This is a genomic window from Verrucomicrobiia bacterium, assembly GCA_035495615.1.
GTDB lineage: Bacteria > Omnitrophota > Omnitrophia > Omnitrophales > Aquincolibacteriaceae > DATJFP01.
The window spans coordinates 1-57,671 of sequence record DATJFP010000089.1; the positions used below are offsets into that span (position 1 = coordinate 1).

Annotated in this window: 48 protein-coding genes and 1 tRNA gene; 46 read left to right on the forward strand and 3 right to left on the reverse strand. The window is 60.2% G+C overall.

Annotated elements, in window-relative coordinates; genetic code table 11:
* The coding region (locus VL688_11290; protein ID HTL48631.1) for a glutamate-cysteine ligase family protein at positions 1–684 on the forward strand (684 nt) is incomplete at its 5' end.
* A 252-nt stretch (positions 685–936) separates the two neighbouring features.
* On the opposite strand, the gene VL688_11295 is transcribed toward VL688_11290, so the two are convergent.
* Positions 937–1,014, reverse strand: a tRNA-Pro gene (locus VL688_11295).
* A 211-nt stretch (positions 1,015–1,225) separates the two neighbouring features.
* On the opposite strand from VL688_11295, the gene VL688_11300 reads away from it, so the two are divergent.
* From VL688_11300 to VL688_11480, 37 genes are all read left to right on the forward strand, one after another.
* Positions 1,226–1,606, forward strand: a complete 381-nt coding sequence (locus VL688_11300; GenBank protein HTL48632.1) for a hypothetical protein — start codon at positions 1,226–1,228, stop codon at positions 1,604–1,606.
* 8 nt (positions 1,607–1,614) lie between these two features.
* Entirely contained in the window at positions 1,615–2,010 is a 396-nt protein-coding gene (locus VL688_11305; GenBank protein ID HTL48633.1) for a c-type cytochrome, read from the forward strand.
* Positions 2,011–2,138: 128 nt separating this feature from the next.
* The gene (locus tag VL688_11310) at positions 2,139–3,671 is read left to right on the forward strand and encodes a PAS domain S-box protein (protein ID HTL48634.1); all 1,533 of its coding nucleotides are present in this window, start codon (positions 2,139–2,141) and stop codon (positions 3,669–3,671) included.
* 7 nt (positions 3,672–3,678) lie between these two features.
* The gene (locus VL688_11315; GenBank protein HTL48635.1) at positions 3,679–4,098 is read left to right on the forward strand and encodes a response regulator; all 420 of its coding nucleotides are present in this window, start codon (positions 3,679–3,681) and stop codon (positions 4,096–4,098) included.
* Between the two features lie 39 nt (positions 4,099–4,137).
* A complete protein-coding gene (locus VL688_11320; GenBank protein ID HTL48636.1) occupies positions 4,138–4,857 on the forward strand; it encodes an SDR family oxidoreductase in 720 nt (239 codons plus the stop codon).
* A 106-nt stretch (positions 4,858–4,963) separates the two neighbouring features.
* Positions 4,964–5,185, forward strand: coding sequence for a hypothetical protein (locus VL688_11325; protein ID HTL48637.1), 222 nt, complete (start codon positions 4,964–4,966; stop codon positions 5,183–5,185).
* A gap of 86 nt (positions 5,186–5,271) precedes the next feature.
* Positions 5,272–6,672 (forward strand): MBOAT family protein, encoded by a 1,401-nt coding sequence (locus VL688_11330; protein ID HTL48638.1) that lies wholly within the window; start codon positions 5,272–5,274, stop codon positions 6,670–6,672.
* A gap of 22 nt (positions 6,673–6,694) precedes the next feature.
* The gene (locus tag VL688_11335; GenBank protein HTL48639.1) at positions 6,695–7,690 is read left to right on the forward strand and encodes a hypothetical protein; all 996 of its coding nucleotides are present in this window, start codon (positions 6,695–6,697) and stop codon (positions 7,688–7,690) included.
* A gap of 402 nt (positions 7,691–8,092) precedes the next feature.
* The gene (locus tag VL688_11340) at positions 8,093–9,037 is read left to right on the forward strand and encodes a DUF1189 family protein (protein HTL48640.1); all 945 of its coding nucleotides are present in this window, start codon (positions 8,093–8,095) and stop codon (positions 9,035–9,037) included.
* Entirely contained in the window at positions 9,034–11,904 is a 2,871-nt protein-coding gene (locus tag VL688_11345; GenBank protein HTL48641.1) for a tetratricopeptide repeat protein, read from the forward strand. Before VL688_11340 ends, VL688_11345 begins: the two co-directional genes overlap by 4 nt.
* Before the next feature lie 51 nt (positions 11,905–11,955).
* A complete protein-coding gene (gene gspG, locus VL688_11350; protein ID HTL48642.1) occupies positions 11,956–12,363 on the forward strand; it encodes a type II secretion system major pseudopilin GspG in 408 nt (135 codons plus the stop codon).
* Between the two features lie 152 nt (positions 12,364–12,515).
* Complete coding sequence (locus VL688_11355; GenBank protein ID HTL48643.1) at positions 12,516–13,004, forward strand: hypothetical protein; 489 nt, start codon at positions 12,516–12,518, stop codon at positions 13,002–13,004.
* Positions 13,001–15,136 carry a secretin N-terminal domain-containing protein gene (locus VL688_11360; protein ID HTL48644.1) on the forward strand — a complete coding sequence of 712 codons (2,136 nt, stop codon included), beginning with the start codon at positions 13,001–13,003 and terminating at the stop codon, positions 15,134–15,136. Before VL688_11355 ends, VL688_11360 begins: the two co-directional genes overlap by 4 nt.
* Positions 15,137–15,203: 67 nt before the next feature.
* Positions 15,204–16,355 carry a type II secretion system F family protein gene (locus VL688_11365; GenBank protein ID HTL48645.1) on the forward strand — a complete coding sequence of 384 codons (1,152 nt, stop codon included), beginning with the start codon at positions 15,204–15,206 and terminating at the stop codon, positions 16,353–16,355.
* Positions 16,356–17,141 (forward strand): peptidase MA family metallohydrolase, encoded by a 786-nt coding sequence (locus tag VL688_11370; protein HTL48646.1) that lies wholly within the window; start codon positions 16,356–16,358, stop codon positions 17,139–17,141.
* The gene (locus tag VL688_11375; GenBank protein HTL48647.1) at positions 17,138–17,602 is read left to right on the forward strand and encodes a prepilin-type N-terminal cleavage/methylation domain-containing protein; all 465 of its coding nucleotides are present in this window, start codon (positions 17,138–17,140) and stop codon (positions 17,600–17,602) included. The genes VL688_11370 and VL688_11375 overlap by 4 nt, the downstream gene beginning before the upstream one ends.
* On the forward strand, positions 17,592–18,011 hold the full coding sequence (locus VL688_11380; protein ID HTL48648.1) for a hypothetical protein: 420 nt from the start codon (positions 17,592–17,594) through the stop codon (positions 18,009–18,011). The genes VL688_11375 and VL688_11380 overlap by 11 nt, the downstream gene beginning before the upstream one ends.
* Positions 18,008–18,601, forward strand: a complete 594-nt coding sequence (locus tag VL688_11385) for a prepilin-type N-terminal cleavage/methylation domain-containing protein (protein HTL48649.1) — start codon at positions 18,008–18,010, stop codon at positions 18,599–18,601. The genes VL688_11380 and VL688_11385 overlap by 4 nt, the downstream gene beginning before the upstream one ends.
* Entirely contained in the window at positions 18,598–19,626 is a 1,029-nt protein-coding gene (locus VL688_11390) for a hypothetical protein (GenBank protein ID HTL48650.1), read from the forward strand. Before VL688_11385 ends, VL688_11390 begins: the two co-directional genes overlap by 4 nt.
* The gene (locus VL688_11395) at positions 19,623–21,035 is read left to right on the forward strand and encodes a PilN domain-containing protein (protein ID HTL48651.1); all 1,413 of its coding nucleotides are present in this window, start codon (positions 19,623–19,625) and stop codon (positions 21,033–21,035) included. The genes VL688_11390 and VL688_11395 overlap by 4 nt, the downstream gene beginning before the upstream one ends.
* The gene (locus VL688_11400; GenBank protein ID HTL48652.1) at positions 21,032–21,535 is read left to right on the forward strand and encodes a hypothetical protein; all 504 of its coding nucleotides are present in this window, start codon (positions 21,032–21,034) and stop codon (positions 21,533–21,535) included. Before VL688_11395 ends, VL688_11400 begins: the two co-directional genes overlap by 4 nt.
* Before the next feature lie 129 nt (positions 21,536–21,664).
* Positions 21,665–23,359, forward strand: a complete 1,695-nt coding sequence (locus VL688_11405; protein ID HTL48653.1) for a GspE/PulE family protein — start codon at positions 21,665–21,667, stop codon at positions 23,357–23,359.
* A 198-nt stretch (positions 23,360–23,557) separates the two neighbouring features.
* On the forward strand, positions 23,558–24,220 hold the full coding sequence (locus VL688_11410; GenBank protein HTL48654.1) for a PEP-CTERM sorting domain-containing protein: 663 nt from the start codon (positions 23,558–23,560) through the stop codon (positions 24,218–24,220).
* Between the two features lie 22 nt (positions 24,221–24,242).
* Positions 24,243–30,527: a putative Ig domain-containing protein gene (locus VL688_11415; protein HTL48655.1), complete on the forward strand. Its 6,285-nt coding sequence runs from the start codon at positions 24,243–24,245 to the stop codon at positions 30,525–30,527.
* Positions 30,527–37,222: an Ig-like domain-containing protein gene (locus VL688_11420; protein ID HTL48656.1), complete on the forward strand. Its 6,696-nt coding sequence runs from the start codon at positions 30,527–30,529 to the stop codon at positions 37,220–37,222. Before VL688_11415 ends, VL688_11420 begins: the two co-directional genes overlap by 1 nt.
* A 7-nt stretch (positions 37,223–37,229) precedes the next feature.
* On the forward strand, positions 37,230–38,414 hold the full coding sequence (locus tag VL688_11425) for a fibronectin type III domain-containing protein (protein ID HTL48657.1): 1,185 nt from the start codon (positions 37,230–37,232) through the stop codon (positions 38,412–38,414).
* Positions 38,415–38,525: 111 nt separating this feature from the next.
* Entirely contained in the window at positions 38,526–39,809 is a 1,284-nt protein-coding gene (egtB, locus tag VL688_11430) for an ergothioneine biosynthesis protein EgtB (GenBank protein HTL48658.1), read from the forward strand.
* Between the two features lie 15 nt (positions 39,810–39,824).
* Positions 39,825–40,760 carry an L-histidine N(alpha)-methyltransferase gene (egtD, locus tag VL688_11435; protein HTL48659.1) on the forward strand — a complete coding sequence of 312 codons (936 nt, stop codon included), beginning with the start codon at positions 39,825–39,827 and terminating at the stop codon, positions 40,758–40,760.
* A gap of 116 nt (positions 40,761–40,876) precedes the next feature.
* Positions 40,877–41,401, forward strand: a complete 525-nt coding sequence (locus tag VL688_11440) for a hypothetical protein (GenBank protein ID HTL48660.1) — start codon at positions 40,877–40,879, stop codon at positions 41,399–41,401.
* Between the two features lie 26 nt (positions 41,402–41,427).
* Positions 41,428–41,904, forward strand: coding sequence for a VOC family protein (locus VL688_11445; protein ID HTL48661.1), 477 nt, complete (start codon positions 41,428–41,430; stop codon positions 41,902–41,904).
* 100 nt (positions 41,905–42,004) lie between these two features.
* Positions 42,005–42,562, forward strand: a complete 558-nt coding sequence (locus tag VL688_11450) for a DNA-3-methyladenine glycosylase I (protein HTL48662.1) — start codon at positions 42,005–42,007, stop codon at positions 42,560–42,562.
* On the forward strand, positions 42,555–43,703 hold the full coding sequence (locus tag VL688_11455; protein HTL48663.1) for an NAD(P)/FAD-dependent oxidoreductase: 1,149 nt from the start codon (positions 42,555–42,557) through the stop codon (positions 43,701–43,703). The genes VL688_11450 and VL688_11455 overlap by 8 nt, the downstream gene beginning before the upstream one ends.
* A gap of 139 nt (positions 43,704–43,842) precedes the next feature.
* Positions 43,843–45,054: a glycosyltransferase gene (locus VL688_11460; GenBank protein ID HTL48664.1), complete on the forward strand. Its 1,212-nt coding sequence runs from the start codon at positions 43,843–43,845 to the stop codon at positions 45,052–45,054.
* Entirely contained in the window at positions 45,051–46,328 is a 1,278-nt protein-coding gene (locus VL688_11465; protein ID HTL48665.1) for an AMP-binding protein, read from the forward strand. The genes VL688_11460 and VL688_11465 overlap by 4 nt, the downstream gene beginning before the upstream one ends.
* Before the next feature lie 80 nt (positions 46,329–46,408).
* Positions 46,409–46,933, forward strand: a complete 525-nt coding sequence (locus tag VL688_11470; protein ID HTL48666.1) for a hypothetical protein — start codon at positions 46,409–46,411, stop codon at positions 46,931–46,933.
* A gap of 264 nt (positions 46,934–47,197) precedes the next feature.
* Entirely contained in the window at positions 47,198–47,782 is a 585-nt protein-coding gene (locus VL688_11475; GenBank protein ID HTL48667.1) for a ferritin-like domain-containing protein, read from the forward strand.
* 266 nt (positions 47,783–48,048) lie between these two features.
* A complete protein-coding gene (locus VL688_11480; protein HTL48668.1) occupies positions 48,049–48,777 on the forward strand; it encodes a PEP-CTERM sorting domain-containing protein in 729 nt (242 codons plus the stop codon).
* Here the strand turns inward: VL688_11480 and VL688_11485 are convergent.
* Positions 48,761–49,861, reverse strand: coding sequence for an ATP-binding protein (locus VL688_11485; protein HTL48669.1), 1,101 nt, complete (start codon positions 49,859–49,861; stop codon positions 48,761–48,763). The genes VL688_11480 and VL688_11485 overlap by 17 nt on opposite strands.
* Before the next feature lie 173 nt (positions 49,862–50,034).
* Here VL688_11485 and VL688_11490 point away from each other — a divergent pair, with 173 nt between their 5' ends.
* Genes VL688_11490 through VL688_11500 form a run of 3 tightly spaced genes read left to right on the forward strand, consistent with a single transcriptional unit; the run spans position 50,035 to position 51,983 of the window.
* On the forward strand, positions 50,035–50,241 hold the full coding sequence (locus VL688_11490; protein HTL48670.1) for a hypothetical protein: 207 nt from the start codon (positions 50,035–50,037) through the stop codon (positions 50,239–50,241).
* 3 nt (positions 50,242–50,244) lie between these two features.
* Positions 50,245–51,495 (forward strand): hypothetical protein, encoded by a 1,251-nt coding sequence (locus tag VL688_11495; protein HTL48671.1) that lies wholly within the window; start codon positions 50,245–50,247, stop codon positions 51,493–51,495.
* A complete protein-coding gene (locus tag VL688_11500) occupies positions 51,492–51,983 on the forward strand; it encodes a Spy/CpxP family protein refolding chaperone (GenBank protein HTL48672.1) in 492 nt (163 codons plus the stop codon). The genes VL688_11495 and VL688_11500 overlap by 4 nt, the downstream gene beginning before the upstream one ends.
* Positions 51,984–52,074: 91 nt before the next feature.
* Here the strand turns inward: VL688_11500 and VL688_11505 are convergent, their stop codons facing one another.
* Positions 52,075–53,898, reverse strand: coding sequence for an Ig-like domain-containing protein (locus tag VL688_11505; protein HTL48673.1), 1,824 nt, complete (start codon positions 53,896–53,898; stop codon positions 52,075–52,077).
* Between the two features lie 224 nt (positions 53,899–54,122).
* Between VL688_11505 and VL688_11510 the strand changes: the two genes are divergently transcribed.
* The 5 genes from VL688_11510 (at position 54,123) to VL688_11530 (ending at position 57,586) form a co-directional block, all read left to right on the forward strand.
* Positions 54,123–54,929: an exonuclease domain-containing protein gene (locus VL688_11510; GenBank protein HTL48674.1), complete on the forward strand. Its 807-nt coding sequence runs from the start codon at positions 54,123–54,125 to the stop codon at positions 54,927–54,929.
* 89 nt (positions 54,930–55,018) lie between these two features.
* Positions 55,019–55,246 (forward strand): hypothetical protein, encoded by a 228-nt coding sequence (locus tag VL688_11515; GenBank protein ID HTL48675.1) that lies wholly within the window; start codon positions 55,019–55,021, stop codon positions 55,244–55,246.
* A 145-nt stretch (positions 55,247–55,391) separates the two neighbouring features.
* Positions 55,392–56,054, forward strand: coding sequence for a type I 3-dehydroquinate dehydratase (aroD, locus tag VL688_11520; GenBank protein HTL48676.1), 663 nt, complete (start codon positions 55,392–55,394; stop codon positions 56,052–56,054).
* A gap of 72 nt (positions 56,055–56,126) precedes the next feature.
* On the forward strand, positions 56,127–57,365 hold the full coding sequence (locus tag VL688_11525) for a DEAD/DEAH box helicase (protein HTL48677.1): 1,239 nt from the start codon (positions 56,127–56,129) through the stop codon (positions 57,363–57,365).
* A 38-nt stretch (positions 57,366–57,403) separates the two neighbouring features.
* Positions 57,404–57,586, forward strand: a complete 183-nt coding sequence (locus VL688_11530; protein HTL48678.1) for a helix-turn-helix transcriptional regulator — start codon at positions 57,404–57,406, stop codon at positions 57,584–57,586.
* The last annotated feature ends 85 nt before the right edge of the window (positions 57,587–57,671 follow it).

Below are 57,671 nucleotides of genomic sequence, written 5' to 3' on the forward strand. Positions count from 1 at the left end.
TTCCGCCAGGAAATCTGGCGTTATACCGATCCGGAACGCTCGGGCATCCTGTGGGAGCTTCTCGACGAACGGCGCCGTTTCCGCGATTACCTGGAATACGTTTTGAAAATGCCGGTCATGTTCATCGTGCGCGGCGGCGACTGGATTCCGCTGGGCGGGATTTCCTTCCGCGAGTTTCTCAAGAATGGTTATCAGGGCGCGCAGGCCACGCTCAACGATTTCGAGCTGCATTTGAGCACGGCATTTCCCGAGGCGCGGCTCAAACAATACCTCGAAATCCGCGGCATCGACGGACAAAGCGCGGAGCTCATTCCTTCGGTCGCCGCTTTCTGGAAGGGAATCCTTTACGACGAGAAGACCCGCGACAAGGCCTGGCAGCTTGTGGCGTCCGCGACGCGCGAAGAACGGCAAAGGCTCGTGGAAGAAGTCCCCCGCAAGGGGCTGCAGGCCTCTCTCGGAAAGACGCCGATCCTGGAAATCGCAAGGGAGCTTGTCGCGCTTTCCTGCGCCAGTCTCGGGACTCAAACCACCGAGGAAGAAGGCCGCTCCGAATGCGTTTTCCTCAAGCGCATCCAGAAAGCCATCACCGATCCCGGCAAATCCCCGGCCGAAACCCTGCTGGAAAAATGGAACAACGAATGGCAGGGCGATATCCGGCAAATGCTGGCCTACCTTCGCATTTGAGTTTCCTTCGGCGCTCCTTCGCTTCAAATCCTGCCATAAAATAAAAAAGCGCCAAGGCGGATGCCTTGACGCTTTTAAGAGGGTCGGGATGGCAGGATTGGCTCCTGCGCTCGGACGGAGCCTCGCTGTGTAGCCTCCCCTCAGTCGCTTCCGGCGGTCTTCGACTTACGCCTTTTCCTTCGGCTCTCCTTCGCTTCAAATCCTGCCATAAAATAAAAAAGCGCCAAGGCGGACGCCTTGACGCTTTTAAGATGGTCGGGATGGCAGGATTTGAACCTGCGACCTCTTGCTCCCGAAGCAAGCGCACTAGCCAAGCTGTGCTACATCCCGATGAAGAGCAGAAGAGCTGGAAAGGACGGCATTATATACAAATCGACCGTAAATTTCAGTAAAAACTCTTATCGAGAAGGTTTTGCCTGATTTTCGGTGAGCCAAAGCCTCAGCCCCGCCTCCTCCTAACCCGGCTCAAAGATGCACGTCCTGCCGATAGCGGGAAGCCGCCTTTTATTGCAAAGTACGACAGTAACCCTCTGGAGGTTTTATGAAAACATTTATTTTAGTTTGGGCGCTCATGGGAGTTGCGGCGGTCCCGGCGTGGGCCGAAGCCATCACGGGGCGCGTCGTGCAGATCGATCCTCAAAGCAATACGTTCATGGTCAAAGCCGACAATGCGGGGGGAGAACAAATCACCCTTATCCGCTGGAAAGGTTCGGACGGACCGGTCCTCCGCAAAATCCAGCTTGGCGAACCGGTCACGGCCATTGTCGAGACGGAAAGCGACGGATGGATCCTGCAGAGCATCTCTTCGCCCACGCAAATCACCGAAGGCTACGCAACGGCGGAGCGCGCGCCTTCTGACCGCGGCGCCGGCGCGGAATCCGTCGGCGAAACGCAATCCGACGAAGGACCCCGGGGAGGTTGAAAGATCGCATGCGCCTTTTTATCGGAGTCCTGCTTGCCGCGATATTTTTAGGACCGCTTCCTGGTTTTGCGGAGGAGGCCGCAGCTCGCGGAGAATATCTGACGCGCCGCGCGTCCATGTGCGTAGAATGCCATACACCGCGAGACGCGAAGGGAAATCTCCTCGAGTCAAAGCTTTTTCATGGCGCACCCGTGCCGGTGCTCCAGCCGGAATTCGCCACTGCGTGGGCGCTCCGCGCCCCGAATCTCACGGGCTGGCCCGGTTACACTCACGAGCAGGCCGTGCATTTTCTCCAGACCGGCGAGCGGCCCAACGGGACGCACGCGCGGCCGCCCATGCCGCAATACCGATTGAATTCCGAAGACGCGGAAGCCGTGGTGGCTTATCTTCAGGGGCTTCACTAAATCGGCCCGTAAGGTTTTTCCCGTATTTTTAAAAGTTTGTAAGTGAATTCCTTACGAGAGCGTTTTTTTTCCGTGAAACCAAAGAAAATCAATCTCAGTTGTTTCCGTTTCGGATAAAATATCCTCACATGGCCACTCAGCCGATTAATGCTCAAATTCACGAACCTCTGCGGCCCGCGGACGATGCCTACCGCCTCATGGTGGCCAGCGTTCAGGACTATGCTATTTTCCTGCTCGATCCCGCTGGACTTATTCAAACTTGGAACAAAGGCGCGGAACGCATCAACGGCTACAAGGCGGATGAAATCATCGGGCGTCATTTTTCCCTCCTGTACGAGCCTGACGACATTCAGAAAGGGAAGCCGGATCTTGAACTGAGAGAGGCTCTGAAACGCGGGAGCGTTAGGGATCAAGGCTGGCGGCTCCGCAAGGACGGCAGCCGGTTTTGGGCGGACGTCACGCTCACGGCGCTGCATGGCGAGGACGGTACAACGCGCGGGTTCTGCAAAGTAACCCGGGACATGACCGAGCAGAAGGCCGCTGAAGATAAGATGCGGCTGAGCGATGAGCGCCTGCGCCTGATGATCGAGAGCGTTCAGGATTATGCCATCTACATGCTGGACCCCGAGGGCAACATCGCCAGCTGGAACGTCGGGGCCGAACGCAACAAGGGGTATAAGGCGGCCGAAATTCTGGGGAAGCATTTTTCCGTTTTCTACACGGACCCGGATCTCAAAAACAAGCTCCCGCAAAGGAACCTGGAGATCGCCGTGCGCGAAGGGCATTGCGTGGATGAAGGCTGGCGCGTGCGCAAAGACGGCACCGTGTACTGGGCGTCGATCGTGATCACGCCCCTCCGGAATAAAGAAGGCGTGCTGACGGGCTTCGTCAAGGTTACGCGCGACATGAGCGAGCGCAAGCAGGCCGAAGACAAACTGGAAAAAGAAGTGCAGGAGCGGACGCGCGAGCTTCGCCAGAGCAACCGGGAGCTCGAGCAATTCGCCTACGTCGCGTCTCACGACCTTCAGGAGCCTTTGAGGACGGTCGCGACCTACATCGACCTTTTGAATGCGCGCTGCGGGGAAAAACTCGATTCGGCCAGCCGCGAATACATGAACTTTGCCATCGACGCCGCGGAGCGGGCGCGGGAGCTGATCCGCGACCTTCTCGAATTCTCCCAGACCGGCGCGAAGATCAACAGCATCAGGCCCGCCGACTTTGGCTCCATCCTGAAGCAGGTCCTGGCCAACCTGAGGGCCTCGCTGGAATCCAACCAGGCGGAAATCGAAGCGGGCCCCATGCCCATCGTGCCGGCCGACGGCGCGCGGATCCTTCAGCTGTTTCAAAATTTGATCTCCAACGCCCTTAAGTACAGGAGCGAACGGCCGTTGAAAATTAAAGTTTCCTCCGAGGAAACACCGGACAGCTGGGTTTTTTCCGTGGAGGACAATGGCATCGGGATTGCTCCCGAACATCACAAGAAAATTTTTGGACTTTTTCAGAGACTGCACGCCAAGCACAAATATCCGGGAACGGGGATCGGCCTCGCGATATGCCAGAAAATCGTCGAAGGGCATGGAGGAATGATCTGGGTCGAATCCGAGGCCGGAAAAGGTTCGACATTCAAATTCACGCTGCCCAAAGCGGACGGCGAAAAATAGGAGCGCTATGAGAATTCTTTTAGTCGAGGATAATGACGCAGACCGCAGGGCCATTCAGGAGGCATTTCTTGCCAATGGCTGTTCCACCGCATTGACGATCGTCGAAGACGGCGACAAGGCCCTGCAGTATATTTTTCATCAGGGGGAGTACGCTGCCGCCGAGACACCGGACCTCATCCTTCTCGACCTCAATCTTCCCGGGACCCACGGCATGGAAGTGCTGCGCCGGGTCAAAGGCGATCCCGCGACCAGGAACATTCCCGTCATCGTCCTGACGAGCTCCGCTTTCCAAAAGGACATCTGCGACGCGTACGGCCTGAGTGCGAACTGTTACATCAACAAGCCCATGCGTTTTTCCGAACTTGTGAGTCTGGTCAAAACCTTTTGCGATTTTTGGGTCAAAGAAGTAAGGTACTGCTACAAATAACCGGCCGGTCCTGCCCGCCGCCTTTCTCCCGGAGGAAAGATGAATTCCATCCCGATTAAAAATTCCGTGATCTTTGTAACCGGCGCCAACCGCGGCATCGGCAAAGCGCTGGTTGAAACCGCGCTCGAGCAGGGTGCGGCGAAAATTTATGCCGGCGCACGACGGCCGGAAACTTTGAAGGAGCTCGTGGAGAAGGGCAAGGGCCGCGTGATCGCGCTGGAGCTGGATATCACGTCCGAAGCGCAGATCCTCAAGGCTGCGGAGCGGGCGCAGGACACCGCGATTCTCGTCAATAATGCCGGAATCTCCGGTTATTCGGGCCTCGTCTCGCATTACAAAGCCGAAGGCGCTCAAAGCGAAATGAGCGTCAATTACTTCGGCACCCTGAACATGTCGCTTGCCTTTGCCCCGGTGCTGAAGAAAAACGGCGGCGGCGCGCTCGTCAACATCGTGTCCGTCGCGGCCTTCGAAACCTTCGAAGGTTTCCGCACGTATTGCGCGTCCAAGGCCGCCGAGCATTCGCTGACCGAGGGACTCCGCGAAGAACTTGCCGGACAGGGAACGTCCGTGGCCGGCGTTTATCCCGGTCCGGTCGACACGGACATGGCCGCGGATCTCCAAATGGAAAAAGAAACGCCCCGCCAGGTCGCGCTCAATATCTGGAAAGGCCTCGAAAGCGGCGCCGAAGAAATCTGGCCCGATCCCTATGCCGTGGAAATCGGCACCCGTCTGAAAAACGCGAGCACCGGTTTGAAATAAACCGGCCGGCGCCGAATTGACTTTTTCAGACTTAGCCGCTAATCTCTCCTCACAGCGCGTCCGTGTTGACTTGCCTTCCTCACTAAAAACTATTAGGGCTTTGCGAATGAAAAAGATGCTTTGGGGGGCGATTTTTCTTGCCGTGATTTCAGGGCTTCCGGTTCCGGCGCAGGCGCAGCTCAGCGAATGCGTCATGATGTGCAACGGAAAGAAGAAGCAGGCGCTCGAGAGCTGCCCGAAAATTCCGGCGAAAGCCTACGCGGCCTGCCTCGGCCGGGTATCCCGGGACGAAAACGATTGCAAAGAAGCCTGCCTCGCAAAACAGTAACACGACAGAAGGTGGGAAAGTGAAAGCTTCCACTGAAGCGGCATCCCGCGCCCCCTCAGCCCGCAGGGGCTCGTTCCCTCCGCGCCATGCTTTTTAATTCCTCCGTATTCGCCGTTTTTTTCCTCCTTGTCTACACGCTCTACCTCCTTCTCCGGAAAAATCTGAAAGCGCAGAATTTTCTGCTGGCCGTCTCCAGCGCCGTATTTTACGGGTGGTGGGACTGGCGGTTCCTTGCGCTCATGTATTTTACGGTTACCGTGGATTACGTCATGGCGCGGGCCATTGCCGGAAGCCCGGAAGAGGGGAAGCGGAAGCTGTTTCTTGCGGCGAGCGTCGGACTCAATCTTCTCGTCCTGGGGGTTTTCAAGTATTTTAATTTCTTCCTGGGAAGCCTGAGCAAGGCTGCGCATGCCTTCGGCGCCTCCTTGAACTTTCCTTTTTTCCAAATCGTGCTGCCCGTCGGCATTTCGTTTTATACCTTTCAGTCGATCAGCTACGTCGTGGACGTTTACCGGAAGGACATCGAAGCCTCGAAGAGCTTCCTGGATTTCGCGGCTTTTGTGACTTTCTTCCCGCAGCTTGTGGCCGGGCCGATCGAGCGGGCTTCGCACCTTTTGCCGCAGATGCAGCGGCCGCGCGCGCTGCGGCTGGAATCTTTTTACGAAGGCAGCTACCTGATTTTCATCGGGCTTTTCAAGAAAGTCTACGTGGCGGACAATCTCGCGCACCTGGTGGACAGGACTTTTTCGGGGCCGCCCTACGGCAGCGCGACGGTGATCTTGAGCCTGTATGCGTTCGCCTTCCAAATCTATTGCGATTTTTCCGGCTATTCCGACATCGCGCGCGGGCTGGGAAAGTGCATGGGCTTCGACATCATGCAAAATTTCAATCTGCCTTACTTTTCATGGAACCCGCGCGAGTTCTGGAGCCGCTGGCACATCAGCCTGTCCACCTGGCTGCGCGACTACCTTTATATTCCGCTGGGCGGGAACCGGAAGGGCACGTTCAGGACCTGCCGCAATCTCGCGCTGACGATGCTTCTCGGCGGGCTTTGGCACGGCGCGCGCGGCACCTTTGTGATCTGGGGCGCGTATCACGCCTTCCTGCTGATCGCGCACCGGCTCGCGTCGGGCCGCATGCCCAAACTTCCGGACGCGGTCAAAGCCCTCGTTTTTTTCCACCTGGTCTGTCTGGGCTGGCTTTTCTTCCGCGCAAATTCGATCGGCCAGATCGGCCAGATGCTGGCAGCTCTGGTTTCCTCTCCGCCGGATTTTTTCGCTTACGGCCCGCGGCTTGTTCTCGCGGAAACGGCAGCCTTTACCGCCTTGCTTTTCGCGATGGAGGCTTTTCAAAACGCGAAGAAAGACCCCCTGGCCGTTTTTCATATGCCGCTTGTGCCCAGGGCCCTTTTGTACACGTTCATTTTTTACAGCCTTGCCACGTTCGGAGTAACGGGTGGAAAAGAATTCATCTACTTCCGGTTTTAAACCGCCGGCGGCTTTTCTTCTCATGCTGGCCTTCATCGCGCTGGTAGAAGGCGTCATGGCTCCGCAAATCAGGCGCTGTTTCTGGCCGCAGCTCTTCCTTTATTCCAGGCCCTGGCATGACGCCTTGAGAATGGAAGCCGGGATTCAGAGAGCGTCCGGCGGCCCGCGCCCTCTTTATCTTTTCGGATCGAGCCAGGCCCGGGAGGGCGTGGACACCCGCCGCGCCAACGACGCGCTGCCCGCCGGGGGCCATCCCGGAATCCAAGTGATCAATTTGGGCGTGAGCGCCGGAGGCCCGGTTGACGCCTATTTGCAGCTCGACAGGGTCCTGGCCCAAAAGCCGGCGATGATCGTCTTCCTCTCTTACCGGTGCAATCAATCCGTAAGATACCTTCCGGAGAAACTGCGGGACTTTTCATTTTCCCTGAAACAGCTTTGCCGGCTGATCCCGCTTTACGGCTTCCGAAATTTTCTGGAGGACCTCCGCGGCGAAAGCATCCCCGGCGTTGCGGCGGCTCTCCTCCTGCCGTCGACCAAATACTTCCGCTATGTTTCGAATGCCGCGGTCGTCTATCTCGCCGATGGCTTCCGGCAGGAACCGCAATGGTTTGCCTACGAGGAACGTCTGAGCGAGGCTGTTTTAGCGGAGAGGCTGAAAGAAAAGCAGGCGATGAGGCCCGAGCTGGACCGCTATGCCGCGATCAACAAAAGGGTTTTTCACGCGATGGCCGCGGAGATCATGGGGCGGGGAATCCCGTTCGCGGTCGTCGACGCGCCGCTCAATCCCCGGATCCTGGATCTGCCCAATTACGAGGCCGTATGCGCCGATCATCTGGATTTCATGGCAAAGGAAGCCGCGGCGCTGCATTTTCCGTTTTGGCGGCAGGAAAATTATCCGCCGGCCTCGGACGCGGACTTTACGGATTTCACGCATCTGGCTGAGTCCGGCAGGGAAAAGTTCACAGACTTCCTCATCCAGAGCGTGGTTTTGGAAACCCCGGACGGCCGCGGCGCTTAAGGCCGTTTGCCCCGGGAATTCAGAAAAATTCCGACAGAAAACCGCCCCTCTCCCCGGTAGCCAGAGACTTGCATCCCGGATTAGAGTAGTCGCGGGTGAGGCCTCGAACGCCTTCCCCCTAATCAAGGAGGCTGACATGAACGGGATCATCACGAAGCTGAACGAAAAAGGCGCACTTCGCGGAGGCTTGCTGCTTTGGCTTCTCGGCGTGCCGCTGCCGCTCATTCTTCTTTTTTATTTCATGCGCGGCTGCTAATCCGGCTGCAAGCGATCTTAATCCGGCATCGCAGCTTCCCGGGAAGCGGAACCTTCCCGGGAAGAGCGCCCCACTCTTAAAATCTCGCCCCATTTTTTTATTTCCGCTATAATCGCCCTTTCCTTACCCATCATTTTGAGGATTTCATGAATTGCGGCAAGTGCAAGGCCTATATCCCCGCGGGTTTGAATTTTACGCATTGCCCGGACTGCGGCGCGGATCTGGAAGAAGCTGCCCGGCGGGATCGTGAACGCCTGGAGCAGGAACGAAAAGAGGCGGACTTGCTCCAAAAGCTGACGGAGCGGGAAGGCCGGCATTTCAATTACATCGAGGCTCTCTTCTTCTCTTTTTTTTCCGCGCGTTTTTACCGCGACGTCTTCCGCCGGTGGAAGGGGAGCGGCGTTCTTTATCTTGCCTTCGTGATTCCGTTCGGGCTTATCCCGTATTTCCTCGGATTACAGCGCCAGGCCGACGGCTACGTGGCCAGGATCGTCGAGCCTTCCGTGCGGCAGATGCCTCGGCTCACGTTTTCCAACGGGCAGATGAGCTACGATGGGCCGAGTCCTCTGGCCATCCACAATCCCGAAGACAATTCCGTGCTTGCCGTGTTCGACACCACCAAGACGAATGCGGACCTGAAGGACATCCCGGGCTACATCATCATGACGTCCCGCCAGCTCGCCATCCGCGAATCCAACGGCCAGGCGCGCATCGTGAATTTCTCGCCCGATGCCCATGCCGTGCTCACGTCGGAAATCGTCATGCACTGGGTCAACCAGGGCACAAGATTGTTCACGTATTTTCTGTATCCCTTTTTCTGGCTCGGCTCCTGGGTTTTTTTTCTGGTGATCTTTCTTTTTTACGCCATGCTCACCAAGCTCGTTTGCCGGCTGTTCAAGGTCCCTGCCACGTTTCAGGACGCTTACCGGCTGACGGCCATCGCGTTCACCCCGGTCCTCCTGGTCGACGGCCTCCTGTCCATCTGGTGGCCGGACGGATTGGCCGACTCGATTTCGTATTTCGGCCCGATGTTTTTTATTCTCTTCGCGGTCCTCTGCAACCGCATCCCGAAAAACATGGAGGCGGCATGAGCTTTCTTTTTTCTCCCGGCGTGAACGCCATTTTGGCCGCGATTTTTTTCGCGGGAGGCGTTCGCCATCTGCTGCGGGGCCGCCGGTTCACGGTCCGGATTTTTTACGGCGGGCTGTGCCTTTCACTCGCGGGCGTGCTTTTGAATCTTTTCGGCGCCGTGGAACCGTTTTACGCGGTCCCGCCCAAAATCCTGTGCCTGGGGAGCGGCCTTTTCTGGACCGGACTTTTTTTTACGATCGTGTGCGCGGCCTCTGATCTGGTGGCGGACGACGAAGACGCGCCCGAAGCGCCGGCCCAGCCCGCGATTTTCCAGCTCGTGCTGGCCTGTCTGCTTCTGTTCGCGTCGCCGTTCGTGGCGTTCCGGTCCATGACGAGCCGCATGCCCGTGGTGCCGAAGGTCGCTGCGTCCGCCTCTGCGCCCGCGGCCGCGGGTCCGGTTCAGCCGGCGGACCGGAAGGTCTATGAATTTCCGCAGTACAACCTGCGTTACACTTCACCCGCCGGGCCGTGGATGGAATATTCTTTCCAAAAAGTGAGTCCGATCACCGTTGCCGGATTTTTTCGCGCGGATCCGGCCGTCTACATTCAGATCATCGCGGAGTCCGGCGTCCCGCTCGTGCCCGGCTTCGACAGCACGATGGCCGACCAGGTTTACGGCCACAATATCGCCGGCGCGACCCAGCACAAGCAGGTCGGCAAAGAAGCGTTTGAAGTGGGCGGGATCAAAGGCTCTCTGTTCAAGTCCGAGCTCACGTTTCCCGCGTCCGGGCCGATCCACCGCGTGCATTGGCTGGGCGGCCAGAACGGCTTCTATTATCAGATCATCGTCTGGTCTTCGAGCGAGTATCCCCTGGAAAAGCTGATGGACGATTTTCGCGGCGCGGCCGCGGGTTTCCAAATCCTCGACAAAGACAAGACCTCGCTTCCCGCGTCGCTGGCCGAGGATTTTGTGTCGGAGAAATACCATTACAAGGTCCACGCCAAGGACAAGGGCTGGGACACCTGGTGGCTGCCGCAGGACGAAGGGCTCGCGCTGCCGGATTTTAAAATCACCAAGAACACCAACAACCTGCTGCTCGTTTATCCGGTCGCATTCTGGGACAGGCCCGCGCCGCCGCTCGCGATCGTGGCGCCCGCGCTCCTTCAATTCAACAAGATCGCGCTCGAAGGCGTGCCCGCCGACGGGATCAAGCCGATCTCGCAGCCGGGCTTCGAAGGCTACGACATCCGGTACACGCAGCCGATCGACGGGAAGGATTATTTTTACCGCGTGAAGGTGCTGCGCGGCGATTCCATTGTTTACCTCATCATCAGTTTCAATGCGGCGGAACTGGGCAAAGGCGACCCGGCCATTCTCGAAGAAGGGCTGAACATGGTGGAAGTGGCGGGCGGGCCGCCGCCCAAGCGCGAGACGTTCACGCCGGCCGAACGCGACCGCCACGCGTATGCGTACCTGCGCATGGCGGAAGAATATTTCCACAAGGGAAAGAAAGCCGAGAGCCTCGAGCTTCTCAGGATGGCGCACGCCTTCAAGACCGACGATGCCGTGATCCTGGAAAGCCTGCTCACGGTCCTCCAAGACCAGGGGCTGTACGGCCAGGGCTTCGCGATCGCGGAAAAATACGCGCCCGCATTCCCGAAGCACCTGGGCCTGCGAAAGCTGCATGCGTCGCTGGCGGCTCTCGCGGGCGAGAACAAAAGGGCTGCCGAGCTTTACGAGGCGCTGATCGCCGAGGGAAACACGGAGCGGGAAATCCTGGAAGACTATGCGGACGTCATGGAAAAAATGGGCGGCAAGAAAAAAGCGTACGAGAAGCTGGCCGCGCTGGCCGGCGCCGGAGGGACGGGCGCGCTGGGCCCGCAGTCGGCGGTCGCTTCTTTCCTGAACGACGAAGGCCAGGTCGAGCAGGGCCTGGACATATACAAGAAGCTTTATGAAAAACATCCGCTCGACAGCGAGGTAAGGACCGATTATTTCTGGCATCTCATGCAGCAGGGCCGCTACCAGGACGTGATCAACGTGACCGAAGACTACCTGAAAAATCATCCGGCCATCGCGGACGTGCATTTTTATCAGGGCTATGCGCTGGCCGCGCTGAAAAAATATCCGGAATCTCGCGCGGCTTTCGTGCGCGCCCGCGATTCGGTGCCGGACTCGGAGCCGATCGAGGAATATGTGGACGGCATGGGCGCGATCGAACGCCAGGCCAAGGGCCTGGAACCCGGCGGCAGCAGCCTGGAAGTTGCGCGCACGCTCGAGATGAAAGGGGAGGACCTTCACGTGACTGAGAAGCTCCTTTTCCGGAAAGGCTGGGCCGGCGATCTTCAGAACCATTATGCCGGGCTGGACGACGAAAAGACCAAGCTCGAGATCAAGGTCATGCTGCATGCCCTCTACGGTAAAGTCGAGCTGCAGGACGTCAACATCAAGGACATGGAAATCGAGGACGATCCGTTCGAGATCGAATACTCCTACGACGTCAAAAAAGCGTTCCAGAAAATCGGCAGCCGGCTCTACGCGGCGCTGCCACAGATATGGGAAAACAAATACCTCTGGCCGCAGATGAACGCTGAGTACCAGATTCCTCTCGCCCTGGTGTTTCCCGCGCAGGTGAAATCCAGCGTCACGTTCCATTTTCCTTCCGAATATCAGATGGAATCCACGATGGCGCCGGGCACGGCCAAGGGCCAGGACCCCTGCCTTCGTTCGCAGACCGCGGTGACGCAGAAGTCCGGGGAACTCAAAATGGACAGCACCTACGAATTCGTGGGCGGCGCCTACACCATCCCCGAATACGAAGCCTGCCAGGAAGCCGTGAGCCAGCGCCTGCAGGAAACCACGCCGAAGATCCTCCTGAGCCGCTGATCCGGGACGTCTTGCCCCGCCCGGGTTCCTCTGCTAGAATCCGGCCACTTTATGAATCAAAAGGGATTTACGCTGATCGAACTGCTGGTGGTGGTCGTGATCCTCGGGATCCTGACCAGTCTCGCGCTCCCGCGCCTGGCCGGAAGGACCACCGAGGCCCGCATTAAAGCCGCGGACGCGGATGTGAACGGGAACGTCGCCCTTGCCCTCGACATGTACGAAGTGGACATGGGGAAATACCCGTCGGCCCTGCCGGATCTGGTCCAGAAGCCCTCCGGCGCGGACAATTGGAAAGGGCCTTACCTCAAGCGGGGATTGCCCAAAGATCCGTGGGGCAATGCGTACGTTTATACTTTTCCGGGCTCGGCCAATCCGGACGGCTACGATCTTTATTCCCTCGGCCCGGACAAAGCCGACGGCACCGGCGACGAAATTACCAACGCCCCGCGCGAAGCTTAACCTACATTCCTTTCATTCTCCGCTACTCCCGCCCGCATTTGGACATGCGAAATAAAAACCCTGAAGATTTGTCATGAAAAGTCTTGTCACGCTGTGCGGGTTTTGGTACTATGCCGAACGCCTAATTTTTTCGTTTGAAAGGAATCTCTCCTTTGGAAAGTCCTTCAAAGTCCCCGGTCCTGACCGAACCCCTCCCGTACGCAAGCTCTGCGCTGCTGTTCTTATCCGCGGCCGTGCTTTTACTTGCGGCGATTCAGCTAGGAGGTATTCCGTTCCGGCTGACCGCTCCGGAAAAGGGCGCGGCCGTCTTCGCGGCTCCGGTCGCGTCGCCGGAAATCCCCCCGTTCGAGAACCTCTCGCGGGATTTTGAGACGCATTCCTTGTTTTATGTTCCCAAAGAAGTCGTGGCGGTCCAGGGGCCGGGCCTGAGTGAAATGATAAAATCATTCCAACTCATTGGCATTGTTCAGGGTGAGAAACCCGAGGCCCTGATTAAAAACGTCACCACGCAGCAGACCTATTTCGCCCGGCAGGGAGAAAAGTTCGACCGGTTCACCGTGGCCGAGATCACGCAAGGCAGCATCAAGGTCGAATTCCAGGGCGAAAGCGCGGAACTGCTTTTAGAAGGGGGTAACTCGTGACCCGGTCCATCCGTTTTTGCGCCGCGCTCGTGTCCGTTCTCTTTCTCATTTCCTCGATTTCTCCCGCCGCGCGCGCCGATGACGATTCCAACGGCCCCGGAAACGTGCGGCAAAGCGAGACCCGCAATTCCATCAATTCGGCCATCATGGCCGCCGTGGGCCCGGACCGCCAGATGGATGAGCCGCGCATCACGCTCGAGCTGAAGGGCGTGGACATCCTGGACGTCCTCAAGATCATCAGCCAGCGTTCGGAGCTGAACATCGTGGCCGGCAAGAACGTGCGCGGCCTCGTCACGCTTTACCTGAAGAACGTGAAAGTGCGCGATGCGCTCGACACGATCGTCAATTCGCTGGAGCTTGCCTACGTCGAAGACAGCGGCATCATCAACGTGATGACGTCCAAGGAATTCGAGGACGCCTACGGAAAATCGTTCGGCAAGGAATACACGACCAAGGCGATCCCGGTGCAGCACGCGTCTCCGGCCGCCGTGGGCCTGGTCGTCGAGAAATTGAAAAGCCCCAAGGGCAAGATGGTTTTTGACGAGAGGACGCACACCTTGATCCTGTCGGACCGTCAGGAAAATATCGCGGCCATGGAAAATGCCATGGCGCAGCTCGACAAGCCGCTCGCCACCGAAGTCTTCCAATTGAAGTTCGCGCGCGGCGACGAGCTCGAAGCTCAGCTTCGCGACTACCTGACGCCGCAGACCGGCATCCTCAAGGTCGACAAACGCACGAGCCAGATTACGGTTACGGACCGCGAAGAAAAGCTCGAGCAGGTCCGTGAAGTCATCAAGGCGCTCGACGTGCAGCCGCGCCAGGTGCTGATCCAGGCCCAGGTGATCGAAGTGGCGCTTTTCGACGCGTTCCGTTACGGCATCGACTGGGAATTCGTCCGGCAGAACGTCGCCAAGTTCAGCAACGTGGAACTGAAGCCGGCCTTTGACGTGGCCGTCCCCACCGCGGCGCTCGGCGCGGGCACGCTCAGCACGTTCACCTTCGGCGGCCTCCAGGGGCTTTCGGTGGTGCTTTCGTTCCTCCAGAACGTGGGCAAGACCAACACCCTTTCTTCGCCGCGTATCACGGTCATTAATAATGAAGAGGCAAAGCTCGTCGATGCCACGCGCCAGCCGTACGTTTCCCAGACCGTGGTGCAGGGGCAGACCACCTCGCAGACCGCGGACAACATCCAGTTCGTAGACGTGGGCGTGACGCTGACGGTCGTGCCTACCATCGCCGACCGCGAAAAAGTCGTGCTGAAACTCAAGCCCGAAGTGAGTTCGCAGACCGGGTCGCTCAGCGTGCAAAGCGTTTCCGAAGGCAGCGACACGCCGTTCACGCGTTCTCAGATCCCGATCGTGTCTTCACAGACGCTGGAAACCACCGTCGTCGTGAAAAGCGGCGAGACGCTCATCGTCGGCGGCCTGATCAAGGACAACGAAGCCAAGATCCGCCGCAAGCTCCCGGTCCTGTCCGACATCCCGTTCCTCGGCGCGGCCTTCCGCAGCGAGCAGGTGAGCTACCAGAAAACCGAGCTCGTCATTTTCCTCACCCCGTACATCGTCGACGGCGACGCGACCTCGAAAGAGCACTCGAAGTATTTCAACGAAGACGACCAGCTCATCAATTTCGACCTCGTGGGCGGCTACGATTTCGGCAAGGCGCTCAAGCACTCGCAGGGCGCTTTCCGCATCGATCACGACCCGTACTGGAAAATGCGCTCGAACAAGATGCCGCAGTATTTCGCGCCGAAGGACTTGTACGAACGCGCGCTGCCTTATGAGAACAGCTTGAACGAATTCAATTCCTATCAGGAAGGAAAGCCGCTGGTCGACCCCGACGCGGCGGGAAAGCGCTATGAGATCGAAGTCGCGCGCGAAACACAGGCGCGTCTGGCCGCCGCCGGCGTCGAAGGCCGCGTGGAAGTGGCCGTGAAAGTCGGCAAGGACGGAACCATTCGAGACATCTCCTGGGTCGACCCCGGCCCGGTGCGTGAAGCCGACCAGCGTCGGGTCCTGCGCGCCGTCCAGGACGGGGGACCTTTCGCAGCCTTTCCCGAAGGGCTCGCGTCCGAAGAAGAACTCCTGAGTTTGCGGCTTGCCGTGGATCGCGGCGACGCCCGCAAAAAATAGCCCAGAAATCATTGCAGAAAATCCGGGCCCGCTTTGCGCGCGGCCTTGAAAACGAAAGCAATTTTTAATGGCGACATTCATCACCAATAAAAACGAGATCCGCGAAGAAGCGTCCAAGGCTTCCGTCACGCGTGTGGCCATGCCGTGGAAGGCGCCCGCACCGGCGCGCCGGGAAAAAACCTCGTCCCGCGTTCCGGACCAGGAGCTGGCCGACTTTTTCGAGCATCTGGCCACGCTGCTCGGCTCGGGCGTGACGCTTGTTTCCGCGCTGGATTTCATCGCAGGCTCCACGCGCCGGCCCGGCCTGAAGGCCGCGCTCACGCGAGTCAATGAAGCCCTGCGCGCGGGCGACGTTTTCTCGGAGGCCCTGACGCGCGAGACCGCGGTATTCGACCGCGCCGCAGCGGGCATGATCAAGGCGGGCGAGGCGGGCGGGACCCTCGAATCCGTGTGCTCGGAACTGGCCGCTTCTTACTCCCGGCGCGCCGAGGCCCGCAGCCAGTTTTTTCAGGCGCTGACCTATCCTGCCGTTGTCGCGTGCTTCGGCGTGCTCACCGTGCTTGTGCTGCTCCTTTTCGTGATCCCGAAGGTCGGCACGGTTTTCGAAGCCTGGGACACGCCGCTTCCTTTGATGACGCGGCTCCTTCTCGCCGCCAGCCGGTTCATGCGCCACGGCGGATTTCTCGCGGTGCTGATTCCGTTCGCGGCGCTGCCGCTTCTGGCGCGGTTCAAGAAGCTCAGCCTCATGCCTTTTCTGATTTCGATCGCGCAAAAAACGCCTTTCCTGAAAGACCTTTTCTCCCTCGGCGATTTCGTGCGCCTTATGCGCACCTGGGGCATGCTGCTCCGAAGCGGCGTGCCCATCCTGGAAGCGATCCGTTCGTCCCGCGACGTGGTCGCGAGCGATTCCCTGCGCGCGTCGCTTGCCGCGGTCTCGGAAAAAATCCTGCGCGGCGAACGGCTGCAGGAGGCCCTGCAGCACGAAGACTGGCTGCCGGACCTGGCCAAGCATTTCCTGCGCGTGGGCGAGGAGACCGGAACGCTGGACGGCGCTTTCGACAAGATCGCGCGTTTCTATGAACGCCAGCTCGCGGCCAAACTCAAAATCGTTTCCACGCTGGTGGAGCCGGCGCTCATCCTGCTCGTGGGCGTGAGTGTGGGTGTCCTCGTCATCAGCATGCTGCTTCCGATTTTTGAGATGAGCCTGGCGGTGAAATAAATGAAGGCGCTTCCTTTTTTTCTCGCGGCCCTGTTTGCCTGTCCCGCGGCCTGGGCGCAGGCCCCCTGGCAGGAGATCAAGAGCGACCACTTCATTGTGTATTCGGCGACGGGCGAGCGCACGTTCATGGACCAGGTCGCGGCAAAGTCCGAGCTTTATTACGACGCCATCGCCAACTGGCTGGGTTACGCGCGCCGCGACGGTTTCTGGACCTGGGACGGCCGCTGCAAGATTTACGTGTACGGCTCGCGCGAGCATTACCTCGGCGAAACGGGGCAGGCCGCCTGGTCGAACGGCGCCGCGGTGCTGGAACGCCGCATGATTTTGTCGTTCCAGGAAGCTCCGGGCTTCCTGGATTCGGTGCTGCCGCATGAGCTGGCGCATCTCATCTTCCGAGATTTCGTGGGGGGGAAGGGGCGCATCCCGCTGTGGCTGGACGAAGGCGTGGCCATGGCGCAGGAAAAAGACAAACGGAAAGAATTCGACGTCTGGATCGCGAAGATGATCGCGGAAAAGAAATGGATTCCGATGGAGACGTTCATGAAGGTCGGCAATCTGCAGGAGACCCCGGGCGATGAGGCCGTGATGTTTTACGCGCAGGCGCAAAGCGTGGTACGGTTTCTCCTGGAAGGTTACGGCTCGGAGCGGTTCGCGGGGTTTTGCCGAAGCCTCCGGGACGGGGACACGCCGCAGGACGCGCTCGCGAAAAATTACCCGCAGGATTTTCCCACGCTCCAGGCGTTCGAGGGCAAGTGGGCGGCTTCGGCCGTGCCGGCAGCCGCATGAAAAATTCGAGCCGGGGCTTCACGCTTGTCGAGATCCTGATCGTGTTCGCGCTCGTGGCGACATTCGCGGCGCTCGCGGTCGCGGGCTTTTCCCGTTTTTACAATGAGCGCCTTCCGCGCCTGTATGTCAAAGACCTGGCCGGCTACGTGCGCTACCTGCAGTTCAAGGCGATCGAAGACGGCAAGATTTACCGCATGACCGTGGACAATGACACCGGCGTGAGCACGGCCTCCAAGCCGAATGCGAAAAAAGATTTCGAGCCGCTGCGCGACGCGCTGTCCCGGCGGTTCCAGAAAAAAGGGGAATTCGCGGTCGTGCTCGGCGAGGGACATGAAGTTTATTTTTTTCCGGACGGCACCGTGACGCGTAACGCCGTCACCGTGTCACGGAACGGCGGCGAAATCGCGACGCTCCAGATCAAGAACCGCCTTGGCGCTTTGGAGATTCATTATGCTTCGTGACGCGCGCGGCAGCATTTTGTTCGAGACCTTCGTGGCGCTCATGGTGCTTTCGGTGGGCGTGACCGGCTCGCTCCGGCTTTTCGGCCAGGCGCTCCAGGCCAGCGACCGCAACCGGCAGCAGGCCGAATCCAAACAGTTCCTGGACGAGCTGCTGTTCTCGGTGTTCGCGGGTATCGACGAGGGCGTGGTTCCCGAGCACGGCGAAGAGAAGGCGACGGACCTCGGCGAAGACGGCCTGAAGGCCCGCGTCCGGCTGGTTCCGCTCGGTGTCGAGAAAACGAAAGCGCAGGAAGTGCCCAAAGGCGGCCACGGCGAATACGGACGCCTGGTCATGAACGTCGAAAACGGGTCGGGCCAGAAAGTTTTCCAGGCCGAGACGGTCATCCGCCAGCAGAGCGCGGCGAAATGAAAAATCAAAAAGGGTTCACACTCATCGAAGTCCTGATCGCCATGGTCATCGTGGCGGTGATCCTGGCAGGCCTTGTCGCGAGTTTTCAGACCGGCCTGGCCGCGTTCAAGCGCTCGGAAGATTACCTGGCGGCGGGGCGCGAACGGGAAGTCTTTTACCTTCAGCTCGAGCAGGAACTGCGCAACGCCGTGCCGGTTTCGCTTTATCCGTTCCTGGGGCGGCCGGACCGGATTTCCTTTCCGGCGCGGCTGCGGCGCTACACGCCGAAAGGCCCGGAAGAAGGCCTTTACCTGATCGAATACCAGTTCCGGAATGGGCAGCTCATGCGGCGGGAAACGCCGCTGAAAAAAGAAGGCCTGAGAGAAACGGAAGCCGCGGCCGAGACGCTGTTCGAAGGGCTGCGTGAAGGGCGCTTTTCTTTTTTGACGCTCGCCGAAAGCGGGCCGGCGCGGTGGAACGGCGCCTGGGGCGGGGATATTTATCCCGGGCTTCCGCGCGGCGTGCAGGTGGAACTTTCCGGCGGTTCGTTCGGCGGACGGGGCGGGCACAAGACCCTCCTGCCGCAGGGAGTGTTGGGAATCCAGACATGAAAAATAACAGAGGCAGCGTTTTGATCGTCTTTTTGTGGGTGATGGCTGTCCTCGGCGTTTTCGCTGTGAGCGTGGCGACGCGCGCGCGCCTGGCCGCGAAAATCGAGGGCACGGAGAACAACCGTTTCCAGCGTTCCTGCGATTATCTCGCCGCCGTGAATCTGGCGCGCCAATTCATCGAAGCCGACGAAGAGCCCGAAGTGGATTTTGCCCGGGATTCCTGGTACGGCGTGCCCCAGGGATTCGCAAAGATGGATTTCGGCGGGCGTTTCAGGCTGACGATCACGGACGAAGAAAGCAAGCTGGACATCAACAGCGCGCCCGCGGAAGTCCTGCGGAAGTTTTTCGATCTGCTCCGCGCCAAAGGCGAGAAACTCGTCACGCCTTCCGCGGACCTGGCCGCGGCCATTGCCGCGTGGCGCGGCACGGGCCTGGGCGGCTTCGGCCGGTCCACCTCAGGCTTCAAGCACAAGGGCGCGGCTTTCGAAAGCCTCGAGGAGCTTTATCTGATCCAGTACATCACGCCCGGAGACGTTGAAATCCTCCGGCCTTATCTCACGGTTTACGGGCCGGGCACGGCCGGACCCTTCCGCGTCAACCTGAACACCGCGCATCCGCTCATCCTGGAAGCAATTATCGCGACCCACAACTCGGGCGATTTCAGCAAGAAGATGCTGCTGCAGAAAATCCTCGAATTCCGTTCCGCCAAAACCACGGTGCAGGGGAATTCGTTCCCGCAGGTTTTCCGCAGCGAAGACCTGGAAGCCTCCGCGCTGATTACGAGACTGCGCCTCACGCCGTCGGTCGACATGCTCGCCCTGGCCGGGGCTTTCGTCCAATCCGCGACCGTGGATTCCCATTTTTTTGACGTAAGCGTTTTGTCCACGCTGCCGGGCACGGAGTCCTATGAAATGGAAGCGGTGCTCGGCCCGCGTTCCCGCAGCGCGCTGTCGGGCCTTGTTCCGCTCGATATCCTTTCCTGGCACGAAGGCCTTCTCGTCCTGCCGGCGGGGAGGGCGTCGTGAACCGCGCGTTTTTTTCCGGGCTCCAAGATATGCTTCAGGACCTTCCGGTCCTGCGCCGTTTTGCCCACGGCCTTTCCGAACGGCCGAGGATGCGCGCGGTCAGCTTTTTTTCCGCCGGGCGCCTGGATGTGACGGTTTTCGGCGCGGGAGACGCGCCGTCGCGCGAGTCCATTCCCGTTCCGGAATCGCCGTCGCAGGAGGACCTTCAAAAGGCGCGCGAAAAAATCGCCGGTTTCCGGCAGGAGCAGGGCACGTGGATCCACGTGATTCCGCGCCAGGCTGCGTTCGTGAAGACCTTCAGCCTCGAGGCCCGCGAAGGCGAATCGAAGGAAGCCGCGGTCCTGCGCCGCGTGCGCGAGGAAATGCCGCATCTGGCGGACGAAATCCTTTATCACGTCGCGCTGCAGGAAAACGGAACGCCGGGGCAGGAAGCGCTCCTCTTCGGGATCGCCAAGGCCACGCTCGAAGAGCAGCTTCGCAGGCTGGAGAGCCTGGGCGTTGTTCCGGATTCGGTCATGCTTTCCACGGAGCTTTTGCTTTGGCTTTATCAAAATGATCCCTCGCGCCGGGAAGAAGACAAGAACGTGCTGCTCGTGCACGACGCCGCGCGCCAGATCGAAGTGCTTTATGTCGACCGCGGCGCGCTCGTGCAAAGCCGCTGGTTCGGCAAGGAAGCGGACGAGCCCGCCGCCGCGGCCGCGGTGCTGCAGACCGCGCAGGAAGCATTCCAGCGCGAATGGCGCCGGGTGCCGGAAAAAACGCTGGTGCTCGGGAATGAATCCCGAGGCGGTTACGGCGGTATTCCCTGCGAAGGTTTCGGAGGCGAAGGCCCGGACGAGGCCGCGCTCGGAAGCGCCGCGCTGAAAGCGTTCGCAAGCGGCGCCGTGTTCGATTTCACGCCCGCGTCCTGGGAAGACCGCCGCCGCCGGAGCAGGACCGGCCGGGAAAAAACGCGCTTTGCCGCGCTGCTCGCGCTTTTCGCCGCCTCCTGGCTTGTCCTTTCGGCAAGCCGCGCGGCCGGACTCGCGCTCGAAACCGCGTGGCTCGGCGTGCGCCAGGCCCCGGTCTCCGCGTCCGTGCGGGAATTGAAAAACCTGCGCTCGCAGGCCCTGAAAGCCGCGCGCTATTCCCGCAAAAAAACTTCGCCGCTCCTGATTCTCGCGGGGCTGCGCGCGGCCGCGCCGCAGGGACTGATTCTCCAGAGCCTGGCCTACGACGAGGCGAAAGCCGTGTTTTCGCTGAAAGGCGAAGCCGTGGCCGAAAATCTGATCCAGGATTTTCTCGCCGGCCTCCAAAAGCAGCCGGGCTTCGAGAAGATGACGTTGGAGCGCCTCGAATCCTCTTCCGACGACCGCGGCAGGATTTTTACGTTCGAAATCGAGGGCCATTTGAAAAAGGAAAAGCCATGAAGACTTCTCTACCTTCCTTTTCTTTTCTGAGGCAAGCCGGTGACCAGAAATTCCTGCTGCTCGCGGCCGCTCTTTTTGCCGCCGCGTTTGCCTTTTCCCGCGTCGAGGCCGGGCTGGAAGTAAGGCGCGACCTCGCGCGTCAGGACTACAGCACGGACCTGGAGCTTTCCAAGAACGGCGACAAGCATCGCGCCGTTTACAGCGAGATCCTGAACAAAACGCCGCTGCCTTCGGGCAAGCGCCTGGAGCGCAACGAATGGATCCGCACGACCCAGGACATGATCAACCGCCACAATCTTCTCCTGTCCGAACTCGCGCCTTCTGAAGAATCCGGACAGGAAATTCTGGCGCTCGAATTCGAAGGCACGATGACCGACGTGGCGGGCTTTCTCTACGAGCTCAAAGACTCGGCCGGCTGGACCTACGTCTCGAATCTGGAAGTGACGCGCCAGGACGGCGAAAACACGGTCCGCGCATCCGTGAAACTGTCGCAAAAATAGCAAGGTAACCGTCAGGATGGACGGGGACATGGCGTGGATAGGGACAGGTCTTTAGACCTGTCCCAAAGGCGTGATGCATGAGGCCGGTTGCATTCATGTAAACCTTTGAACGTTTGAAGGGATGAAATAATGTTAAAGAAAATAAAAGAATTCAGACTGGGTGAGGCGCTGGTGGAAAAGGGCTGGGTATCCGGCGCTGCTCTGGAAGACGCGCTCGAGAGCCAGAAAAAAACAGGCGAGCTCCTGGGCCAGGTCCTGCTCCGCGAGGGAGGACTCCCGGAAACGCGGCTGCTCGAGATGCTGGCCGAGCAATGGGGCCTGCAATGCGTGGACCCCGCGCTTTACGACGTGCCGCGCGCGGTGCTGGAAAAGGTGCCGGCCAAATTCGTCCATCACTACGGTGTTTTCCCGCTGGAATTTTCGGGCGGCGTCCTGCACCTGGCCGCGAGCAGTCTCGCGCATTTCGAATCCGTGCAGGAGCTCGGCGCGATCCTGGGCGCGGAAATCAAAGTCTCGTTCGCCGAGCAGGCGAAGATCGCGGAAGCCATCGAGAAAAATTATGGCATCGGCGCGTCGGTCGTGGAAAAACTCGTGGCCGGCAAGAGAACCGAGACTGCGGCGGGGCGCCTTGAATCCGATAAGGTCGAGGCCGTCGACACGGCGAGCGGCGAAGGCTCGGTCCGTGAGCTGGTGAACATGCTGCTGCTCGACGCGAAACAAAAACGAGCGAGCGACATCCACCTCGAGCCTTTCCAGGGCGAGCTGGTGCTGCGCTACCGCATCGACGGCGTGCTGCAGGAAACGAGCGTGCCGGAAGCGATCCGTCAGTTCCACGGCGGCATCATCACGCGCATCAAGATCATGGCGCAGCTGGACATCGCGGAACGCCGCGTGCCGCAGGACGGCCGCATCAAGATCCGCGCGGGGAACGAAGAACTCGATCTTAGAATTTCGCTTCTGCCCACCGCGTTCGGCGAGGCGCTTGTCATCCGCATTCTTTCCCCGGCCCGTCTGCTGAATCTGGGCGGCATCGGCCTCGGCGCCGCGCACCTCGGAGCCATGCGCGAATTGATCGACCGGCCGCACGGCATCATCCTTTTGAGCGGCCCCACGGGAAGCGGCAAGACGACCACGCTCTACGCGGCGCTCAGCGAAATCAATACCGAAGTACGCAAGATCATCACCGTGGAAGACCCGGTCGAATACCAGCTCCGCGGCATCATCCAGATGCAGGTGCATCCCAAGATCGGCCTCACGTTCGCGAGCGGCCTGCGGCACATGCTGCGCCACGACCCGGACGTCATGATGATCGGCGAAATCCGCGACGCGGAAACCGCGGAGATCGCGGTGCGTTCCGCGCTGACCGGCCATCTTGTTTTCTCCACGCTCCACACCAATGACGCGCCCGGAGCGGTGGCGCGCCTGACCGATCTCGGCGTGGGCCCGTACCTGGTTTCGTCCAGCCTGAACGCGGTCATTGCGCAGCGCCTCGTGCGTGTCCTGTGCCCGTTCTGCCGGGAAAAAATCCCGGCTTCCGAGATCCGCCTTCCCGAAGGCGCGCGTGAGGAATTCAAGCAGGGGCCGTTTTACGAAGGCCGCGGCTGCGATTCCTGCCGCGGCACGGGCTACATGGGCCGCAGCGGCATCCATGAGCTGATGCTCGTCGACGATGAAGTCCGCGACCTGATGGTCCAGAAAATTCCGGCTTCGGAATTGCGGCGGCAGCTCGTCCGCAAGGGCATGAAGACGCTGCTGGAAGACGGCCTCGAAAAAGCGCGGCAGGGGACCACGTCGCTGCGCGAAGTCCTGCGCGTTGTCCGATAAACCTTACATAAATGACAGCGGAATGCGTGTGTTCAAAAAAATCGACACGCCTTTTTGTGCGCCGCACGATGCGTAAATTTTTATGAAAAGCTGATTTTTCCAGTCCCGCGGCGACGGGTCTTATGATAAAATTTTGCGACTCTCTGCCATCCACTCAGCCTGAGTCGGATTTACAAATTCCTTTTCCCGGAGTTCTTCATGTTCGCTTCAAAACGTCTTACTCATGCCGTTCTGACCGGAATGGCGCTCTGGCTTTTTTCGAGCGCGCACGCTTCCGCCGCCGTTCTTGATTTCGAAGGTCTGGCCGATTTCACTCCCGTGACGAATCAGTACGCGGGGCTCGGCGTCACGTTTCAAAACGCGACGGCCGGTGTCATTCCTCCCGACGGCACGCTGAACGAAATCGATTTTCCGCCGACTTCCGGCACCACGCTCATCACGAACGAAATCGACTTGGACAACGACGGGTTTCCGGACGTCACCGGCCCCATGACGATTACCTTCACGCCGTATCCGTATCTCAACGTCGGAGGTTACTTCACGTACGCGGACTTCGGCCAATCCGGCGATCCGTTGACGCTTTCGGCTTTCGGCCCCGGCGATCCTCTGAATCCGCTGGCCACGCTCACGCTTTTCGAAAACCTGGGAAGCCCGCAGCTCCTGTCTTTTTCCGGGATTGGCCCGATTTCGTCGCTTCTCGCGTCGGGCGGCCAGGGCAGCAACTTTACGCTCGATAATTTTACGTTCACCGGGCGCTTCGCCCCAGGCGGTTCGCTGGTTCCGGAACCTTCGTCCCTGATTTTTTTGACTCTTGGATTGGCGGCTCTGGGCATGGGCTCAAGGCTTAAAAGCAATCGTTAACCCGTAAACGACCGAGATCCTTTTGCGAGTCCGTCTTCATTTCCCCCGCGGTGGTGGTTTCAAACGGGCCATTTCTTTTTTCACCGTCCTCCTTTTCACCGCGACTTCTCTTCTCGTCGTTTCTCCCGCGGAGCTTCTGGCCGCGCCTTCTGTCGGCTCACCCATCGCTTCGCCGTCCAGCCTTGTCTCGAACGTCGCGACCCAGCTTACCGTGACGACCCAGATTACGACCGCGGCGGGGGATCCGAACGTCATCAAGACGAGCGTCTACCTTTATAAGCTCGACGCGCAGAACCGCATCGTGCGCACCTACGGTCCCATGAAAGACGACGGGACGGGCGGCGACGCCGTCGCCAACGACAACAAATTCACGTTCAAGGGGCCTTTCACGGAAACCGCGCCGCTGCGCCTGCAGACGTCCGCGGCTTTCGAGCGCGTGGTCCGCCGCGTTTATTCGCCGGTCGTGGTCGTGCCGATTTCGACGAACAACCCGCCGCCGGTTTTCACGTCGACGGCGGTCACGACGGCAACCAAGCAGCTCGGCTACCTTTATGAGATGACGGCTTCCGATCCCAACGATGCTCCGGAGACGCTGGTCTTCTCGCTGGTCAGCGGGCCCGCGGGTGCCGAAGTTTCCGGGCACAGCCTGACCTGGGTGCCTGCCGATGATCAAAACGGATCGTTCCCGGTCGTGGTGAAAGTGGCGGATCCTGCGGGCGCCTCGGCCACGCAATCCTTTAATATCGCGGTGCAGGACCTGAATCTACCGCCGACGATCGAGTCCGTTCCCGCGACCTCGGCCAGGGCCGGCCAGGAATTTCTTTACGACGTCGACGCCTTTGATCCCGAAGGCAAACCGCTGCGGTTTTCGCTGCAGTCCGCGCCGCCTACGGGGATGACGCTGGATCCGGCCACGGGCCTGCTCCGCTGGACGCCCGGCACGGCGCAGACCAAAAAAATCACGGTCGATGCCACGGACCCGGAAGGCGCTTTCGACGAGCAGAGCTTCAACCTCACGGTTTACGACGGCACGCCGCTGCAGCTCACTTCGCCGAAAGGCACGTATCAGGTCAAGGCCGGCGAAACTTTGACTATTCCGCTGCAGGCCAATCTTCCCAAGGCGCTTTTCTCGGCGGACCCGCTGCCGGACCATTCGGAGGTCACGCCTCCGTCTTTTATCTTCAAGCCGGACGGCGGGCAGGCCGGGACGCACACGGTCCTGTTCGAGGCCAGAGCAGGGGAACAGCACGTCGGCAATGTCGTGACGATCAACGTCATCAAGGACGCGGCCGTGAACGCGGCGCCGCAGCTCGCGGCCATTCCGGCCCAGAGCGTCAACGAAGGCGCGTCGCTTTCGTTTGTCGTCAGCGCGACCGACCCGGACGGCGACCCGCTCACGTTTTCGGCGCCCGGCCTTTCGCTGCCGAACGCTTTCTTCAGCCAGGTGACGCAGCAGTTCATTTTCAATCCGAGTTACCAGCAGGCCGGCGTTTATCCGGTCACGTTCCAGGTCTCAGACGGCATCGAAACCTCGCAGACCGTCGTGGCCATCACGGTCAAGGACGTGGCGCCGCCCACGACGATCCTCAAACTCGTGGTCGACAAGACTCCGAACCCGACCTTCAACGCGGCGCTGCCCATCACTGGAAATGTGACGGGACAGCCCGGGCTGCCGCCGCCTCCCGAAACGCTGCGTTTCGTGACGGGACTGAGCCCGGCTTTTACCGCCGCCGGCGAAACCAAGCAGATCGACATCACCGCCACCGGCACGGATTTCAAACAGGAAACCACGTCGGCCTCGTTCGGCGAAGGCGTCGCGGTGCAGACGCTCGAAATCCTCTCGCCGGTCACGGCGCGCGCGACAGTCAAGGTCGACGGCAACGCCGCGTCCGGCCCGCGCGAAGTGAGCATGACCGACAACGGCCTCGACGTTCCGTCGCTTGTCGCGTTCTCGGTCGGCGACGGCGTGACTTCGGTCAGCGGAAAAGTCATCGACGTTTTCACCACGCAGCCGCTCGCGGGCGCGAAAGTCACGATCAACGGCACCGCGTTTTCCACGACCACCGGCGCGGACGGAAAGTTCAATCTCGTCAACGCGCCGACGGGCGACCATACGCTGCTCATCCTGCGGGACAATTACACGGTCGGCAAAGTCGACCTGACGCTCGGCGCGGGCCAGGCGCTCGACCTCGCGGACCCGATCGGCCTCAAGGCCCTTGCGGTGCCGTTCAGCCTCGGCGGTTCGCTGCCGCGCGCGGCGACTCTCGCCAGCGTGCTCGACCGCGGCGTGACCAACAAGAATGGAAATCTGACGCTGGAAGAGGCGCGGGCCGTCGTGCAGGACACGCTCCTCGCGGTCGGCGGCATCGAAGCCGGCGTCCTCGACGAATCCGGCGCGCAGCTGAATCCCAAGATCAAAGGCTTCGGCGATCTTTCGCTGACCCAGGACGGCGTCACTGCGCAGGCCAACTCCCTCATCCACGGCGAAGTTTTCACGCTCGAAGAATTCCATTCGGTTCTTGCCGGGGCCTTTTCTTTCCCGCTGGGATTTACGCTCGAAAATTTCATCCAGGGCCTGCAAAAAGCCGTCGACGAAGCTTGGGCCGACCCCTCGAATCCGGATTCGGCCATGGCGATTGTCCTTTTCAATGAAGGCACGGGACTGCAGGCCACGGCGCCCGTCCTGACCGCGGGCACGCGCCTGAACCGCTTCCAGGTGTTCCTGCTTTCCACCAGCTTCCTCGTCTACAATCAGACGGCACTCGCCAATTCCGTGGATGAAATGCTCAAAGCCAACAACATCGACGCGGATGCGCTCATGCCGCCGCCGCGTTTTCCGCCTCCGGCTGGAGGCGCTTCGTCGGGCGGCAGCGGGGGAGGCGGCGGGCTCGGCGGCCTCGGACTGGTGATGCTCAATTTCGGAATGCCCGATGCGAATGCCCAGGCCGCGCCCAACAACGATTCCTGCAAGAACACGGCCCAGATTCCCTGCAACATCGGCGACCTCAGCGCGCGCCGCACGTTCACGAAGGTTTACCGCCAGATCGGCGCGAACGCGATCGCCGAAGCGAATACGGGCGGGCTTTTCAGCGCTTTCATCGCCATGGCGATGCAGGCCTTTATTGGCTTCACGATCGGCATGACCGGCGGCGTCGCCGGCGCGGTCGGCGGGGCCCTGGTCGTCGCGGCCGCTTACGCCGCGGGCAGCGCGGCCATTCTTTTCAACAAGCTGGTGATGGGCTGGTACGTGGCGCTGGTCGCGGCGAGTTTCGAGCCGCCTCCGCCGGAAGGCCGCAATTCGGCGCTCGACGACAACGGGAATTACGTCATCAATTTCAACCGCAGCCAGGCCGAGTTCAACCAGCCGAAGGAAAATCCGCCCAATACCCTGCATAAAGACCTGGCGTATCATCTCTACCGCTTCCCGAGCTGCGCGCCGCCGAATTTCGGCCAGGCGGAATTTATCCCCATCGAGGCCAAGGCCGATCCGTCGAGCCCTCAGAATGAGAAGGATCCGCCCACCGGCCCGCTGCGTTTCGTGGTGCCGAAAGCCATGCTGAAACCCGGCCGCAATCATTTCCGCATCCGCAGCTTCCAGCACCTCAAAAATGCAAAGCAGCCGCTCGTCGAGGGCATGGAACTCTTCGACAGCAACGAGGACGGCCTGCTGACGCTCGACGAATTCCAGCGCGGCGGTTTCGGCAGCCATCTGGCGTTCAATCCTCTGGACAAGAATGCCGACGGCAAGCTGGACGCGGCGGAATTCGCCAAGGCCCGGAGGCCGGACAATCTTCCCCAGTCGGTGGATCTCGGCGGGGGGCTGCCGCAGAAAAATGTCAGCGTCGCGATGGGAAGCATCGACATCACCGCCGACAAGTACAAGCAGCGCCTGCCGGAGGTGAGGGACAATATCCGCCAGACGGTCTATGACGACGAAATCAAGGAAGTGAACCAGAACCTCGCCAACTTGCGCAAGGCGCAGGCGCAGCTCGTCATGCCGGACAAGCCGTTTTTTGACGAAAACGTCAATGCTTTCAAGCTGACCAAGGACATCACCGATGCCGCCGAAAGGCAGGCGCTCCAGACGCTCTCGGTAAAAGGGGGCGACGCCAACGCGCAGGGCAAGGTGAAGGCCGGGCAGGTGGCGAAGCAGATTTTCCAGAAATATTACGGCGTGGATCCCACGGCCGCGCAGGTCAAGCTCGTGGAAGAAACGTTCGAGACCTACCGCCAGGTCAAGGTCGAGCGCGCCAATTTCGAATCGCAGTACGACGCCTTGCGGGATTTTACGCAGAAGGTCTATGCGGTGCAGCGCGGCGAATCCCCCGAAGAAACGGTGAACTTGCCCACGCGCCGTTTTCCGGACCGCTTCGGTGTCGCCGAAACCAAGCCCTTTACGATTACGCCCGCGAATGCCGATGCCGCCGAAGAAGCGCTCCGGCAGAACCACACTTTCGAGTTTGCCGTCAACCGCAAGAGCGATCCGATTACGAGCGCCGGCCTTGTTTTCGAAGGCGGAGCCTCCAGCCTCGCGCCCGGCGGCCAGGCCGAAGACGAGGCTTTTTTCCCGCGCCGCGCGGGTGCCGACCTGAACATCGGCAACGTGAATTACGAGCTCATGCGCGAAGGCATGAGCCTGAAGACGGGCTTGTCGAACACGGAGCTCGACACGGTCATGGGAACTTTCAAGTCGGACATCACGGAAACCGGCCTCCGTTCGCAGGCGCTGCCGCAGGAGATCGAGAACGAGGAATTCCGCCTCCGCAACCTTCAGAAGCTGGGCGAGCTGTCGCGGCCGCTGCCGTCCACGGAATTTCCGCCGGGCGTTTCCAGCACGGCGCCTAAGATCGACCGTCCGGCGGGCCTCAGTCCTGTTTTCGAAGGCGGCGTGAACGGCATCGTCGGCACGGGCGGCGCCGTGCTCGGGCATTCGACGACGCTCGTCACGTTCATGGACAGCATCAAGGTGCTGGGCAGCGAATTTTCCGAGTCGTGCTTCGAAACCGGCTCTTCGGCCGCGGCCCCAACCGAAATTTTTCCTCCGCCCATCGAACCTTATCCGTTTTTCGGGCAGGCGAACGCGGTCATCCGCGCGTTCAAGATCAGCAGCAAAGACGGCGTCTTCGCCGTGGAGTATCCCGGCGAACACGAAGTGCGCATGGTGGCCGGCACCGGGTTTCCTCCGGGCGGCCTGACCACGGATTTCCTGGGGCGCCTGTATTCGGTCAACATGGCCAGCGCCGAGAAGTTCGGAGGACGCATTTTCCGCTTTACGATCAACAGTACCACCGGCCGCGGCCAGTTCCCGCTGACGCGCGAACTCATGGGCGCCATCAATTATTATTCGATGATGATCCAGCTTGCGCGGCCGGCCAATCCCGTCGCGCTCGTCGCGGGCTCTTCCTATCTGACACAGTCGGAAACCGGGACGCTCGTCACGACCAACGACCTCTACGCGGCGGACTTCGACATCATCGACGGCCGGAAGCGCATCTTGAAAATCTACACCAGCCTGGCCGACACCAAGCCCAGCTATTACGCGGAATCCAAAGGAAACCGCAACCACCTCGTCGGCCAGGACATCGTCGTCGACGCGCGGCTCCAGCTTACGGGGCCGACCGACATGGTCATGGGCCCGGACCCGGACAATCCGGTCGCGCAGACGGGCGGCGACAAGATGATCCTGATCTCCGACGAAAACACCATTTATGCCGTCTTGCGCACGGGCGCGTCGGAAAACTACACGCTGGTGCCGGTCATCAGCCAGTTCGGCCGGCGCTGGTCGGGCATGGCCTTTGACAAACAGGGGCGTTTTTATTTTGCCGATTTCGAACGCGGCGACATTTACATGATGACCTGGGACAAGCTGCGCGCGGCGGTCCTGGCGAGCAAGCAGAGCGGACAGGCGTTCATCGACGACGATATCCGGATGGCTCAAAACGCTTACCGCATTGCCGCGAATCTGGTGCAGCCGGGCGACATCGAGCTCGAGAGCTTCTCGATGCATCCGCAGTCGGTCCTTTACGTTTCCACTTACGGCGGGGTGCTGCCGCTTCCGCTGCCGATCGTGGGACGCCTGAACCTGCTGCAAGACGCGGTGATCAAACGCTACAGCGTGGAAGACAAGATCGAAAAAGACGGGATCGCGGACACCTTCCGCATCGTGCCGAGTAAGGACGACCTGGCGTCCATGCGCTCTATCGTGCGCATCAAGGTGACCGACGCCGCGGGCCAGGAAACGTGGCAGGAGCGTTCGATCGTGCTTTCGTCGACCGGCGCCACCATTTTGACGGAGGCTGTCACCTGATGAGGACGCGCCTCTTCCACAAAAAATTTGCCGCTTTGCTGGGCGCGTGGCTTTTCCTGGCTGCTGCGCCGGCCTTTGCCGCGCAGATCACGCTCACCGGCGATGCCCAGAAGGGGCCTCTGACGACGGGCGATGACGGCAAGTTCACGCTCGTCAACGTGCCGCTGCGCAGCAACAGCGTGAACCGCTTCAAGGTGACGGCCAAGGACGGCAGCCAGGAGCAGAGCCAGGAAGTCCTGATCACGCAGATCAGCCTTCAGTCGGTCGTGGTTTCCAAGATCAAGTCCACGCCGCTCACGGTGCAGCAGATCGAGCAGCTGGTCAATGACGGCGTGATCGATATCGACGATCCGTCCAACTTCAACGTTTCCGTTTTTCAGATCGTGCTCACGATCGGCGGGCGCGAAGTCGGCATCGACGTTCCCATGGTCCGCGGCCTTCAGGAAGACATGGGGGAAGAAGACGTGGCGCCCAAGAGCGACCCGGGCGACGGAAGGTCGAACCCCAATCCGCCGGAAGTCGTGGTTTTCGAAGTCGAGCCTCCGCCGATTCCGGGCCAGCCGCCCGCGCCGCCGATTCCCGGCGTCCTCATCATCGAAGGCCGCATCAAGACGCTCAAGGAATTTTACAGCGTGCGCCTGCTCCTCATGAACACCTCCGGCATTTTCACGCTGCATGACGTGACCGCCAACATCGAATTTCCGGACGGCGGGCTTTCGAGCACGCTCCCGCAGGACGGCATCGTGCAGTTCGGTGACATCCTGCCCGGCGACGGGGAAACGCCCGGCCAGAAAGAGCGCGAATTTATCATCCGCGGCGACGAGATCGGCGTGCGCGGCGTGAAAGTCAATTTCGGCGGCACCATCATCGGCGGCGGCATTCCGGACGACGTCATCATTCCGTTCAACGGCAGCGCGGACACGACGGTCGAAGTCAAAGGCCCGCCGGAATTCCGCGTGCAGGTCATCCATCCGCCCGCGGTCGTCCAGGACGTGCCGTATGAGCTTATCGTCGACATCCAGAACGTGGGCGATACGCCCGCGCTTTACACCAGTTTCGAGCTCGACGTGGGCGCGGACGGAAACCTGGTCGACTGCACGTACGACGAAGCGCTGGGCAATCCCGTGTGCCTGCCGATCGTAGGCAGCGCCGTGCGCAACATCGGGCACCTGATGCCCGGAGAATCGACGCGGCAAAGCTTCATGATCAACCCGCACGTCACCGGCCCGATCACGTCCTGCATTGCCGTAGCCGACCAGAACATCGACCTGCAGGTCCATGTCGGCAACCAGGGGTGTATCGTGGGGCAGAGAAGCATCGCCAAATCCCCGGACGGAATCCCGACGATGTCGGTCCTTCCGGCCGCCAACGCGCTCGGCGTGGGCATCGACGCGCCGGTCGTCGCGATTTTCAACGAAAAGATGAACGAAAGCACGATCAATCTCTCGACGATCCAGGTGCTGGACGACCAGGGAGCCGCGGTTCCGGGCAACTTGCGCATCGTGCCTCTGGGCGACCACACGGCCGCGATCTTCCAAGTGCTCGACGGCATCACCAACCGTTGGAAAGGCAACACGACTTATACGATCCAGATCAGCGACAACATTTTCGATCTCCAGGGCAACAAGCTCGTGAGCCCGTGGACCAGCGAATTCACGACGACCGACCCGACCAACGACATCACGCCGCCCACGGTGACGCTCTCGATCGAGCCGCCGGTGAATCCGTCGCAGGTCCTGCCCGGCCAGATCATCCGGCTGAACGCCTACGCTTCCGACCAGGGCACGCACGTCGCGCGCGTGGAGCTGCGCATGCAGGACACGGACGATGCCGTCCCTGCTTACGAGCTGATCGACCAAAAAACCGTTTTCCCCGAACAGAGCGGCCCGATTATTTTCTCCGTGGACTCCGCGAACCTGACCCCCGGCCACATTTATCAGTTCAAAGCCACGGCCTTCGACAACGTGGGCAACAGCCAGAACGCGACGATCGCCGCGGTCATCGCGCAGAACGCGGCCGCGCCGACGGTCCAACTGCCGAACGATCCCGCGGCCCCCGTCCTGTACGGCATTTCACTCACGCTCGTCCCGGAAAATCTGACCGGCGGCGTCAAGCAGGTCGATTATTATCTCGACGCCGCGTCCACTCCCTTTGCAACGCTCACGGTTGCGCCTTACTCGGTGACCGTGGACACGCTCGGCAAAACCCTCGGCGCGCACACGATCCGCGCCGTGGCCACCGACGGCCTCGGGCAGACGGGCCAGGATGTTTTCGGCTTCCAGCTCGCGGCCAATCCCAACGAGCCCATCGTGGATTTCGGCGGCGCCATCGACGGGCAGCAATACGTGGTCGGCAAGCCGCTTTCGGTGAACGGCTCCGCGGCCGACCCTACGGGCATCCAGGGCGTCGCTTTCTTTTTGGACAATACGGCCGGAACGCCTGTCGCCCTGTCGACCGAACCCTTTGACCTGGACACCACGGGCCTTTCGCTCGGCAATCACAAACTGATCTTCAAGGCCACGAACAAGGCCGGTGTTTCCAACGATCTCAACGATCCGGACTCGGTCCTCGAATTCAAGGTCGTGGCCGAGCCGCCTCCGGGCCCGCCTCCGGCCGCGCCGCAGGTGACCAACATCACGTTTCCGGTGAACGGCCAGGTGACGCTTACCGGCACGAGCGTGGCCAATGCCCGCATCGACATTTCGAACCTGACCCAGGGCACGCAGGAAAGCATTTTTGCCGACGGCGCGGGAGCTTTTCAAATCGCGCTCGCCGCCCAATCCGGCGACCAGATCCGCCTCATCGCTTTTAATCTGAGCCAGTCGCTGACCGGCAGCAATCCCACGAACGTCGTGGTGCCGGCGGCGCCGGTCCTCGACCACATCACGGTTTCGCCGTCGTCGCGGACCTTCACGGCCGTCAACGATTCCCAGGAGATCACGGTCACGGGTTTTTACGTGGGCGGCGCGCAGGCCAATATCACTTCGCAGGCCACGTTCTCTTCCAATAATACCGCGGTCGCCACCGTGAACGCCGACGGCCGCGTCGCGGACATCGCCAACGGAAATGCCCTGATCACGGCGACAGTCGGCACGAAGACCGCGCAGGTCAATGTGACCGTCAACATCGTGACGCTCACCGGCGTTTCCATCGATCCCACGAGCTTCACGCTTTTCGGCCTGAACAAGACGCGGCAGCTCAGCGTGATCGGCTCTTATTCCAACGGCAGCACGGCGCCGATTCCCGCGGGCAGCGTGGCTTTTGGTTCGACCAACATTGCCGTGGCCGCGGTGAACGCGAGCGGCCTTGTCACTTCCATCAGCACGGGCAATGCCGTGATCAGCGCGTCCGTCGCGGGTTTTGCGCCGGCGCAGACTTCGGTCACGGTCGCTCCGATCGCGCCCACGGGCATCAGCGTGTCGCCGAACGCGATTCTCTTCACCTCGAAAGACGAGACGCGCCAGCTGGACATCACCGTGAATTTCAACGACGGCACGACCGGTTCGCCGCAGAGCGCGGTTGACTACGATTCCGACCACACGGACGTGGCCACGGTCGATGCGAACGGTCTTGTGACCGCGGTCGCGAATGGCGATGCCACGATCACGGTGCAGCATCAGGGCTTTACCGCGGACGTGACGATCTCGGTCGACATCCCCGACGCCACCACGCCGCCGCCGGAGATCACGCAGCTTGACCGCGCGAAAGCCGGCGAAGGGGACATCTTCACGATCTTCGGTAAAAATTTCGCGGCCGTGCCCGGCGACAACCTCGTGCGCGTCAACGGCATCCAAGCCGTGGTCCAGTCCGCGCGCCAGGACGAGCTCGCCGTTGTCGTGCCCGCGGGCGCGACGAGCGGTCCCGTGAACGTCGAAGTGAACGGCAAAGTCAGCAATGACGCCGCGCTGGTCATCTATGGCAGGCTCGCCAAGAGCTTCCTCATCACGCCGGCGGTCGACGTGGCCGCTTCCGCGGGCGCGAAACTGCTTTTGTCCGGCCCGACGATCGACTTCCGCGCGGGGGACAAGGTTTACCTTTCGAGTGCGCCCGACGTGCTCGCGCCGCTCAGTTACACCGGCCAGCTGCGCGCACGCGTGGACGGCGGCGCTTTCTCCAACATTGGAGCTTCGGGCCAGGTCATCGAATTGACCTCGCTGCTCACCGCGGGCAGCCGGACGGTCGACCTCGATCTCGGCGAATCCGCGGGCAGGCACAAGACCGCGGCCATTTATCTCGTGGCCGGCCCGAACAATACGGGCGTGATCTCGGGCTTCCGCAGCATCATGGCCAACGGACAGAGCCGCTCGCAGGCCGTCACGATCCTGAATCTGACCGACCTCGCGGGCAATCCTTATCCGAACGGTTCCAAAGTCGCGGTGACCGTGGAAGCGCACTGCTTCCGCGACCGCAGCACCAGCGGCTGCATCGCTTCGCACGGCGGCTCGATCACGAACGGCGAGGGGAATTCGCCGGACGGATTCGGCCTACGGGTCTTTACCGTGCAGAACCGCCGCATCGACGTGGTCTATGATCCGGGCAGCTCGGCGCCGCTGAACGCCTGGAGCCTGGACATCTCGAACATTCAGGTTCTTCCGGCCAATTCGAACGGCAGCCGGACCTCCGACACGGCGCTGGCCTACACGCCGGTCACGCTGACTTCCTTTGAATCCGTGGGCACGACGCGCAGCCAGACCTCCGTCGTCGCCGACGGCCTGGAAAAAATCTTGACTGTCACGTTCACGGGCGCGCGCGACACCGCGGGCCAGCCCGTTCCCGACGGCACGCCTTTTGTCGTGACCGTGGAGCCGCATTGCTTCCGCGATGCGAGCAACAGCAGCTGCATCGGTTCCGCGGGCGGAAGCCTATTGAGCGGCGATGCTTCGCCGGACGGTTTCGGACTGCGCAGGCACGTCCTTGCCGGCGGGGAGGCCGAAGTCCAGTACAGCCCGGGAGGCACGACGCTTCCTTATCCCAACACGGCCATCGCGAACCTGCAGTTCCTGCCGTCGCGTCCCAACGGTTCGCGCATCGGCGACTATGCGTTCCAGTTCACGCCGGTCACGCTTTCGTCCGCCCAGTCGCCCACGGTCAGCTCCGCATCGTCGGTGTATGCGGACACGGGAGACAACCGCGTGATCGTCACGCTCAGCGATTTCAAGGACTCGCTCGGGAATCCGGTGCCGGATGGAACGAAAGTCGTCGTGACGGCAGAAGCGCACTGCTTCCGCAACGCCTCGGACAATTCCTGCATCGGTTCGGCCGGCGGTGTCATCATCAGCGGCACGAATTCTCCCGACGGCTTCGGCCTCAAGGTCCATGACATCCAGAACGGACAGACCCAGGTGACGTACAGCGCGCTGGGCGTGGGCATGCAGACGCTCAACTCCGGCACGGTGAACGTGCAGGTGCTGCCGTCGAGACCCAACGGCAGCCGCATCGGCGATTACGCGATCGTTGCCGTTCCTTTCGCGGCCGCGGGAGTGCAGGCGGCGATCTCTTCCGCGAATCCCACGGCGGTCGTGGCCGACGGCAGTTCCAAGAGCGTGACCATCACCCTGACCAACATTCGCGACACTTCCGGTAACGTTCTGCCCGATGGCGCCCAGGTGGTCCTCACCGCCGAAGGCCATTGCTTCCGCAATCCTTCCGACAACAGCTGCATTGACTCGCGCGGCGGTTTGATCACGACCGGGACGGCGTCACCCGACGGGTTCGGACTCAAGGTCCACGTCGTGTCCGGCGGTCAGATCACGGCCACGTACGATCCGTCTTCTGTCGCGCTGGAATTTCCGGACGTCCAGACCGCGCGGATTCAGGTGCTGCCGGCCAAGCCCAATGGCGGCCGCCTCGGCGATTATGCGTTTGCCGTCGTGCCTGTGGCCTTGTCTTCGATTCAGCAGGCGCAGGTTTCCGTGGTTCCGCCCTCGGTCTTCGCGGACAATAGCGCGAATCTTTCGGTGATCACGCTCAGCAATATCAAGGATGCCGCGGGCAACAATGTCCCGAACGGCTCGAAGGTCGTGGCGACTGCGGGAGCATTTTGTTTCCGCAATCCCACGGACAATACATGCGTCGATTCCCGCGGCGGCGCCATTACGACTGGTACCGCTTCGCCGGATGGTTTCGACTTGAAAGCGCATACGGTCCAAAGCGGCAGCACGCAGATTACCTATTCGGCCGCGCCCATCGCGCTCGAAGCGCGCGAGGCCGCGCTGGCCAACGTCCAGATTTTGCCCTCGCAGCCCAATGGCAGCCGCATCGGCAACAGGGCTTTCACGCTGGCGCCTGTGACGCTGGCGGGGTATCAATCCGCGGACGTTACGGGACCCGGCCAGGTCACGCCGGGCGGCACCGCGAGTTATGTTGTCTCCAACATCCGCGACACTTCCGGCAATCTCGTACCCGACGGCGCGAAGGTTCTGGTGACGGCCTCCGCCGTCTGCTTCCGCGACCCGGAGACCAATAATTGCATCGGTTCCGCGGGCGGCGGGGTGACCAACGGCACGGCTTCTCCGGACGGGTTCGACCTCAAGGCCTTCGCCATCCAGGGAGGCCAATTCACGGTGCAGTTCCAGGCTCCGGCGGGCACGGGAGTTTCCGTATTGCAGCTCTTGCCCGGCAAGCCCGGCAACCAGCGCACCGGCAATAAGGCCTTCACCCTCAAATCGATTTCCGTGCAAAATGCGGGCGGGTAAAACTAACATGAACAGAAAAACTTTTCTCTTCAGCTTGGGACTGGTGCTCGCAGCGGCCGCGCCGCTTGCCTATGCTGATACAGCGGTGGTCTCGGACGCGCAGGTAATCGATCTTGGCCAGAATAATTTCCTGCTCAAGCTGCGTTCCAGCGGGCCGCAGGCCTTTGACGCCACGCTGAAAAATCCGACGACCCTCGAAGTCCGGCTTTATCAGGCCACGCTGGGAACCTTCGCGGTTCCTTCGACGCCTTTCGGCGGCGTGACCTTTACGCAGGACAAAGCCGAGCAAGTGCTGATGCGCCTCACGCTGAATGACCCGACCCACAAGCCCCGCGTCCAGCAGGGCGACAGCGCGGACTCGGTGGACATTTACGTTCGCTGGATGACGGACAACAAAGCGCCAGTGCTCAGCGCCGTCAACGTCACGAACATCACCCAGACGGGCGCGGACATCACGTGGACGACCGACGAAGCCGCGGATTCCAGCGCGGCCTACGGGCTTTCCCAGCCTCCGGCGCAAACGACCACCGTCAACACGACGCCGTTTACCGCGCATAAAGTCACGCTGACGGGGCTCGCGCCCGGCAAGCTTTATTATTACAGCGCGCGCTCGGCCGACATCGCGGGAAATCTCGCGGCTTCGAACGTTCTTTCTTTCACGACCAAGGCGCCGGCCTTCGCGGAATCCGGCGGCCAGGTGGTCATCGAAGCCGAGCATTACGACGTGAAGACACCGCGCGCCGGAAAAGACTGGGTGCTGGAAAGCGCGCAGTCCGGAGCTTCCGGAAGCAGGTACGCGACCGCGCTGCCCAACAGCGGCGCGAATCTTTCTTCCTACGTGAATCAGAGCCCGGAGCTGGTCTACAACGTGCTTTTCACGGCGACCGGCACTTATTACGTCTGGATCCGCGGCGCGGGCCCGACGACAGCCGACGATTCCGTTCATGCAGGCATCGACGGCACCGGACCGGCATCCGCGTCCAACATGGACGGTTTTCCCGCGGCCTGGACGTGGAAGAATAAAACCACGAGCGGCGCCGCGGCCACGCTCGTCGTGCATTCGCCGGGCCTTCACACGATCCACCTCTGGATGCGCGAAGACGGTTTCCGCGCCGACAAAATCCTGCTCCGCCAGAACAGTTCCGCCACCGCGCCGTCAGGCACGGGTCCCGCCGAAAGCCCCCGCCAGTAATCCGGCGTTCCGGCTTTTCCGCGATTCCTCCATTCTCTCAAGAGGAAACGATATTTTCCCCTATCCCGCATCTCGCCGTCCCGCGTTTTAATGAGGGCCACGGGGGATTTCATGAGTGTGACACTGACCCAGACAAGCCCGTCGGAAACGCTGCGCAAGGAAGAAGACTATGTCCGCGTGCGCAGCGAGTCGGAACGCCTGTGCGAGTCTCTCGAGATCGAGGATTTCGCGGTGCAGGGCATGCCCGACGTGAGCCCGCCGAAATGGCACCTGGCGCATACAACCTGGTTCTTCGAGACGTTTTTTCTCGCGCCGCTCGAACCGCATCACAAGCCTTTTGACCCGGTTTTTTCCTACCTCTTCAATTCTTATTACGAAGCCGTGGGCGCGCGCCAGCCGCGCGGCAGGCGGGGCCAGATTTCCCGTCCTTCGGTTTCCCGGGTGCTGGAGTACCGCGCGAACGTGGACCAGCGCGTGGCCGAAGTCCTTGAAAAAAAAGCCGGGCGCCTGGGCGGCGAAGAGCTCCGCGTTTTCGATACGGGCCTGCATCACGAGCAGCAGCACCAGGAGCTCCTTCTCACCGACATCAAATACAATTTTTTCCTGAGCCCGTACCGTCCTGCCTACCTTTCCGAAGAAGCGCCCCCGGAAGGCGAGAGGGCGGGCGCGGCGCGCTGGATCGATTACGGCGGGTCGCTGCGCGTGGTCGGCCATGACGGCCGCGGTTTCGGCTTCGACAACGAAATGCCGGAACATCAGGCTTACGTCGAGCCTTTTTCGCTGGCATCGCATCTGGTGACGAACGCCGAGTACCTCGGCTTCATCGAAGACGGAGGATACGATCATGCGGAGCTGTGGCTTTCGGATGGGTGGGAAACGGCCCGCCGCGAAGGCTGGCGCGCGCCGCTTTATTGGGAAGCGGAAGGCAAATCCGAGTGGCGTGTCTTTACGCTTGCCGGCATGAAGAAGCTGAACATGGACGAGCCTGTCTGCCATTTGAGCTGTTACGAAGCGGACGCGTACGCGCGCTGGGCCGGATGCCGCCTTCCCACGGAAGCGGAATGGGAAACCGCGGCGCGCACGGCGGCCGTGGGCGGCAATTTCCGCGAATCCGGGCGCCTGCATCCCGCGCCTTCATCCGGCGGCCCGCTGGCCCGTCCCGCGCAGCTGTACGGCGATGTGTGGGAATGGACGCAGAGCCCGTACGCGCCGTATCCGGGTTTCAAGCCCGGTCCGGGCGCGCTCGGCGAATACAACGGAAAATTCATGTGCAATCAGATCGTGCTGCGCGGCGGCTCGTGCGTGACGCCGGCGTCGCACATCCGGCCCACATACCGCAACTTTTTTTATCCCCATCAGCGCTGGCAGTTTTCCGGCCTACGGCTGGCGCGTTAACCCGAAGAGGATCCCATGGTTTATTTTGCCCCGGGAAAAGAAACGTTCCTGCACGACGTGCTGGACGGGCTGCAGCGGCGGGAGAAGAAAATCCCGTGTAAATATTTTTACGACGAGCGCGGCTCGCGGCTCTTTGACGCGATTTGCCGCACTGAGGAATATTATCCGACGCGTACCGAAGTGCAGATCCTGCACAATTATGCCGCGGACATGGCGCGGCTCGCCGGGCCCGGCGCCGTGCTGGTGGAGCTGGGCAGCGGCAGCGGACTCAAGACGCGGCTTTTGCTGGAGTATTTGAGCCGTCCCGCGGCATTCGTGCCCGTCGACATCTCGCGCTTCCGCCTGATGGAAAGCTCGCGCGAGCTTCGGTCCCGGTTTCCGCGCCTTAAAATCCTTCCTGTCTGCGCGGACTTCACGGCGCCTTTCCGTCTTCCCGAGGCCGCCGGACGGCGCGTTTTTTATTTTCCCGGGTCCACCATTGGCAATTTCTCTCCCGAAGAAGCGGGGGAGCTGCTCGGCCGCCTCCTGGAAGACGCGGGCCCCGGAGGCGCGCTGCTCATCGGCGTCGACCTCAAAAAAGACAAACGCGTGCTGGAAGCCGCTTACAACGACCGGAGCGGCATGACCGCGGCCTTCAACCGCAACGTCCTTCGCCGCCTGAACGATGAGCTCGGCACCGGCATCTGCACGGAAAAGTTTACGCACCGCGCTTTTTACAACGAGGCTGAAGGGCGGATCGAAATGCACCTGGTCAGCGGCGCCGAGCAGACGATTGAGCTGGCCGGCGAAACCATCCGGCTTCGCGAAAACGAGAGCATCTGCACCGAGCATTCTTATAAGTACAGCCTCGAAGATTTCCAGAATCTCGCCGGGACTTTCGGGGCGTCGGTGGAAAGAACCTGGACCGATCCCGCTCGCCTTTTCAGCGTCCATTACCTCGCCCGTGCCTGACCGGGAAGGGTCCGGCAAGAAATCCTCCGGCGCGGGGCGGACGGTTGCGTTCCGGCCTCGATCCGGCTAGAATGCCTTTCCGATTCATTAAAAGTCGTATCCAAGCCGGAGGAACCATGAAAACCGCCCTTTCTTTCTTGTTGATCCTTGTTTGCGCCTCGCCGCTGTATGCCGCGCCCGCCGCGGAGCACGTGCATCCTCTCCATCCCGCGTCGCCGGAATTTGAAAGGATGAAGTCCCTTGTCGGAACATGGAAAGGAACGGGCCAGACCGGCGCCGAGAAGCCGACGGATGCGGCCGTCGAATACAAGCTGACGTCCGGCGGCACCGCGCTCGTGGAAACGCTTTTTCCCGGAACGCCGAATGAAATGGTTTCCGTGTATCACGACGGCCCGGACGGCAAGCTGACCATGACGCACTATTGCATGATGGGCAACCAGCCGAAGCTGGATCTTGTTTCGACGGGGGAGAACAAGCTCAGCTTCAAGAGCTCGCCCGCGAGCGGGATTCCCGAATCCGAAGACCAGATGGACGCGCTGGATCTTTCTTTCAGCGGCGACGCGCTGACGCAAACCTGGCAGGGGCGCAAAGGCGGGAAGCTGAGCGATCCCACGGTCATTTCCGTCAAAAAAGCGTCTTAACCTCATCCTCCCCGGAAGGAGCCGTTATGCCGGTCAAACCTGTTCCCGAGGAGTATCACACGCTCACGCCCTACCTGATCGTCCGGCGGGCGGACAAAGCCATTGAGTTTTACAAAAAAGTTTTCGGCGCGGCGGAAAAGATGCGCATGGAAGGGCCCGGCGGCAAAGTGGGCCATGCCGAACTCAAGATCGGCGACTCCACGTTCATGCTGGCCGACGAAGTTCCCGACATGGGCTTTCTGGGGCCGCAATCGCTGGGCGGTTCACCCGTCAACCTGCTCGTCTACGTCGAAAATTCCGACGCGATTTTCAATCGGGCCGTGGCCGAAGGCGCCGCCGTGCGGAAAGCCATGGCCAACCAGTTTTACGGCGACCGCAGCGGCACGTTCGAAGATCCGTTCGGCCACCTGTGGACGGTCTCCACGCATATCGAAGACGTGCCGGAAGACGAACTGCGCCGCCGCGCCGCGGAATGCATGAGCCAGCACGAAGCCAAAACCTGATCGATTGCCGGAAGGTCCGTTTCGGGTTAGAATCCCTCTCATGAAAAATGAGCCTGCGCAAGACGGCAAAAAAAGATGCGCCTGGATCCGGGATACGCTCATGCAGCGCTACCACGACGAAGAGTGGGGCGTCCCCGTGTCGGACGACCGCAAGCAATTCGAATTCCTGGTCCTGGAAAGTGCGCAGGCGGGCCTGAGCTGGGCCATTGTCCTGCGCAAGCGCGAGAATTACCGCAAAGCCTTTGCCGGTTTCGATCCCGTGAAAGTCTCCCGTTTCAAGGCCCCGCAGGTCCGCAAGCTTCTCAAAGATCCGGGCATCATCCGCAACCGCCTCAAGATCCAGGCCGCCATCAACAATGCCCGGCGGTTTCTCGAAATCCTTTCCGAACACGGTTCTTTCGCGAACTACCTGCGGACCTTTGTGGGAGAAAAGCCCCGCATCAACCGCTGGAAATCGCTCGCCGAGCTCCCGGCCCGCACGCCCGAATCCGACGCGCTCAGCAAAGATATGAAAAAACGCGGTTTCAAATTTCTCGGGTCCATCGTGCTGTATTCCCATCTCCAGGCCGTGGGCATGGTGAACGACCATGTCGTGAGCTGCTACCGGCACCGCGAATTAAAAGGCGCGCCGCGCCGGAAGCGGGCGGGACATGCTTGACGTCCTGATCGCGGGCGCAGGACCGGTGGGGCTTTCGCTCGCCCTGGGGCTTGCCCGCGCGGGAAAGTCCGTGCTCGTCCTGGAAAAAAAAGACCGCTTTGACCCGCACTCGCGTGCGCCTGCCATCTGGCCGCGCACGCAGGAAATCCTGGCCGGCCTCGGCGTCATCGACCGCTTTGTCCGGGAAGGGATCGTGCGTCCCGATTTTAATTTTACCGATGCGGACAAGGACCGCGTGCTTCTCTCGCTTTCTTTCCGCGAGCTGGCGGAAGAAACAAAATTCCCGCAGGCTTTGATCCTTCCTCAGAATAAGACCGAACAGTTCCTGTACGAAGCGCTGTCCCGGGAACCCAAGGCCGAAGTCAAATTTTCCAGCGAAGTCGTGAAACTTCTCCATGCGGACACGCATGTGACCGTGGAATACAAACAGAACGGGCAGCCTGCCGCGGCCGACGCCTTGTACGTCGCCGGATGTGACGGCGCGCACAGCGCGGTGCGCGAAGCGCTGGGATTTACCCTCGAGGGCCGCACGTACGGCATCCGGGCCGCGCTGGCCGACGTGCATCTGGGTGACGACAAGCCTTATGATTTTCCCCGGTTCTCCACGCAGGGCCCGTTCGCGGCGGGCATCCTCATCGAAAAAAGCCTGTGGCGCCTGATCCTGCTTTATCCGTCGTCGAGCCTGCTTTCGCTCGACGAGCGCGTGAAAGAAGGCGTCCGCGGACTCTTCGGCCAGGACCGGTACGAGCTTGTCTGGCAAAGCGAATTTCATCTTCATCAGCGCCTGAGCAGCGGCTTTGTCAGCGGCCGCGCGGCGCTTGCCGGGGATGCCGCGCATCTCAACAGCCCCGTGGGCGGGCAGGGGATGAACGCCGGTATCCAGGACACGGAAGTCCTGTGCAAAACGCTTCTCAAGGCCCTGGACTGCCGGGACCCCGAGGAGCTGCGGGCTTACGAACGCGAAAGGCGCCTGGCCGTGCGGAAAGGCGTCAACCGCTTTACGAACCAACTCACGAAAGTCCTGCTTTTCCGGGACGGCCGCTATATCAAAACCATCCTCGGCTTGGCGGGCCATGTCCTGAAAATTCCCTCTCTGCGGCATGCGTTCCTGCGGCGCATGGCCATGCTTCCGCGCCGTTAGGCGCGTCCCCCTGCGCAATCGGGATTTTGCCCGACACCAGTCCTCACTTTTTCCCGATTCGAACAAAGTTGATTTTCCATAAGCTAAAGGAGCCTGCACGCGACACTTCTATCAATCGTGAATCAGGCGGAGTTTTACTGTGAACATTCTCGTGGGAATTTTGAAGTATCCACCGGATTATGCGGGAGACGGGCTCCGGCTTCATCGTACGTTCCAGCGTCTCAGGAAGAAATCCCAGCTGGAAGACGTCTATGTCCTGACGTCCTGGGACAGGGCCGCCCCGCAAAAAAACGAAGTCGTCGACGGCATCTGTATCCTGCGCGACGTCGAGTGCACGCTGAAGCGCGATTTCCGCAGCTTCTCGAAAAAAATTGCGCTGCTCCGGCAGATTGCCGGAATGATCCGCAGTTTTTTTGAAATCGCGCCGCGGGTCGACCTTGTGCTGACCTCGGGCTCAGGATGGTTTCCCTCGCTTGTCGCGTGGCTTGCCTTTTTCGCCCGCAAGCCCGTCGTCAAAGAAATCGTGCTTCTCGGCAGCGACGATCCCCGGACCCTCCAAGCCGCAAAACCTTTCCCGCTGCGCTGGTTTTTCACTCAGCCTTTCCGTTTTGCCAAGCTCATCATCGCCATTTCTCCGCCGCTGGAAAAGGCCTGCCTGAACTGGGGCCTTCCGCAGGACAAAATCTGGTGCCGGCTGAATCCCATCGACATCGAATTTCCCGTCCAGCCCGAGATCGCCGACAGCCCCGAGCCCCCGCTTATTCTGTGGGTGGGCACGGTCAGCGCGCGCAAGAACGTCCACTTCCTGCTCAAAGCCGCGGCGCATTTCAAGGAGCCGGTGCGTATCTGGTTTGTCGGGCCCTGCGCGGACGGCGATTATTTTCTGGGGCTCCAGCAGCTTCAGGTCCGGCTGCCGCGCCACATCGAGGTCCGGTTCACAGGCGAGATCAAGGACATGCCCCGGCTCTGCCGGCTTTATTCCCGCGCCCGGCTGTTCTGGTTTGCCTCCCGGAGCGAAGGCATGGGCAACGTGGTGGCGGAATCGCTGATCTGCGGCACGCCGGTGGTGACGCTTCCCGTGATGGACATCATGAAACACTTGCTGCCGCACGCGGAAGACGGGGAAGTCGTGGACACCGAGGACCCGGAAGTCTTTGCCTCGGCCGCCGCGTCCTGGCTGAAAAAGAAAATCGACCGTGCGGGCATTGCCGCGCGCGCGCGGGAACGCTTCAGCGCGGAGCGGGTGGATGCCGGTTACGCCGCGTGGTTCCGTAAACTTTCTCATTCTCCGCTGCCGGAAAAAGCCTACGGGCGCGGCGCGATCTTAATCCCGGAAAGGATCTCATCATGATCGCCGACATTCTGCGTTCCGTGCACTGCCTTAATCGGATCCGGGCCAAAGAGCGCGCCTCTCTCGAAACGCTTTCGGCTTATCAATTCGAGCGCATGAAGAGCCTTGTCGGCCACGCCTATGAGCGCGTCCCTTATTACCGCCACGCGTACGGAAAAGCGGGCCTCCATCCGTCCATGATCCGCTCGTGGGATGATTTCAGGCGCCTTCCCATGCTGACCAAGCAGGACAGGCGCTCGAATCCCGCGGACGATTTTCTGGTTTCAGGCACGGACAAGGCGCGCGTGTGGACGTCCCAGACCACGGGATCCTCCGGCATCCCCATCACGGTCTGGCGTGACGCGGAAAGCGCGGCCTGGGACCGCGCGCTCATGAATTATGGCTTCGGCAAGCTCGGCATCCGGCCGTATCACCGTTTCTGCCAGATCTCCGCGATCCTTTCGGAAAAGCCCGCACGTCCGGGCCCGTTCGCAAAGCTCGGCTTCAAGCGCACGCACATCGTTTCGCTCCGGCAGCCCGACGAAATCATCCTTCGCGAAATGGAAGCCTTGAAGCCGGACGTGGTTTACACGTTTCCGTCGGTTCTTCTGCGCCTGTCCGAGGCGCTCAAGCGGGGAAAGGCGTCCGTGTCGCCGCGCTGGCTCATCGCGCAGGGGGAAGTCCTTCCGGATTCCTGGCGCTCGACGATCGAAGAAGCATTCGGCGCGCCGCTCTATCACACTTACGGGGCCACGGAAATCGCGCGCATCGGCTTCGAATGCCGCTGGCATCAGGGCTATCATTTGATTCCCGACGCGGCCGTCGTCGAGGTCTTGAAAGACGGCCGTCCCGCGGCGCCCGATGAAGAAGGCGATCTGGTCATCACCGGCCTGAACAGCCGCCTTTCGCCGTTCATCCGCTATCAAATCGGGGACCGGGGGATTTTGAGCCGCGCGGTTTGCCCGTGCGGGCTCACGCTTCCGCTGCTCAAAAACGTGGTGGGCCGTTCGGACGATTTTCTCGTGCTGCCCAGCGGCCGCAAGGTTTCGGCCCGGGCCGTGACGCATATGCGCTTCGACGGCATCCTCCAGTACAAGATCGTCCAGAAATCGCCCGCTCATCTGCAGGTGCTTGTCATCCCTTCCGAAACTTTCGGTGAAAACACGGCCGCGGAAATCCGCAAAGTTCTGGACGGCGCCTTTTTCGGAGAACCCCTCGAAATCGAGATCCTCAAAACCGAATCGCTTCCGGTTTCGCGCACGGGCAAGCTCCAGCTCGTCATGCGCGAATTCTGAACCGGGCTTCTTCCTAGGAGAAATCCCTCGTTTGCCCGACTTACAAATAATTCCCGGGTCTTAGCATAGGACAGGTGATCATGGAAGAAATTCTCATCGAGGAAATCAACGAATGGGGAATCGTGGGCAAGGACGGCGCCCTGACGCCTTGGGAATCCATCCGCGCGGTGGGCAAAAAAGAGACCCATAGCGCAAACGATTACACCGCCGGCGTGATGTTTGACGTGCTGGGCCACGAGACCGTCCGCTTCTACGCCGAGGACGGGCAGCCGGATCACCTGAGCGTCGCCAGCATCCGCGCGCGCAAAATCAAGGGCGTCGTCGACGAGATCCCGGTGCAGTTTTGCATGATCGCGGAAAAGCTGCTCCGTGAAGCGCGGCGTCATCCGCACATCCGTTTCGAGCACGTGAACGCGCAGGGCGGCGTGGAGCCGCTCAACATCGGCAAAGAGCTCCAAACGCTGGCCTTCCTGCGCAGCCCCGCCGTCAAGGCGGGCATCCGGCATGAACTGAAAAGAGAAGGAATCAAGGCCGCCGTCACCGCCGTGCTGTGCGGGATCGTGCTGGGAATTTTTTTCTGGCTGGCGCGCACTTATTTACGATGAGGCTCCGAGTTTGCCTGAGAGCACATTCCATGTTTCCCCGATACGAAACGAAAAAGCGCCGGCCTACAATGAAACCGTAACCGAGAAAGCGCGAAAAATTATTCTTACGATAACATCGGCCCGTGTTGGGAAGCGGTGAGTTTCTCTCGAACTGGCCCGCGGATCCGGGGGGGACTGCGGACTGGATTGGGAGCGGAATCCCAGGGCATTGCAAAATGCCCTGGGACTCATTCCGCATCGGCCGCTAACGAGAAAGGATGACGCATGGAAACGCCTCAGTCCAAAGCCGAAAAAGACGTGGTTTTCTCGCAGCCTTTTCTCGCGGACGTGGATGCGATCCGCCGCCGCGCGCGCCAGCACATCCAGGACGGCGCGGTCACGCAGGCCTATCACGCCGACCGTGAGACGATCCTCAAACTTTTGAACGAAGCGCTCGCGACGGAGATTGTCTGCGTGCTGCGCTACAAAAGGCATTACTTCATGGCGCAGGGGATCCATTCGCAATCCGTAGCCGCGGAGTTTCAGGAACACGCGGCCGAAGAGCAGGAGCACGCGGACCAGATCGCCGAGCGCATCGCGCAGCTGGGCGGGGAGCCGGACCTGAATCCGGAAGGCCTTCTTTCACGGAGCCATTCCGAATATTTAGAGGGCCGGTCCCTTCTGGACATGGTAAAAGAAGACTTGATCGCGGAACGGATCGCGATAGAATCCTACACGGCCATCGTCCAATTCATCGCGGACAAAGACCCTACCACGCGGCGTATCATGGAGGGCATTCTGCAGAAGGAAGAAGAGCATGCCGACGATCTTGCGAAAATTCTTTCGGCTCTTGATGATACGAATAAATAGCCGCCCCCGGCCCGAGGCGCGAAAACGCAAAAAGCGCCGCATCCGCACGCCGGTCTACTGCGCCCGTTAGCCCGCTTCGAGTCTCTCACCTCAATCCTGACGAAGTCCAGTTGTGTCCAGGCTTGTCCGGGATAGGGCTGGAGCCTTATTTTTATATGTAAATTTCCGGCAAATTCCTGCAAATCTGATTGTGGGTAAAAAAGGCTTCGCCTATAATGCGATCACCCCGCGGTGCCCCCCGGGAAATACCAATCGAAGGTGAGCTCATGATCGTTCGTTTTTTTTCGAAACTGCCGAAGATTTTTTCTGCCTTTTTGATTTCCTTTATCGCAGTGCTGTCCGCCGCCCAAACCGCGCATGCCGCGAGCGTGACGCTCGATGCCGTGTACTCGGGATGGTACCTGGACAACGGTTCCCATACCAACAGCAACCTGAACTATTTGACCGGCAGCTGCCCTACGGTTCCTTGCACCACCAATGGAGGTGAGCATCGGGGCTTTTTTATTTTCGATCTCACTTCGGTAACCGATCCCATCGTCAGCGCGACGCTCAGCCTGTTCAATCCGGATTACACCAGCGGCGATACCACGGAGACGCTGGACATCTACGACGTTTCCACCGATCCCGTCACTTTGGCGCAGACGGCCGTTGGCCAAACGGGTTATTTCGATGACCTGGGCACCGGCGTGAAATACGGTTCCACCAGCGTCAGCAATGCGGATGACGGTCAAGCCGTTCTGATTCCCCTCAATGCCGGAGCGCTTCTGGATTTGAACAATGCTTCGGGCTATTTTGCGTTCGGCGCGCGGCTCTCGACCCTTCAGGACAGCACCCTGCAGTACTTGTTCGGAAACAGCTCGGGAACAAGTCCGCGTAAGCTGCTTCTCGAAACGCAGGATGCCGTGGTGCCTTCGCCTTCCGTGCCGGAACCTTCCTCGATTCTCCTTGCCGGCATGGGACTTCTGCTCGGACTGGCGTTCAAGACGCGCCGCTAGGCCGGACCTTCGGAAGCGTAAAGAAAAAGGCGCTGCCTTTCGGCGAATGGGCCTCCACCCAAATTCTTCCGCCGTGGCGTTCCACGATTTTCTTGCAGATCGCAAGCCCCAGCCCCGACCCTTGGACGGCCATCCCCAGCTGCGTGAACGCCTCAAAAATCTTTCCCCGGTCTTCTTTTCGGATGCCCATGCCGTTGTCCTTTACCGCGATTTGCCATTCCAGCTCTTTTTCTTCCATCTCGATCCGGATCTCAGGCGAGGGCGAGTCATTGTATTTGAGCGCGTTCGAGATGAGGTTTTGGAAGAGCTGCCCTATTTGAAGGCTGTCGGCTGTGACCATGGGAAGCGGTTCGGTCAGAACGACCGCCTTCTTCTCCCGCAGGCGCGCCTGCATGTTATGAAGAGTGGCTTCAACGATTGTCGCGAGATTGACGGCTTGTAAGCGCGGCGGGGTGGCGCCGAACTTCGCAAGATTGAGAAGGGATTGAGTGAGGTTCTGGGCCCGGGCGGCCGCTTCGTAGATAAAGTCGAGAAACTGCTTCATTTCCGCCCCGGCATCGGCGCCGGCCCGGCGTTTGAGCAGATCCGCATACAGCGCCACGACGCGCAGCGGTTCCTGAAGATCGTGCGAAACCGTGTGCGCGAATTGTTCCAGGTCGCGGTTTGATTTTTTCAGGCTTTCCGCCAGGGTTCTGTAATCGGTGAAATCGCGGAAAATTTTGATGAAGCCGGCGACCGCGCCGTCCTCGGAATGGATGGCGGTCATGCTTCCACTTCCCCAGAATACCGTCCCGTCCTTGCGCAGATGCCAGCGCTCATCTTTGGCGCTGCCCCTTTCGGCCGCGGTTCCGATTTCTTTTTGCGGCTCCCCGCGCGCCCGGTCCGAAGGCGTAAAGATAATGGACGCTTCCTGGCCCAGGGCTTCCGCTTCCGCCCACCCGAGCAGGCGTTCGGCTCCGAGATTCCACTCCACAATACGACCCGCCGGATCAAGGCCGATCACGGCGAAGTCCGGGATTTCCTCGGCCAGCATTTGCAGGCATTCGGCTTTCTCCGAAAATTGGGCAAGTTTCTTCGAGGGCATAAGTTATTTTATCTTGTGTGATAAGAATGGCGATCAGTAAGAAGCATCATCGTTCGTCAGGCAAAAGAGCGGGAGTAAGCGCAAACTACCTGAAGCCGATTTGCCCAATGCCTGATTGCCGGAAACGGCGTCTTGTTATGAAATAGGCCGCGGTAAAAATAAGGAGGCACACCATGAACAAACTTCGTCAACTCGCGTTCATCTTGCTTTTAACGGCTTTTCTCGCGCCGGCCGCGCATGCGGACGTTGTCGTGACTGACACGACGCACTCGAGGGCCCATTGGGGGACGGGAGTCGCGGACACGCCGATCGGGACTCTGTTTTATTTCCTGGGCGACGTCGTCTCTTTTCCGTTCGACCTGCTGGGAGGACTTTTTTAAACGATGAAAAAGAAACAAACGGACCGGAAAAAAATGATCCCGGCTCTGCCGGGAATCTCATGGAAAACTCTTCACAAGGATCAGGCCATGATCTCGCGATCCGACATCGAAAATTTGTCCCGCCAGAAAACTCCGGGAAGCCCCGTTTTGAGCGTGTATCTGAATGTCAATTCCGCCTGGGACATGGGCAAGGAATCTCTCGGCAGCGAATTCCGTTCACGGCTCCAGACGCTCGAAGCGGGCTTGGACTCCGAACGGCGGGCCGCTCTGCTCGAGGACGTGAAGCCCGTCCAGCGTTACCTTGCCGATTTCAACCCGAATTCCCGGACCCGAAGCTTTGCCTTTTTTTCCGATATCTCGGAGCAGTATTTCCACGTTTACGAATTTCAGGTGCCGATGGCGAATCGGGTGATATGGAACGAAAGCCCGCATCTCAAGCCTTTGGTCGAGATCCTGGAGGAATACGAACCTTATGCCGTGGCCCTGGTGGACCGCGAAAAGGGCCGCTTCCTGCTCGTGAATGCGGGAGGGATCGTGGACTCCAAGACCCATCACGCCGAATTGAGCGTCCGGCACATCCAGGAATCCGGGGCGGACCACCGTCTGTCGCAGATGAACATCCAGCGGAAAGCCGAGGAGCACGCGGCCTGGCATTTCACGGATTCCATTGACGAGATTCTCGTGCCCTGGGAAACCACCCATCAATTCCGGCGCCTTTTCATCGCCGGTCCGGTCGAAGCGACGCGCCATTTCCGCGAAGCGCTTCCCAAGTCCCTCAGGCAGGCTGTGGCCGCGCTCAAAGAGGTTTCGATCCATATCACGGATCATGACCTTTTGAAACAGAGCCTCCACTGGCTGTCCGAAGCCGGACGCGAAAAAGAGAAGAAAGACGTGAGGCGGCTTATCGCGGCCGCGAAAAAAAACGGCCAGGCCTTGACGCACATGGAGCCGGTTCTGGACGCACTCCAGCAGGGGATTGTCTGGAAAATTTATTACGCCGACGATTTGGCCGCCGAAGGCTTTGAATGCGGGGGATGCGGTTTGCTGGCGATGGAAAATTCTCCGATCTGCCCTTATTGCGGCGCAAATGCTTTCAAGGTTCCCGACCTCATGGAGCTCATCGTTCATAAGGTTCTGTCGACAGGCGGGGAAATCGACAAGGTGCAGGGACCAGCCAAGGAAATGCTGAAACGCACGGGCGGCATCGGCGCCTTCCTGCGATTCGATACCGAACTGCGGAAGAAGGCCGTATGAGCGCGCGCGGGGCAGGGAAAATAGGCGCTCTCATTCTCGCGCTTGCGGCGCTGGGCGTGCCGCGCGCTTCAGCTCAGAGAAGCGAGGCGGCATGGCAGGAATTCCAGCCCTCGCCGGACAGTTTTTTTCGCAAGGCGGGATTCCTGCTCAAGCAGAAAGAGCAGCTGGGCCTGACGGAGGAGCAGGTGCGCTCCATCCGTGACCTGAACACGGAGACAAAAAAAAACCTGATCCGAGGCGGGGCCGAAATCGAGATTTTCGAGCTCGACATCTTTACCAAGCTCCACGACGAGGGGGCAGATCCAGCGGAAGTGCAGAAACTGATCGAGCAAAAATTCGATACCCAGAAAAAACTTTCCCAAAATGTGGCCGACGCCTATTTCCGGCTGAAAGGCACGCTGGACGACCGGCAGCAGCAGACGCTCAACGACCTCGGCAAAAAGTGGCTCGACGAAACGGAAAAACGCGACAAAGGGACAGGTCTTTAGACCTGTCCCTCAGGTAGCGGGGACACACCCCGCCGGAATTCATTGATTCCGGCCGGGTATGTCCCCGATTTCCCGCCATCATTTTCACTCCTTAATTCTTCACGGTGAAGGTCACGGCATCGAAGGCCTTGTCGCCGGTGGCCGTCGTGTAATAACCGCTGATCGTATAGGTCCCATTGGCCAGCGTGCGCGTGTCGAATCCGCCGGAGCCGCCCCAGGTAAAAGGCGACGTGTAGGTTTTTCCCGACTGTGTCCCGTTCAGATAATAGGCGACTTTCCGCACCTGCCCCAGGATCTGGCTCGAAGGCCCGAAATGCACCGCGCCGGAAACCGTCTGGCCGTTGGAAATGCCGGCCATGTCGCCGCTCGTCGTGGGGGGCGGCGGAGTCGTAGTTCCGGATTGGATCTGGAGGATGCGGTATTCGGTGGCGCTGACGACGTGGAGTTTTCCGTTCTCGAGCTTTAGGCTCACCGCCCCCGATTGCGTCAGGCTGTCCACGTGTACGGGACTTTGCAGATTGTTCAGGTCGTACACTTCGATCTGTCCGCCGTTTTCCAGGACCGCGAGGACGCCGTTTTCATACGCGCTGAAGACGGGCGTGGACTGGGGGTGAAGGGTCTGCACGCGGGGGACGCTCGACCCATCGGTGATTTGCGCGGTATCGTAAATGGCGACCGTGCCGTCCTGCAGCGAAGCGAACAGCAGATTTCCCGAACCGGCCAGATGATTGGCCGGCGCCGGAAGCGGCTGCGCAAGTACTTCGGGCGTGAAATCGCCCGTCGCGTAAAGGTAAGTCCCGTTTTTCAGCGCCGTGAATGTGCCGCGGCTGTTTTTATGGATGAAATCGCCGGCATTGTAATAGGCCGCGGCACCCGTCGGGATTTCGCAGGCCAACGTATTTTTATCGCAGGTCCGGACATTGTATTCGTCCCGGTGGAGGATGTAGATGTTTTGGGTGTCGACGGCGAGCGCCTTTGCGTTCAGGGGGCCTTGGAACGAAACCCGCGTGGGCGCGGCCGGGTTCGAGACATTGATTTTCCACACCTGCGAACGGAAACCATCAGGAGTGGAAGCGCCGCGTTCCACGGCCCAGAGCGTGGAGCCGTCCGCGAGGATGTCGACAAGCGGCGTCTGGAAAGAAAGGCGCGCGATTTCTTTGGGCGAGGCCGCGTTCAAACGGTCCACGATATAGAGTTTTCCGTTGCCGTCGGCGAGAAACGAAAGCGTTCCTTGCTTTTCCACGTCTACGAATCCGGCGTTTTGGGCCGAGTAATCCAATCCGCCCAGCGTCCTTCCGCCTGGAGAAATGGGCTGCGGCTGTCCCGCGTCGGGCGGCGTGGTATCCGGCGGAGTCGTGGTTCCGGAATTTTTGATCGTGAACGTATAGGAAAATCCTTTGTCGCCGGAATAAGTCGTGATGGCGCCGCTCAGCGTGTACTGGCCGTCCGCAAGCCGGGTGGTGTCATAACCCGAGGGCCCGCCGAAAGTATAAGGGGACGCGTATTCTTTGCCTGCCTGCGTCCCGTTCAGGTAGTAAGCCACTTTTTTGACCTGCAGCCCCGAATCCGGGTTGATGCTGATTTTTACGGTACCGGACAGCTCCGCGCCGTTTCTGACTCCGGTGAAATAGCCGTCTTCCGAAACCGCGGGATCGCCTGTCGACGCGGCCTGCACCGTCTGAGGCTGCGCCGCCGCTGTTTTTTGCGCCGGGGCCGTTTTTGTAAGCGGGGAAGGTGACAGCGAAGGCAGCAGACTGCCGTCCGGAACTTTGGAACCGGCCGTCGTGACGGGCGCGGCGCGATCGGGAGTCGTAACGGGGCCGACGGTCTGCGGGGTCAGAAGGGGATCGGCCGCGAAAACCGGAGGCGTGAGGCTGAGAAAGGCTGCGAGCGTTAAGGCGATTGGACTTTTCATGATGGATGCCCTCATGGATAACTTTTGATGACCGGGAATTTGTTGCTCAAAACTGGGCGTATTATGAAATGGAATGGAAGGGTCTATAACCGGGGTGAGGCTTTTTCGCTTGTAGGAGGGCTTGCCGCCGGGACGTAGGAAGCGCCCCGAGGGACGAATGTTTTGTCTTTTCCGCTTTTTGCCTTTAGAATACGGCCTGATTCAGCCAAGAAAGGAACTTCCTCATGAAGGTATCACACGATCTCATCTGCCTGGACATCGAATCGACCGGCGTATGGGTTGAAAAAGACAAGATCATCGAAATCGCTCTCATTCGTTACACGCCCGCCGGCACGCGGGAAACGTACTATAAGCGCGTCAATCCCGGCATCTCCATCCCGGCAGTCGTCACCAAGCTCACGGGCATTTCCGACGCGGACGTCAAGAACGCGCCTTTCTTCCGGCAGATTGCCCAGGAAGCATTCGCCTTCATCGCCGGTGCGGATTTCGCGGGCTTCAACATCGAGCGTTTTGACCTGCCTCTCCTCGAAAGGGAATTTGCCGAGGCCGGACTGACCTTCGAATGGAAGGAACGGAAAATCTACGACGCCCAGAAAGTGTTTCACCTGAACGAAAAGCGGGACCTCACGGCCGCGTATAAATTTTATTGCGACAAGGACCTGGCCGGCGCGCATTCGGCCATGGCCGACAGCGAGGCGGTCCTCGAAATCCTGGCCAAGCAGGTCGAGCGCTACGGTGAAGGACAGCAGGACCTTTCGGTTCTGGACAAATTCGAATACAACGTGCTGTCGGATTATTACGGGTCCGAACGCAAATTTTGCTGGTGGAACGGCAAGCTCTATCCCATGTTCGGGAAATATGCCCGTAAGCGGCCGCTGGAAGAGCTCGTGAAAGCCGATCCCGGCTATCTCAAGTGGATCCTCAGCAAGGATTTTTCGGATGAGATCAAAGAAGTCGTGGCGAACGCGCTCAAAGGCCAATTCCCCGTGAAAGCCGACGCCGCGACCGAGTGCCCGCCCGTCGAGTCTTAAGCCCGTCGTCTCAAAAGACCTCCAAATCCCGACAGAGCTCGGCCGCGCGCGGGAGTAGAATGGTTTGTCTCTCACCAAGGAGGGAAACCATGAGCGAATCCATCCTGAAACACGAGCTTGAAAGCATGGGCGGGCGCATCAAAAATCTGAGGCTCGACACTCGTGCCGAGATCGACCGCCTGAACCTTGAGATCGAAGCCCTGCGCCTTTTCGTGGAATGGGCGAATCCCAACACCGCGGAAGTTTACCGCGATATCCGCTACCGGGTCTTTCACGGGATTAATCCGGAAAAAGAACACGTGCTGCAATACCGGTAACCGTTTGCTCCGGCTCAAGAATTCAAGGGGGGCGACGTAATTAAAAAGAGTCCATAACATCAACCCTTGTTCTCGAGCCATGACGCCACCTGCCGTACGTATCGGAAAATTGACTTTAAAAGGACGTCCTTGTCTTGCGCTCAGCGTGACGGATTCGGCTCCGGCCGGAAAAATCCTTCGCGGCAAAAGACGTCCGGACCTCGTCGAATTCAGGATCGACCTGTTTTCGCGCGGGGATGCCCCTTACGTCCTGCGTAAGATCCTCCCTTATTATAGGAAAGCGCCTACCCTGGCAACCATCCGCTCCGCGCGCGAAGGGGGAGGCTGGAAAAAACCGGAGAAAAAAAGGCTGGAACTTTTTGAGGCGCTGATCCCGCATGTGGATGCCGTGGATGTCGAGCTTTCTTCGGGCGCGCTGGCCAAAAAAGTGGCGGCCGCGGCGCACCGAAAAAACAAGGCCGTGATCGTTTCCTACCATGATTTCAAACGCACGCCTCCGGACCGCGAATTGCGGCGCCTGTTCCGCCGGGCTTCGGCGCTGGGTGCGGACATCGTGAAAATCGCGGCCATGGCCCGGACTTCCGAAGACGTGCGGCGCCTGGCGCGGTTTACCGTCGAGCATTCCGAAAAAAATATCGTCACGATCGCCATGGGCCGGCAAGGTACGGTTTCCCGGATCCTTTTCCCGGCCCTGGGTTCCCTCATTACCTATGCCCCCTGGGGCAAAGCCACGGCACCGGGACAGCTGGATTTCGACGCGACCCGGGCGTTTTTACAAAAATGGTACCCGGGTTCCTCCGGGAACTGAGTTTCCGGACCCTGCCTGCCGTTTTCCTTAACTTCCACGGACATGAAGATTTAACCCCACAGGAGGGACGATTTGACGTATAATGACCCCCACATGCAAACGGAAAGCCATCACACGTTCGACGGTTTGGGGCTCGCCCCCAAGTTGATCGAGATTCTCGACAAGCTGAAATTCAAGCATCCTACCCCGATCCAGCACAAGGCCATTACTCCGGCCCTGGAAGGCAAAGACCTCATCGGCATTGCGCAAACCGGCACCGGAAAGACGCTTTCCTTCGCCCTTCCCATTATCCAGCGGCTGTCGATCATGGATAAAGGCAGGGCGCTTGTGCTCGTGCCCACGCGCGAGCTGGCCATCCAGGTCAACGAAACGTTCCTGAAAATTGCGCCTCTTTACGGCACTCTGCGGGCCACGGTACTGATCGGCGGCGCTTCCATGGGCCTGCAGATCCAGGCGCTGCGTAAACACCCGCGCATTTTGATCGCGACTCCGGGCCGTTTGATCGACCATTTGGAACAGCACACGCTTACTCTCGGCGACGTTGCGATTCTCGTCCTGGACGAGGCCGACCGCATGCTGGACATGGGATTCGAGCCGCAGGTGCGGCGCATCCTGCGCAGCGTGCCCAAAGAACGGCAGACGCTTTTTTATTCCGCCACCATGCCTAAGCCCATCCTGGACATGGCCGCCCAGCACATGAAACTTCCGGTTTGCGTGGAGATCGCAAAGTCCGGGGCCACTCCCGAACGGGTTGCCCAGGAGCTTTATATCGTTTCCCGCGAGAGAAAAAAGGAACTTCTCAAGAAACTTCTGGCGCAATACCACGGCAGCGTTCTGATTTTTTGCCGGACCAAGCTCGACGCCAAAAGGATTGCCTGGCAATTGAAGGAAGCGGGCGTGAACGCGGCTCAGATTCATTCGGACCGCACGCTGGCCCAGCGCCGCGAGGCTCTGGAAGGATTCAAGAAAGCCAAGTACCGCGTGCTCGTCGCGACCGACATCGCGGCACGAGGCATCGACGTGACGGGCATTGAAGTCGTGGTCAATTACGACCTGCCTGAAGAAGCGGAAAATTACGTCCACCGCATCGGCAGGACCGGCCGCGCCGGCCATGAAGGCCGCGCCATTTCGTTCGCGACTCCGGACCAGGGCGAGGACGTACGCAGAATCGAGCGTCTCATGCGCAAGCCGCTGCCGATTTTGAGCCACCCCGAAGTCCCAGCCGAACTTTTTTACGAGAACCGGGTCCAGCCGAAGCCCGGCTTCAAAAGCTCCCGCGTCAGGTCTTTCGGCTCCTTGCGCCGCAGATAGCTTTCGCTTTTATACCGATAGGAAGGAAGGATTCGATTATGAACGAAACCTTGGTTGAAAGAATGAAGCGGGTCCGGAAAGAAAAGAAACTGACGATGTTCGAGCTGGCGCTGCGCCTGCGCGTGCCCGAGGGAATGATCTCGCGGCTGGAAAAAGGCAAAGTGCCGCCCACGTCCCAGCAGGCCGACATTATCCGCGCCTTTCTGGCCGGCAAGATCTAACCCGCTCCTATCTTATAAGCCCCGTTCCCACGCCCGCGGCAATTTCTTTGCTTTAAATCCACACCCCTTTTGTATTAAAATATTA

Excerpts from the sequence above, each read along its gene's own strand:
- egtD (HTL48659.1), top strand. The coding sequence starts at position 39,825 with ATGGTTTATTTTGCCCCGGGAAAAGAAACGTTCCTGCACGACGTGCTG.
- VL688_11455 (HTL48663.1), top strand. The coding sequence starts at position 42,555 with ATGCTTGACGTCCTGATCGCGGGCGCAGGACCGGTGGGGCTTTCGCTC.
- VL688_11375 (HTL48647.1), top strand. The coding sequence starts at position 17,138 with ATGAAAAATTCGAGCCGGGGCTTCACGCTTGTCGAGATCCTGATCGTG.
- VL688_11480 (HTL48668.1), top strand. The coding sequence starts at position 48,049 with ATGATCGTTCGTTTTTTTTCGAAACTGCCGAAGATTTTTTCTGCCTTT.
- VL688_11305 (HTL48633.1), top strand. The coding sequence starts at position 1,615 with ATGCGCCTTTTTATCGGAGTCCTGCTTGCCGCGATATTTTTAGGACCG.
- VL688_11530 (HTL48678.1), top strand. The coding sequence starts at position 57,404 with ATGAACGAAACCTTGGTTGAAAGAATGAAGCGGGTCCGGAAAGAAAAG.
- VL688_11370 (HTL48646.1), top strand. The coding sequence starts at position 16,356 with ATGAAGGCGCTTCCTTTTTTTCTCGCGGCCCTGTTTGCCTGTCCCGCG.
- VL688_11365 (HTL48645.1), top strand. The coding sequence starts at position 15,204 with ATGGCGACATTCATCACCAATAAAAACGAGATCCGCGAAGAAGCGTCC.
- VL688_11440 (HTL48660.1), top strand. The coding sequence starts at position 40,877 with ATGAAAACCGCCCTTTCTTTCTTGTTGATCCTTGTTTGCGCCTCGCCG.
- VL688_11420 (HTL48656.1), top strand. The coding sequence starts at position 30,527 with ATGAGGACGCGCCTCTTCCACAAAAAATTTGCCGCTTTGCTGGGCGCG.
- VL688_11405 (HTL48653.1), top strand. The coding sequence starts at position 21,665 with ATGTTAAAGAAAATAAAAGAATTCAGACTGGGTGAGGCGCTGGTGGAA.
- VL688_11445 (HTL48661.1), top strand. The coding sequence starts at position 41,428 with ATGCCGGTCAAACCTGTTCCCGAGGAGTATCACACGCTCACGCCCTAC.
- VL688_11490 (HTL48670.1), top strand. The coding sequence starts at position 50,035 with ATGAACAAACTTCGTCAACTCGCGTTCATCTTGCTTTTAACGGCTTTT.
- VL688_11330 (HTL48638.1), top strand. The coding sequence starts at position 5,272 with ATGCTTTTTAATTCCTCCGTATTCGCCGTTTTTTTCCTCCTTGTCTAC.
- egtB (HTL48658.1), top strand. The coding sequence starts at position 38,526 with ATGAGTGTGACACTGACCCAGACAAGCCCGTCGGAAACGCTGCGCAAG.
- VL688_11465 (HTL48665.1), top strand. The coding sequence starts at position 45,051 with ATGATCGCCGACATTCTGCGTTCCGTGCACTGCCTTAATCGGATCCGG.
- VL688_11510 (HTL48674.1), top strand. The coding sequence starts at position 54,123 with ATGAAGGTATCACACGATCTCATCTGCCTGGACATCGAATCGACCGGC.
- VL688_11315 (HTL48635.1), top strand. The coding sequence starts at position 3,679 with ATGAGAATTCTTTTAGTCGAGGATAATGACGCAGACCGCAGGGCCATT.
- VL688_11335 (HTL48639.1), top strand. The coding sequence starts at position 6,695 with ATGCTGGCCTTCATCGCGCTGGTAGAAGGCGTCATGGCTCCGCAAATC.
- VL688_11505 (HTL48673.1), bottom strand. The coding sequence starts at position 53,898 with ATGAAAAGTCCAATCGCCTTAACGCTCGCAGCCTTTCTCAGCCTCACG.
- VL688_11470 (HTL48666.1), top strand. The coding sequence starts at position 46,409 with ATGGAAGAAATTCTCATCGAGGAAATCAACGAATGGGGAATCGTGGGC.
- VL688_11400 (HTL48652.1), top strand. The coding sequence starts at position 21,032 with ATGAAGACTTCTCTACCTTCCTTTTCTTTTCTGAGGCAAGCCGGTGAC.
- VL688_11320 (HTL48636.1), top strand. The coding sequence starts at position 4,138 with ATGAATTCCATCCCGATTAAAAATTCCGTGATCTTTGTAACCGGCGCC.
- VL688_11340 (HTL48640.1), top strand. The coding sequence starts at position 8,093 with ATGAATTGCGGCAAGTGCAAGGCCTATATCCCCGCGGGTTTGAATTTT.
- VL688_11385 (HTL48649.1), top strand. The coding sequence starts at position 18,008 with ATGAAAAATCAAAAAGGGTTCACACTCATCGAAGTCCTGATCGCCATG.
- VL688_11380 (HTL48648.1), top strand. The coding sequence starts at position 17,592 with ATGCTTCGTGACGCGCGCGGCAGCATTTTGTTCGAGACCTTCGTGGCG.
- VL688_11310 (HTL48634.1), top strand. The coding sequence starts at position 2,139 with ATGGCCACTCAGCCGATTAATGCTCAAATTCACGAACCTCTGCGGCCC.
- VL688_11515 (HTL48675.1), top strand. The coding sequence starts at position 55,019 with ATGAGCGAATCCATCCTGAAACACGAGCTTGAAAGCATGGGCGGGCGC.
- VL688_11390 (HTL48650.1), top strand. The coding sequence starts at position 18,598 with ATGAAAAATAACAGAGGCAGCGTTTTGATCGTCTTTTTGTGGGTGATG.
- VL688_11345 (HTL48641.1), top strand. The coding sequence starts at position 9,034 with ATGAGCTTTCTTTTTTCTCCCGGCGTGAACGCCATTTTGGCCGCGATT.
- VL688_11495 (HTL48671.1), top strand. The coding sequence starts at position 50,245 with ATGAAAAAGAAACAAACGGACCGGAAAAAAATGATCCCGGCTCTGCCG.
- VL688_11425 (HTL48657.1), top strand. The coding sequence starts at position 37,230 with ATGAACAGAAAAACTTTTCTCTTCAGCTTGGGACTGGTGCTCGCAGCG.
- VL688_11485 (HTL48669.1), bottom strand. The coding sequence starts at position 49,861 with ATGCCCTCGAAGAAACTTGCCCAATTTTCGGAGAAAGCCGAATGCCTG.
- VL688_11450 (HTL48662.1), top strand. The coding sequence starts at position 42,005 with ATGCAGCGCTACCACGACGAAGAGTGGGGCGTCCCCGTGTCGGACGAC.
- VL688_11500 (HTL48672.1), top strand. The coding sequence starts at position 51,492 with ATGAGCGCGCGCGGGGCAGGGAAAATAGGCGCTCTCATTCTCGCGCTT.
- gspG (HTL48642.1), top strand. The coding sequence starts at position 11,956 with ATGAATCAAAAGGGATTTACGCTGATCGAACTGCTGGTGGTGGTCGTG.
- VL688_11325 (HTL48637.1), top strand. The coding sequence starts at position 4,964 with ATGAAAAAGATGCTTTGGGGGGCGATTTTTCTTGCCGTGATTTCAGGG.
- VL688_11300 (HTL48632.1), top strand. The coding sequence starts at position 1,226 with ATGAAAACATTTATTTTAGTTTGGGCGCTCATGGGAGTTGCGGCGGTC.
- VL688_11475 (HTL48667.1), top strand. The coding sequence starts at position 47,198 with ATGGAAACGCCTCAGTCCAAAGCCGAAAAAGACGTGGTTTTCTCGCAG.
- VL688_11410 (HTL48654.1), top strand. The coding sequence starts at position 23,558 with ATGTTCGCTTCAAAACGTCTTACTCATGCCGTTCTGACCGGAATGGCG.